Origin of the sequence: Gaiella sp., from assembly GCF_039915195.1 — a bacterium.
Classification (GTDB): Bacteria; Actinomycetota; Thermoleophilia; order Gaiellales; family Gaiellaceae; genus Gaiella.
In genome coordinates this window covers 1-49,565 of the sequence record NZ_JBDSNT010000064.1, presented here as the reverse complement: position 1 = coordinate 49,565, position 49,565 = coordinate 1, and the positions used below count along the sequence as shown (strand labels likewise).

50 protein-coding genes, 1 tRNA gene and 1 pseudogene are annotated in these 49,565 nt (G+C 67.5%); 33 read left to right on the top strand and 19 right to left on the bottom strand.

Annotation, left to right across the window (positions count from 1 at the left end):
- Positions 1 to 2: 2 nt before the first annotated feature.
- Entirely contained in the window at positions 3 to 713 is a 711-nt protein-coding gene (gene lipB / locus ABIR74_RS06705; protein ID WP_348176250.1) for a lipoyl(octanoyl) transferase LipB, read from the bottom strand.
- Positions 714 to 726: 13 nt separating this feature from the next.
- Here lipB and ABIR74_RS06700 point away from each other — a divergent pair, with 13 nt between their 5' ends.
- Positions 727 to 1,653, top strand: a complete 927-nt coding sequence (locus tag ABIR74_RS06700; protein ID WP_348176247.1) for a GNAT family N-acetyltransferase — start codon at positions 727 to 729, stop codon at positions 1,651 to 1,653.
- Positions 1,654 to 1,745: 92 nt separating this feature from the next.
- Here ABIR74_RS06700 and ABIR74_RS06695 read toward each other — a convergent pair whose 3' ends face one another.
- From ABIR74_RS06695 to ABIR74_RS06685, 3 genes are read right to left on the bottom strand one after another with little or no spacing between them, the layout of a single operon-like run.
- The gene (locus ABIR74_RS06695; protein WP_348176244.1) at positions 1,746 to 3,131 is read right to left on the bottom strand and encodes a dihydrolipoamide acetyltransferase family protein; all 1,386 of its coding nucleotides are present in this window, start codon (positions 3,129 to 3,131) and stop codon (positions 1,746 to 1,748) included.
- A 42-nt stretch (positions 3,132 to 3,173) separates the two neighbouring features.
- Entirely contained in the window at positions 3,174 to 4,148 is a 975-nt protein-coding gene (locus ABIR74_RS06690) for an alpha-ketoacid dehydrogenase subunit beta (RefSeq protein WP_348176241.1), read from the bottom strand.
- A complete protein-coding gene (locus ABIR74_RS06685) occupies positions 4,148 to 5,191 on the bottom strand; it encodes a thiamine pyrophosphate-dependent dehydrogenase E1 component subunit alpha (RefSeq protein ID WP_348176239.1) in 1,044 nt (347 codons plus the stop codon). Before ABIR74_RS06685 ends, ABIR74_RS06690 begins: the two co-directional genes overlap by 1 nt.
- 82 nt (positions 5,192 to 5,273) lie before the next feature.
- On the opposite strand from ABIR74_RS06685, the gene ABIR74_RS06680 reads away from it, so the two are divergent.
- Positions 5,274 to 5,564 (top strand): hypothetical protein, encoded by a 291-nt coding sequence (locus ABIR74_RS06680; RefSeq protein ID WP_348176236.1) that lies wholly within the window; start codon positions 5,274 to 5,276, stop codon positions 5,562 to 5,564.
- Positions 5,565 to 5,830: 266 nt separating this feature from the next.
- On the opposite strand, the gene ABIR74_RS06675 is transcribed toward ABIR74_RS06680, so the two are convergent.
- Positions 5,831 to 6,193 carry an ASCH domain-containing protein gene (locus ABIR74_RS06675; protein ID WP_348176234.1) on the bottom strand — a complete coding sequence of 121 codons (363 nt, stop codon included), beginning with the start codon at positions 6,191 to 6,193 and terminating at the stop codon, positions 5,831 to 5,833.
- A gap of 179 nt (positions 6,194 to 6,372) precedes the next feature.
- Here ABIR74_RS06675 and groES point away from each other — a divergent pair, with 179 nt between their 5' ends.
- Positions 6,373 to 6,660, top strand: a complete 288-nt coding sequence (gene groES, locus ABIR74_RS06670; protein ID WP_348176231.1) for a co-chaperone GroES — start codon at positions 6,373 to 6,375, stop codon at positions 6,658 to 6,660.
- A 30-nt stretch (positions 6,661 to 6,690) separates the two neighbouring features.
- Positions 6,691 to 8,325, top strand: a complete 1,635-nt coding sequence (gene groL / locus ABIR74_RS06665; RefSeq protein WP_348176228.1) for a chaperonin GroEL — start codon at positions 6,691 to 6,693, stop codon at positions 8,323 to 8,325.
- Positions 8,326 to 8,478: 153 nt separating this feature from the next.
- Here groL and ABIR74_RS06660 read toward each other — a convergent pair whose 3' ends face one another.
- The 3 genes from ABIR74_RS06660 to ABIR74_RS06650 form a co-directional block, all read right to left on the bottom strand.
- A complete protein-coding gene (locus ABIR74_RS06660) occupies positions 8,479 to 9,072 on the bottom strand; it encodes a phosphatase PAP2 family protein (protein ID WP_348176226.1) in 594 nt (197 codons plus the stop codon).
- Between the two features lie 126 nt (positions 9,073 to 9,198).
- Positions 9,199 to 9,271: transfer RNA gene (locus ABIR74_RS06655), tRNA-Arg, on the bottom strand.
- Positions 9,262 to 10,077, bottom strand: a complete 816-nt coding sequence (locus ABIR74_RS06650; RefSeq protein WP_348176224.1) for a hypothetical protein — start codon at positions 10,075 to 10,077, stop codon at positions 9,262 to 9,264. The genes ABIR74_RS06655 and ABIR74_RS06650 overlap by 10 nt, the downstream gene beginning before the upstream one ends.
- Positions 10,078 to 10,095: 18 nt before the next feature.
- On the opposite strand from ABIR74_RS06650, the gene ABIR74_RS06645 reads away from it, so the two are divergent.
- A complete protein-coding gene (locus ABIR74_RS06645; protein WP_348176222.1) occupies positions 10,096 to 10,707 on the top strand; it encodes a sulfite oxidase-like oxidoreductase in 612 nt (203 codons plus the stop codon).
- Between the two features lie 178 nt (positions 10,708 to 10,885).
- Here the strand turns inward: ABIR74_RS06645 and ABIR74_RS06640 are convergent, their stop codons facing one another.
- Complete coding sequence (locus ABIR74_RS06640; protein ID WP_348176219.1) at positions 10,886 to 11,128, bottom strand: hypothetical protein; 243 nt, start codon at positions 11,126 to 11,128, stop codon at positions 10,886 to 10,888.
- A 79-nt stretch (positions 11,129 to 11,207) separates the two neighbouring features.
- On the opposite strand from ABIR74_RS06640, the gene ABIR74_RS06635 reads away from it, so the two are divergent.
- Entirely contained in the window at positions 11,208 to 12,026 is an 819-nt protein-coding gene (locus ABIR74_RS06635; RefSeq protein WP_348176216.1) for an MqnA/MqnD/SBP family protein, read from the top strand.
- A 92-nt stretch (positions 12,027 to 12,118) separates the two neighbouring features.
- On the opposite strand, the gene ABIR74_RS06630 is transcribed toward ABIR74_RS06635, so the two are convergent.
- From ABIR74_RS06630 to ade, 6 genes are read right to left on the bottom strand one after another with little or no spacing between them, the layout of a single operon-like run.
- Positions 12,119 to 13,333 carry a urate hydroxylase PuuD gene (locus ABIR74_RS06630; protein WP_348176213.1) on the bottom strand — a complete coding sequence of 405 codons (1,215 nt, stop codon included), beginning with the start codon at positions 13,331 to 13,333 and terminating at the stop codon, positions 12,119 to 12,121.
- Positions 13,330 to 13,770, bottom strand: coding sequence for a 2-oxo-4-hydroxy-4-carboxy-5-ureidoimidazoline decarboxylase (locus ABIR74_RS06625; protein WP_348176211.1), 441 nt, complete (start codon positions 13,768 to 13,770; stop codon positions 13,330 to 13,332). Before ABIR74_RS06625 ends, ABIR74_RS06630 begins: the two co-directional genes overlap by 4 nt.
- A complete protein-coding gene (locus ABIR74_RS06620; protein ID WP_348176209.1) occupies positions 13,746 to 14,036 on the bottom strand; it encodes a hydroxyisourate hydrolase in 291 nt (96 codons plus the stop codon). Before ABIR74_RS06620 ends, ABIR74_RS06625 begins: the two co-directional genes overlap by 25 nt.
- A complete protein-coding gene (locus ABIR74_RS06615; RefSeq protein WP_348176207.1) occupies positions 14,033 to 15,367 on the bottom strand; it encodes an 8-oxoguanine deaminase in 1,335 nt (444 codons plus the stop codon). Before ABIR74_RS06615 ends, ABIR74_RS06620 begins: the two co-directional genes overlap by 4 nt.
- Positions 15,364 to 16,782, bottom strand: a complete 1,419-nt coding sequence (locus ABIR74_RS06610; RefSeq protein WP_348176204.1) for an IMP dehydrogenase — start codon at positions 16,780 to 16,782, stop codon at positions 15,364 to 15,366. The genes ABIR74_RS06615 and ABIR74_RS06610 overlap by 4 nt, the downstream gene beginning before the upstream one ends.
- Positions 16,779 to 18,476 (bottom strand): adenine deaminase, encoded by a 1,698-nt coding sequence (gene ade, locus ABIR74_RS06605; RefSeq protein WP_348176201.1) that lies wholly within the window; start codon positions 18,474 to 18,476, stop codon positions 16,779 to 16,781. The genes ABIR74_RS06610 and ade overlap by 4 nt, the downstream gene beginning before the upstream one ends.
- Positions 18,477 to 18,505: 29 nt before the next feature.
- Between ade and allB the strand changes: the two genes are divergently transcribed.
- The 8 genes and pseudogenes from allB (at position 18,506) to ABIR74_RS06565 (ending at position 28,251) form a co-directional block, all read left to right on the top strand.
- Positions 18,506 to 19,855 carry an allantoinase AllB gene (gene allB / locus ABIR74_RS06600; protein ID WP_348176199.1) on the top strand — a complete coding sequence of 450 codons (1,350 nt, stop codon included), beginning with the start codon at positions 18,506 to 18,508 and terminating at the stop codon, positions 19,853 to 19,855.
- A gap of 114 nt (positions 19,856 to 19,969) precedes the next feature.
- Positions 19,970 to 21,076, top strand: coding sequence for a BMP family ABC transporter substrate-binding protein (locus tag ABIR74_RS06595; protein WP_348176196.1), 1,107 nt, complete (start codon positions 19,970 to 19,972; stop codon positions 21,074 to 21,076).
- 130 nt (positions 21,077 to 21,206) lie between these two features.
- Positions 21,207 to 22,712 (top strand): ABC transporter ATP-binding protein, encoded by a 1,506-nt coding sequence (locus ABIR74_RS06590; RefSeq protein ID WP_348176194.1) that lies wholly within the window; start codon positions 21,207 to 21,209, stop codon positions 22,710 to 22,712.
- Positions 22,709 to 23,836, top strand: a complete 1,128-nt coding sequence (locus tag ABIR74_RS06585) for an ABC transporter permease (protein ID WP_348176191.1) — start codon at positions 22,709 to 22,711, stop codon at positions 23,834 to 23,836. The genes ABIR74_RS06590 and ABIR74_RS06585 overlap by 4 nt, the downstream gene beginning before the upstream one ends.
- Positions 23,833 to 24,792, top strand: coding sequence for an ABC transporter permease (locus ABIR74_RS06580; RefSeq protein ID WP_348176188.1), 960 nt, complete (start codon positions 23,833 to 23,835; stop codon positions 24,790 to 24,792). Before ABIR74_RS06585 ends, ABIR74_RS06580 begins: the two co-directional genes overlap by 4 nt.
- 2 nt (positions 24,793 to 24,794) lie before the next feature.
- A pseudogene (locus ABIR74_RS06575) lies at positions 24,795 to 25,568 on the top strand (FAD binding domain-containing protein); the annotation flags it as partial.
- A 14-nt stretch (positions 25,569 to 25,582) separates the two neighbouring features.
- Positions 25,583 to 26,038 carry a (2Fe-2S)-binding protein gene (locus ABIR74_RS06570; RefSeq protein WP_348176186.1) on the top strand — a complete coding sequence of 152 codons (456 nt, stop codon included), beginning with the start codon at positions 25,583 to 25,585 and terminating at the stop codon, positions 26,036 to 26,038.
- The gene (locus tag ABIR74_RS06565) at positions 26,035 to 28,251 is read left to right on the top strand and encodes a molybdopterin cofactor-binding domain-containing protein (RefSeq protein ID WP_348176183.1); all 2,217 of its coding nucleotides are present in this window, start codon (positions 26,035 to 26,037) and stop codon (positions 28,249 to 28,251) included. The genes ABIR74_RS06570 and ABIR74_RS06565 overlap by 4 nt, the downstream gene beginning before the upstream one ends.
- Before the next feature lie 2 nt (positions 28,252 to 28,253).
- On the opposite strand, the gene ABIR74_RS06560 is transcribed toward ABIR74_RS06565, so the two are convergent.
- Positions 28,254 to 29,159, bottom strand: coding sequence for an EamA family transporter (locus ABIR74_RS06560; protein WP_348176180.1), 906 nt, complete (start codon positions 29,157 to 29,159; stop codon positions 28,254 to 28,256).
- Complete coding sequence (locus ABIR74_RS06555; RefSeq protein WP_348176177.1) at positions 29,156 to 29,602, bottom strand: DMT family transporter; 447 nt, start codon at positions 29,600 to 29,602, stop codon at positions 29,156 to 29,158. Before ABIR74_RS06555 ends, ABIR74_RS06560 begins: the two co-directional genes overlap by 4 nt.
- A 54-nt stretch (positions 29,603 to 29,656) precedes the next feature.
- Here ABIR74_RS06555 and ABIR74_RS06550 point away from each other — a divergent pair, with 54 nt between their 5' ends.
- The 10 genes from ABIR74_RS06550 to ABIR74_RS06505 all read left to right on the top strand — a co-directional run bounded on the left by ABIR74_RS06550 (position 29,657) and on the right by ABIR74_RS06505 (position 39,385).
- A complete protein-coding gene (locus ABIR74_RS06550; protein ID WP_348176175.1) occupies positions 29,657 to 30,427 on the top strand; it encodes an enoyl-CoA hydratase-related protein in 771 nt (256 codons plus the stop codon).
- Positions 30,428 to 30,545: 118 nt separating this feature from the next.
- The gene (locus ABIR74_RS06545) at positions 30,546 to 31,514 is read left to right on the top strand and encodes a proline racemase family protein (RefSeq protein WP_348176173.1); all 969 of its coding nucleotides are present in this window, start codon (positions 30,546 to 30,548) and stop codon (positions 31,512 to 31,514) included.
- A 23-nt stretch (positions 31,515 to 31,537) separates the two neighbouring features.
- Positions 31,538 to 32,164: an aminoacyl-tRNA hydrolase gene (locus tag ABIR74_RS06540; RefSeq protein ID WP_348176170.1), complete on the top strand. Its 627-nt coding sequence runs from the start codon at positions 31,538 to 31,540 to the stop codon at positions 32,162 to 32,164.
- A complete protein-coding gene (locus tag ABIR74_RS06535; protein WP_348176167.1) occupies positions 32,161 to 33,039 on the top strand; it encodes a diacylglycerol kinase family protein in 879 nt (292 codons plus the stop codon). The genes ABIR74_RS06540 and ABIR74_RS06535 overlap by 4 nt, the downstream gene beginning before the upstream one ends.
- A 44-nt stretch (positions 33,040 to 33,083) precedes the next feature.
- The gene (locus ABIR74_RS06530) at positions 33,084 to 34,166 is read left to right on the top strand and encodes a dihydrolipoamide acetyltransferase family protein (protein ID WP_348176165.1); all 1,083 of its coding nucleotides are present in this window, start codon (positions 33,084 to 33,086) and stop codon (positions 34,164 to 34,166) included.
- Between the two features lie 9 nt (positions 34,167 to 34,175).
- A complete protein-coding gene (locus ABIR74_RS06525; RefSeq protein WP_348176162.1) occupies positions 34,176 to 34,592 on the top strand; it encodes a hypothetical protein in 417 nt (138 codons plus the stop codon).
- Positions 34,589 to 35,950, top strand: coding sequence for an alkaline phosphatase family protein (locus ABIR74_RS06520; protein ID WP_348176159.1), 1,362 nt, complete (start codon positions 34,589 to 34,591; stop codon positions 35,948 to 35,950). Before ABIR74_RS06525 ends, ABIR74_RS06520 begins: the two co-directional genes overlap by 4 nt.
- A 20-nt stretch (positions 35,951 to 35,970) precedes the next feature.
- Complete coding sequence (locus ABIR74_RS06515; protein ID WP_348176157.1) at positions 35,971 to 36,420, top strand: GtrA family protein; 450 nt, start codon at positions 35,971 to 35,973, stop codon at positions 36,418 to 36,420.
- Complete coding sequence (locus tag ABIR74_RS06510) at positions 36,417 to 38,174, top strand: hypothetical protein (RefSeq protein ID WP_348176155.1); 1,758 nt, start codon at positions 36,417 to 36,419, stop codon at positions 38,172 to 38,174. The genes ABIR74_RS06515 and ABIR74_RS06510 overlap by 4 nt, the downstream gene beginning before the upstream one ends.
- Positions 38,171 to 39,385: a glycosyltransferase 87 family protein gene (locus tag ABIR74_RS06505; RefSeq protein ID WP_348176152.1), complete on the top strand. Its 1,215-nt coding sequence runs from the start codon at positions 38,171 to 38,173 to the stop codon at positions 39,383 to 39,385. Before ABIR74_RS06510 ends, ABIR74_RS06505 begins: the two co-directional genes overlap by 4 nt.
- Here the strand turns inward: ABIR74_RS06505 and ABIR74_RS06500 are convergent.
- Positions 39,357 to 40,139 carry a TIGR00282 family metallophosphoesterase gene (locus ABIR74_RS06500; RefSeq protein ID WP_348176149.1) on the bottom strand — a complete coding sequence of 261 codons (783 nt, stop codon included), beginning with the start codon at positions 40,137 to 40,139 and terminating at the stop codon, positions 39,357 to 39,359. The genes ABIR74_RS06505 and ABIR74_RS06500 overlap by 29 nt on opposite strands.
- Positions 40,136 to 40,897 carry a hypothetical protein gene (locus ABIR74_RS06495; protein WP_348176147.1) on the bottom strand — a complete coding sequence of 254 codons (762 nt, stop codon included), beginning with the start codon at positions 40,895 to 40,897 and terminating at the stop codon, positions 40,136 to 40,138. The genes ABIR74_RS06500 and ABIR74_RS06495 overlap by 4 nt, the downstream gene beginning before the upstream one ends.
- Before the next feature lie 63 nt (positions 40,898 to 40,960).
- On the opposite strand from ABIR74_RS06495, the gene ABIR74_RS06490 reads away from it, so the two are divergent.
- The 9 genes from ABIR74_RS06490 to ABIR74_RS06450 all read left to right on the top strand — a co-directional run bounded on the left by ABIR74_RS06490 (position 40,961) and on the right by ABIR74_RS06450 (position 49,356).
- Entirely contained in the window at positions 40,961 to 42,160 is a 1,200-nt protein-coding gene (locus ABIR74_RS06490) for an AI-2E family transporter (RefSeq protein ID WP_348176144.1), read from the top strand.
- A complete protein-coding gene (hemB, locus tag ABIR74_RS06485; protein ID WP_348176141.1) occupies positions 42,157 to 43,113 on the top strand; it encodes a porphobilinogen synthase in 957 nt (318 codons plus the stop codon). Before ABIR74_RS06490 ends, hemB begins: the two co-directional genes overlap by 4 nt.
- Before the next feature lie 58 nt (positions 43,114 to 43,171).
- Complete coding sequence (hemL, locus tag ABIR74_RS06480; protein WP_348176138.1) at positions 43,172 to 44,431, top strand: glutamate-1-semialdehyde 2,1-aminomutase; 1,260 nt, start codon at positions 43,172 to 43,174, stop codon at positions 44,429 to 44,431.
- Positions 44,409 to 44,954: a hypothetical protein gene (locus ABIR74_RS06475; RefSeq protein ID WP_348176135.1), complete on the top strand. Its 546-nt coding sequence runs from the start codon at positions 44,409 to 44,411 to the stop codon at positions 44,952 to 44,954. The genes hemL and ABIR74_RS06475 overlap by 23 nt, the downstream gene beginning before the upstream one ends.
- Complete coding sequence (locus ABIR74_RS06470) at positions 44,929 to 45,135, top strand: hypothetical protein (RefSeq protein ID WP_348176133.1); 207 nt, start codon at positions 44,929 to 44,931, stop codon at positions 45,133 to 45,135. Before ABIR74_RS06475 ends, ABIR74_RS06470 begins: the two co-directional genes overlap by 26 nt.
- Before the next feature lie 120 nt (positions 45,136 to 45,255).
- Positions 45,256 to 46,770 (top strand): menaquinone biosynthesis decarboxylase, encoded by a 1,515-nt coding sequence (locus tag ABIR74_RS06465; RefSeq protein ID WP_348176130.1) that lies wholly within the window; start codon positions 45,256 to 45,258, stop codon positions 46,768 to 46,770.
- A gap of 46 nt (positions 46,771 to 46,816) precedes the next feature.
- Entirely contained in the window at positions 46,817 to 47,746 is a 930-nt protein-coding gene (locus tag ABIR74_RS06460; protein ID WP_348176128.1) for a Rieske 2Fe-2S domain-containing protein, read from the top strand.
- Positions 47,747 to 48,541, top strand: a complete 795-nt coding sequence (locus ABIR74_RS06455) for a cytochrome b N-terminal domain-containing protein (protein ID WP_348176125.1) — start codon at positions 47,747 to 47,749, stop codon at positions 48,539 to 48,541.
- A gap of 2 nt (positions 48,542 to 48,543) precedes the next feature.
- On the top strand, positions 48,544 to 49,356 hold the full coding sequence (locus ABIR74_RS06450) for a c-type cytochrome (protein WP_348176122.1): 813 nt from the start codon (positions 48,544 to 48,546) through the stop codon (positions 49,354 to 49,356).
- Positions 49,357 to 49,565 lie beyond the last annotated feature (209 nt).

Here is a 49,565-nt window from a genome sequence, read left to right as displayed (position 1 = left end):
TTCTAACCGGCTGCGAGCGGCGCGGGCGCAGCGCCTGCAAGGAGACCCGTGACATCAGCCACGGCCAGCGACTCGAAGTCGAGCCCGAAGACCTCGCCCAGCGCCATGATCGCCGCCGGCTTGACCTCGTCGACCGACACCGCGCGACCGAGCTCGCGGCTCATCGTCGTGAACTGCGTATCCTCGAGCCCGCACGCCGTGATCCACGAGCTGAACGGCGCAGGATCGAGATCGACGTTGAGCGCGAAGCCGTGCGTCGTGACCCAGCGCGAGACGTGGATGCCGATGGAGGCCAGCTTGCGCGGCGGCGGCTCGAGCCAGACACCGGTCAGCCCCTCGATCGTCACGGCCGTCATTCCGAACGTGGCAACCGTCGTGATGATCGCCTGTTCCAGGTCCCGCACGTAGCGCTTCAGATCTTTCCCGTGACGGTTGAGGTCGAGGATCGGATAGCAGACGAGCTGGCCAGGCCCATGGAACGTCGACTTCCCCCCTCGGTTCGTCTCGATCACCTCGACGGAGGCGTCGTCTGGCAGGTGTACTTCGCTCGCGTCCGTGCGGCGCCCGGTGGTCACGACCGGAGGGTGCTCGACCAGGATCACCGCCTCCCTTGCCACACCGCCGATCACGGCGGCGGCGAACGACCGCTGCAGTTCGAGTGCCTCCTGGTACGGGACGAGACCGGCATCGACGAGATACGCTTCGGCGCTCACGAGAGGAGGGTAGTTGACGGAGCTCAGGATCGCCCCGGCGCGCACGCGCAACGAGCTGACGACGTTCCTCGCGATCGGGCAGGCTGTGCATCCGGGACCGAAGCCAAGCGTCGACGGGTTGGAGCACGAGCTCGCGACGAGCGCCAGCACGGTGTTCCTCCTTGCGTGGCGCAGGGCCGAGGCCGTGGGCGCGGGCGTCGGGAAGACATCCAGTGTCGGCGACGCCTACTACACGATGGCCAGGGTGCCCGGTGCGTGCCGCCGGGCCGGCGTTGGCACGGCGCTCCTCGCAGCGCTGTCCGAGCGAGCGCGCGCGGCCGGACGCGGGTCATTGATCGGCCGCCTCCGAGAGGACGACGACGAGGCCCGCCGGTTCGTCGAGAAGCGTGGGTTCGAGGAGCTCTCCCGCGAATGTCCGGTCGCTCTCGCTCTCGCGCGCTTCGACGCGGATGCCCGCGTCCTGCCGGGTGTCGAGATCGTCAGCCTCGCCGAGCGTCCCGACCTGATCGAGGCCGCGTACGAGGTTCACTCGATCGCACTCCGGGACGTCCCCGTCGGCTCCGAGGCGCCGTCCGCCACCCCGTATGGCGAGTGGCTGGCCGAGACCGTCGAGGCGCCCGGAGCGTTGCCGGGTCTGTCGCTCGTCGCGCTTCTCGACGGCAAGGCCGTTGGCTGGTCCGGGCTCGCAGAGCTTGCGGGTCAAGAGCGGACTGCAGAGAACCTCCTCACCGGCGTGGTTCCGGAGGCGCGGGGGCGCGGGATCGCAACGGCCCTGAAGGTCGAGCAGGCTCGCAGGGCCAGGGAGGCAGGCTTCCTGCGGATCGAGACGGTGAACGATGAGACCAACGCACCGATGCGCGCCGTGAACGCTCGGCTCGGCTTCGAGGCCGAGCCGATCTGGCTGCTCGTGCGGGGTCCGCTCCTCGCGGCCCGGAAGTAGCCGTAGGGGAGACGGCGCAGCCTCTCCCGGGAGCGAACACAGGGATCACTTGCCTCAGGGGCACACAGACGCCTCGATCGACGACAACCGTTCTAGTCGGCCTGCTCCCAGCCCTCCAGCCGCTCGCGCAGGTCGCGCAGGAAACCGCCGCTGTAGGCGCCGTCGACGAGCCGGTGGTCGTAGGTGAGGGTGATGTTCATCAGGGGCCTGATCGCGATCACGTCCTGGCCGAGCTCGTCCTGCACGACCCAGGGCCGCTTCACGAGCGCATAGGTTCCGAGGATCCCCACCTGCGGCTGGCTGATGATCGGCGTTCCGTGGAACGTGCCGAATCCACCGGGGTTCGTGATCGTGAACGTGCCGCCCTGGACATCGTCCGGCAGGAGCTTCTTCGTGCGGGCGCGTGCTGCGAGATCCGCGATTGCGCGGGCGATCCCGAGCAGGTTCAGATCCTGGGCGTTCTTGATCACCGGCACGATCAGGCCCTTGCCGTCCTCGAGCGAGACCGCGATCCCTAGATTGACCCACGGGCGCGTGATGATCTTCTCGCCGCGGATCTCGGCATTCACCCACTTGTAGTCCTGCAGCGTCTCGACGGTTGCCTTGGCAATGAAAGCGAGATACGTCGGGTTGACGCCGTACGACGCCTGATACTCCTTCTTCAACTGCTCTCTCGCGGCGACGATGCGGGACATATCGACCTCGATCGCGCTCGAGACGTGCGCCGAGGTATCGAGTGACCTTCGCATGTGCTCCATCACGCCGCGGCGCATCGCGCTCATCGGCTCTTCGGCCTCGCCCGTCTGGAGCGGTGCGGCGGGCGGTGCGGCAGCGGGAAGGACAGGCTGAGCAGCGACCGGGGCCGGCGCGGCAGGTGCCGGAGCCGCAGGCGGGGCTGCGGGAGCGGCGGGGGTTGCGGGGGCCGGTGCGGCAGCGGCCGGCGCGCCCGACTCGATGTGCGCCAGGATGTCCTTCTTCGTCACGCGTCCGCCCGTGCCCGTGCCGGCGACCGTATTCGGGTCGACGCCATGCTCGGCTGCGATACGTGCGACAACGGGCGAGACGAACGTCCGGCCGTTCCCCGAGATGGCGTCTGAGGCCGCAGGCGCCGGGGCAGACGGTTCCGACGCGACTGCGACGACGGGTGGCTCGGGAACCACGGCGGCGGGCGGTTCTGTGACGACGGCGACCGGCTCCGGGGGTGCAGGTGTCTCCAGTGCAACGGCGCCGACCGGCAGGATCGTGGCGAGCAACGTTCCGACCTCGACCGTGTCTCCCTCGGCGACGAGGAGCTCGCCGACGACACCGTCTCCGGGGCTCGGAATCTCCGTGTCGACCTTGTCGGTCGAGATCTCGAGCAACGCTTCGTCCCGGGCGATCGTGTCGCCAGGCTGCTTGAGCCACTTCGTGACCGTTCCTTCGGACACGGATACTCCCATCTGGGGCATCACGACCTCGATCTGCGTTCCGGTGGCCAAGACTGAGTCCTTTCTCGTAGGGGCGAGGCGAAGCCTCGCCCTTCAATAGGCGGCGAGCTCGCGGAGCCCGGCGACGACGTCGTCGATCTGGGGAAGGTATGCCTGCTCGAGCGGCGGGGAGAACGGAACGGGCGTGTCGGGAGCGGCTATCCGCTTCACGGGGCCGTCGAGGTACTCGAACGCCTCCTCGGCGATCGTTGCAGCGATCTCGGCTCCGAATCCGCCGGTGCGCGTGTCCTCGTGCAGCACGAGCACCTTGGAGGTGCGGCGGGCGCTTTCGAGGACGGCTTCCCGATCCCAGGGGATCAGCGTGCGGAGATCCATCACCTCGACGGAGATGCCGTCCTGCGCGACAATCCCCGCTGCCTCAGCAGCGGTATAGACCATCGCGCCCCAGGTGACGACGACGATGTCGTCACCCTCGCGGTGAATGCGGGCCTTCCCGAAAGGTGTCGAGTACCGCTCGTCCGGTACCTCACCCTTGATCCTGCGGTAGAGGTGCTTGTGCTCGAAGAAGAGGACGGGGTTGGCGTCCTCGATCGCGGTCACGAGCAAGCCCTTCGCATCTTCGGGCGTCGCCGGGCAGACGACCTTCAATCCCGGGATGTGGGCGAACAGGCTTTCCGGGTTCTGGGAGTGAAATGGTCCGCCCGAGAACCCCCCACCCGAAGGGAGACGGAGAACGATCGGGATCGGCGTCCCGGCTCGGTAGTGCTGCTTGGCCGCCACGGTGACGAGGTGGTCCCAGGCGCACGAGACGAAATCTGCGAACTGCATTTCGGCGACCGGGCGCATCCCCATCAATGCCGCGCCGGTTGCGCCAGCGACGATCGCCGTCTCTGACAGAGGCATGTCGAGCACGCGCCAGGGGCCGAACTCGGCCTGGAACCCGTCCGTGACCTTGAATGCACCGCCGTAGACGCCGACGTCCTCGCCGAGCACGAAGACGCGCTGATCGAGGCGCATCTCCTGTCGGAGCCCGTCGCTGATCGCCTGCAGGTAGGTCTTCTCTGCCATTACTTGTGGTGAGGGGTCTCGAGCTCGTCTTGCGACGCGAACACACCGTCGAGCAAGGTGGTCGGATCGGGGAGCGGTGATTCCTCGGCCCGCTGGAGGGCGTCGTTCAGGAGCTTCTTGACGCCGGCCGTGATCTCGCCCTCCTCCTCGTCGGTCATCCCGGCGTTGTCGCGGAGCCACGTGCGGAAGCGGTCGATCGGGTCGCGCTTCGCCCACTCCTCGAACATCTCGCGCGGAACGTATGACGCGTCGTCGTGGACGGCGTGTCCTTCCATGCGCAGCGTCACCGACTCGATCAGCGTCGGGCCGCCGCCCTCGCGCGCCTTCTCGATCGCGCGCCGCGCCTCGCGGTAGACGGCAAGCACGTCGGTGCCGTCGACGACCACACCCTCGAAGCCGTAGGCCGCCGCCCTGTCCGCCAGGTGATCGATGGCGTGACCGAGGTGGGCGGGAGTCGAGTAGGCCCACTGGTTGTTGTCGATCACGAAGACGACCGGCAGCTTCCGGACGCCGGCGAGGTTCATCCCTTCGTGGGCGTCGCCGCGGGCAGCCGCTCCCTCACCACACCAGGCGACGGCAACCCGCCGCTCCTCACGGATCCGGAAGGCGAGGCCCATGCCGACGGCGACCGGAAGCATCGCCGGCAGATGGCTCACCATCGCGTGCAGCCCGAGGCGGGCGTCACCGATGTGGACGTTCCCGTCGCGACCCTTCGTCGGCCCGTCGGTGCGGCCCATGTACTGGGCGAAGATGCGCCATGGTTCGACGCCGCGCGCAATGTGCACGCCCATGTCGCGCTGCAGGGGGCAGCCGACGTCGTCCGCACCCATCGCCGTTGCCACGCCGACGGCCGAGGCCTCGTTGCCTCGCCCCGTGTAGAAGGACCCGGGAATCTTTCCCTGCTTGTAGAGAATGTGCCCGCGTTCCTCGATTGCGCGCGCGGTCAGCATGCTTCTGTAGATGCCGAAGAGGTCCTCGCGGTCGAGACCGACGTCGTGCACTTCCTGGAGCGAGCCGAAGGGCTCCGCTTCCCGTACCGCCATGGATTCCCCTAGGGCCGTTGTCGGGCGTCACTCTACCTCCCAGCGCGGAAGCCGGAGGGCAATGTCCACTAGGCTCCCGCGCATGGAAGCGCGCAAGCGGCCACGGCGGAACTGGATTCAGGAGGAGCGTCGCAAGACGCTCGGCGACTGGGTGGCGTTCTGCGTCGATTGCGGCTTCACGCTGCGCTACTTCGTCGAGTTGGAGGCCGAGATCCCACCCGCGTGCCCGGGATGCAAGGGCGAGATGAGACACCTCTGCCCCGAGTGCGGAGCACGATTTCCCTCCGCGTTCCTCGTCGAGTGCGAAGAATGCGGCGCGGAGGTGCGACCGAGGGAGCTCTTCGGCGGGCCGATTCGCAAAGCCGGGAAGTAGCGACGGACGGTAGACGCGGGCGACCTTCCAGGTCGCTGACGCGACCCTCAGGTCGCCCATACAGGCTAGAACGGGAAGTAGAACGTTCGGTAGACGCTCGCCCCTACTAGAACGGCGGCCCGATCCGCAAGGCCGGCAAGTAGCTCTCGCAAACGAGCCGGTTCCAGGAATCCGCCGGCTGTGGGGCAATGGCCGGCGGGCCGGCCTCTTCAGGGATCGTGCGTGCGATCAATGAACCCGCGCTAGCGGGTTCGAGATCTTGCAGGTCAAAACATGGTCCCGATGATCTGCGAGAAGCGGATCACCGTGACCGTGTCGGTCTCGGTCACGTCGCGGTTGTAGAGCTGGCTCATCCAGTGTGCGAGCTCGTCGACGCGGCGGATGCCGGGATTGTCGTGCTCGATCTCGCGAGGAGAGAGCTCGCCGAGCGGCTTCACCTCGACCCGGTCGATCACGGCATCGAAGATCTTCTCGCGCGGGCCGTAGCGGGTCCCCACGAGAACGGTGACGATCATGCCTTTCTTGTACTTCGGCGACTTGTCGCCGAGGCGGATGGTGGCGGTCTTGCGGCCGGTCCGCAGCTGATCGGCCACGATCGGCGAGTAGAAGTTGAGCGCGAGCATCGGCATTGCGACGCAACTATAGAGATCTGGTGACGACGGGTTGGCAGCGCACCGTCGCTGTGCTAGGTTTCCCTTGTTGGCACTCTCACAGTAAGAGTGCCGACCCGAGGTGTGACTTCACAACGATGTGACTCTCACAACCCGGTATCGGTAAATCGAACTACGCATCGCAGGGAGGCACGTGCATGAATCTGCAGCCCCTAGGTGACCGCCTGATCGTGGAGGTTCTCGAAGAGGAGTCCACCACGGCGAGCGGCATCGTGCTGCCCGACACCGCCCAGGAGAAGCCGCAGCGCGGCAAGGTCCTGGCCGTCGGCCCCGGCCCTCGTGACGAGGACGGCAAGCGCATCAAGATGGATGTGGCGAAGGGTGACGAGATCATCTTCTCCAAGTACGGCGGCACCGAGATCAAGGTCGGCGCCGACGAAGTCCTGATCCTGCGCGAGTCGGACGTACTCGCGAAGGTCATCTAAAACCAGCTCGACGGAAGGATTGAATAACAGATGGCTCACAAGGAGCTCAAGTTCAACGAGGATGCACGGCGCGCGCTCGAGCGTGGCGTCAACGTCCTCGCCGACGCGGTCAAGGTGACGCTCGGCCCCAAGGGTCGCTACGTCGTGCTGGACAAGAAGTTCGGCGCGCCGACGATCACGAACGACGGTGTCACGATCGCTCGTGAGATCGACGTCGAGGACCCGTTCGAGAACCAGGGTGCTCAGCTCGTCCGCGAGGTCGCAACCGCCACGAACGACGTTGCCGGTGACGGCACGACGACGGCGACCGTTCTCGCGCAGGCCATCGTCCGCGAGGGCCTCAAGAACGTGGCCGCGGGTGCGAACCCGATGGGTCTCAAGCGCGGCATCGAGACGGCCGTCGGCATCATCGTCGACGACCTGAAGAAGCAGTCGGTCGAGATCTCGGGTAAGGAAGACATCGCTCGGGTCGCCACCATCTCGTCGCGCGAGCGCGAGATCGGTGACGTTATCGCCGACGCGATCGAGAAGGTCGGCAAGGACGGCGTCGTCAACGTCGAGGAGGGCCAGACGTTCGGCCTCGACCTCGAGTTCACGGAGGGCATGCAGTTCGACAAGGGCTACCTGTCTCCGTACATGATCACGGACGCCGACCGCATGGAGGCTGTGCTCGACGACCCGTACATCCTGATCGCGAACCAGAAGATCAGTGCGGTCAAGGACATGCTGCCGGTGCTCGAGCAGGTCATCCAGGCCGGCAAGCCGCTCGTCATCGTCGCCGAGGACCTCGAGGGTGAGGCGCTCGCGACGATCGTGGTCAACAAGCTCCGTGGCGTCTTCACCGCTGTCGCGGTCAAGGCTCCGGGCTTCGGAGACCGCCGCAAGCGGATGCTCGAGGACATCGCTGTCCTGACGGGCGGCGAGGTCATCACCGAGGAGCTCGGCCTCAAGCTCGAGAACACGAAGCTGACGCAGCTCGGTCATGCCCGCAAGGTCGTCGTCGACAAGGACTCGACCACGATCATCGATGGTGCCGGTGACGGTGAGGCGATCAAGGCCCGGATCAAGCAGATCAAGGGCGAGATCGAGAACACCGACTCGGACTTCGATCGTGAGAAGCTGCAGGAGCGGCTGGCGAAGCTCGCCGGCGGCGTTGCAGTGGTCAAGGTCGGCGCAGCCACCGAGACGGAGATGAAGGAGAAGAAGCACCGGGTCGAGGACGCGCTGCAGGCAACTCGCGCGGCACTCGAAGAGGGTATCGTCCCGGGCGGCGGCGTTGCGCTGCTGAACGCGGCGGACTCGTCGAAGAAGGCGCTCGCTGCGCTCGAGGGCGACGAGAAGACCGGTGCGAACATCATCATCCGCGCGCTGGAGGAGCCGCTTCGGCAGCTCGCCTACAACGCGGGACTCGAGGGCTCGGTCGTCGTCAGCCAGGTTCGTGCGGCCAAGAAGGGCCAGGGCCTGAACGTCGACACCGGTGAGATCGAGGATCTCGTCAAGAACGGGATCATCGATCCGACAATGGTGACGCGCTCGGCGTTGCAAAACGCAGCCTCGATCGCGAAGAACATCCTCACGACCGAGGTGATCGTTGTCGACGCGCCGGAGAAGAACGGTGGCGGCGGCGGCATGCCCGACATGGGCGGCATGGGCGGGATGATGTAAGCAAACCCGCCTAGGCGGCTTTGCTCGATAGTGCGGTTGGGGGGTCGGCGGGAGCCGGCCCCCTTTCTTTCTGGAGTCGATCCTGAAAGGCGGAGATCCGGTTCGACTCGTAGGTTCGCACTACGACTGGCCGGGCCAAGCCTCGGACAGAATTCACACGCGACGCGTGGCCGGGCGCGTCCCGAGCCTGTTCCACAAGGGCTCGAGGAGCGGATCGGAGATGCGACTCAGGAGAAGGACGAGCCGGTCGATCCAGCGCATGCCGAGCCCGACGGCGAGTGTCGCCGCCGCCCACCCGACGACCATCCCTGCCAGCACGTCGCTCGGGTAGTGCATTCCGAGCGCCACGCGGGAGAGCGCAATCAGGGTGGCAGTGGCGAGGAAGATGACCCCCGCCCGGCGCGAGAATGCCAAAACGGCGAACGCGATCGCGATCGCGACCGCGGCATGGTCACTCGGGAACGATGGGTCGACGGAAGGAGCCGAAAGCAGGTGGGTCAGCGTCGGATGCGCTGTGAACGGGCGCGGACGCTCCCACAGGTGAGAGATCACCTGGTTAGTGGTCATCGCGATCCCGGCGGCCGCAAGACCCGAGATACAGGCCTGCTTCCACCTTCGGTCACCGTAGGGTCGCGCCAGGAACCAGAGCGCGATCACTGCAGCCGCATAGAGCGGAATCGCCAGCTCCGCGAAGGCAGTGACGGGATCCTCGAGCCAGTCGCGTGTAGCGACACCGGCATTGAGCACGTGAAAGAGCGACCAATCGATACGTCATACCGTACCGACGTTCCCCGGCCGCTTGGCGACGGGGGCACACGGTATGAACTCAATCCATTTCCGTGTGCACCTACCCTCCGAGAAGGGCTTGAGCCATGCGCCCGGCACGATTCGAACGTGCGACCTCTGCCTCCGCAGGGCAGCGCTCTATCCCCTGAGCTACGGGCGCGGGGAGGGAGAGTGTAGCTGCGTCGCAGCGACAGGGCCGTGGAGCAGGACTGCATCGTCCGGGACCTCGCGGCGGACGTAGGCGAGCGCAAGGACACGCCCCTCAGCGACGACGGCGCTCGTGATTCTCCCGACGACCTTGCCGTCGAGCGTCAGCTCCGCGTCGTACGCAGGGAGGTCGATCCCCTCGAGCTCGAGAACGCGCAACCCCCGGTTCGGGTGGCCGCGGTAGTGCAGGCGGGCCACGGGCTCCTGGCCGGGGTAACAGCCCTTCGTGAAGCTGATCGCACGGTCCTCGAGACCCGCCTCGGCGGGCAGCACGCGGTCGTCGAGTTCACGGCCCCAGGCGGGCGTGCAGGCGAGGATGCGGAGTCGCTCGAGTTCCTCGGCGGACACGGCGTCAGGGGGGACTGGGGCCGCGTCGAGCAGCTCGTAGGCGGGAACGCCGTAGTCCGGCGTGGGGATCGATTCTTGCGGCGCCTCACCGAGAACGATTGTCGTGGAATGCGCCTCCGGCTCGATCGAGCATTTTGCGGCGAAGCGGAACCGCACGAGCTCCCTCACGATCCGGCTGCCGAGCGCCGGCTCGGTGAGCAACAGGAAATCGTCGACGCCGCGCCGGAGTACCGTCATCGGTGCGATCACCCGGGCCTTCGCCGTGAGCAAAAGCGCCTGGCACGCTTCGCCCGGCCCGAGTGCCTCGACGTCGTTCGAGACCATCCGCTGCAGGTACGACGCCGCGTCGGGGCCGATCACGCCGACGTACTCCCGCGGCCGCGACGCAGCCTGTAACGCTCGAGTGCTCACGCTTACTAGTGTAGGAGCATGTTCCGGAGCAAGGCAGAGAAGAAGGCACGGGAGGCCGGGTACGACCCGGCCCGGCTTCCGGAGGGCCAGTACCTCACGGAGAAGTGGCCCGTACTCCACGCAGGATCGGTTGCGACGTACCCGCAGAACCTCGCGGGCTGGGACTTCAAAGTCCACGGCGAGGTCGACACACCGGTAACCCTCGACTGGAAGCAGCTGAACGAGCTCCCGCGCGTCGAGGTGACGCAGGACATCCACTGCGTCACTCGCTGGAGCCGATTCGACACCACTTTCAGCGGCATCCCGTGGTCGGCGGTGCGTGAGCTCGTCGGGCAGCGCCCGACAGCGAGGTTCGCGATCGCCCATGCCGAGGCCGGCTTCACCACGAACGTTCCCGTCGAGTTCCTCGACCGCGAAGGTGCCATGCTCGCGACGCACGCCGACGGAGAGCCGTTGACGGCCGAGCACGGGTTCCCGCTGCGACTGATCGTTCCGGGGAAGTACTTCTGGAAGAGCGCCAAGTGGCTTCGCGGAATCGAGCTTCGCGCCGACGATCAGCCTGGCTTCTGGGAGCGGCTCGGATACCACAACGAAGCCGACCCGTTCCAGGAGCAGCGCTTCCAGTTCTGAGCGGAGATCACTCTTTCGGGGGATCGGCGAGCACGCTCGGGCACCGATGAATGAAGTGTCCCAACCCCTCCCCTCGCTTCACCCGAAACGGCCCTCCCCCAGGGCCGTTTCTCTTTGGTCGTCGCTGACGCGAAGAGGAACAGCTCGGACGATGGATCAACCCCGTCGCCGCGGCACCTCAGCCGTCCTTGGCCCCCGAGGAGGCTTCGGACATGTTTCCGCCGATCGCCTGCAGGATCTCGGGACGGTCGAGCAGGCGGGCGCGCTGCTCGGGGGACGGGAGTCGGTTCACGACGTACTTGTCCTCGAGGATGTCGTTCAGCGCGCGGCCGCGGTCGTGTTCTCGGATGACGTACTGCGCCACGCGCTCTTCCTTCGAGGAGCCCTGGCCGAGGAACGAGAACAGATCCTTGAATCCCATGTAGCCAGTCTAGCCTACTCGGCTCCGCGGCCGGTTCACACTCTTGCTGGTCGCATCAGGGTGCTACCGTCGCCTCTCGATGGACATCCGAGTCGGCCACAGCCCCGATCCCGACGACGCCTTCATGTACTGGGCGCTCACGACCGACCTCGTCGACCCACGGGGTTTCGCGTTCGAGCAGGTACTCGCCGACATCCAGACCCTCAACCAGTGGGCGCGCGCTGCCCGCCTCGAGGTCACGGCGATCTCCCTTGCGGCGTACCCGTTCGTGCAGCAGGACTACGCGCTCCTCCCGCACGGAGCGAGCATCGGCACGGGGTACGGTCCGATCGTCGTTGCGCGCAAGCCGGCTTCGATCGATGACCTTCGTGGTAAGGAGATCGTCGTCCCGGGAACCATGACGACGGCGTTCCTGACGCTACGGCTCGCGATCGGCGAGTGCCTCTTCCGCGAGTTGTCGTTCGAGCAGATCCCGGACGAGGTCGCATCCGGTCGGGCCGACTACGGGCTGCTGATCCACGAAGGCCAGCTGACGTTCGCCGACATCGGCCTCCACAAGGTGATCGACCTCGGCGAGTGGTGGTTGCTCGAGACGGGTCTTCCGCTTCCGCTCGGGGTCAACGTCGCCCGACGCGACATCGAACGACTCGGCGATCTGTCTGAGGTGCTCGCCGAGGGGATCAGGTGCGGGCTCGAGCACCGGGAGGAGGCGCTCGCGTACGCGCTGCAGTTCGGACGCGGCATCGACGAGGCGGTCGTGGACAGGTTCATCGAGATGTACGTCAACGAGCTGACCGAGGACTACGGCGACGAGGGCCGCTCGGCGGTCGCCGAGCTGTTGCGCCGGGGCGAGGAGATCGGCGCCTTCCCCCATCCCGTTCAGCTCGACTTCGTGTAGGGGCGACGCACACGCTTGCGCGGATGCGTCGCCCGCAAATCGCCCGCAACGCGGGCGAGGTTTGCCTCGCCAAGGCTCGGCGCACCTCGCCCCTACGGGGTTTGTGTAGCGCCCTGCACGACCCACGCGAGGAGCGCCGTCCGCTCCTCGTCCGTCATCCCCGTGACGTTGCCGAGCGGCATCGAGTTCGACGAAACGACCCGTTCGATGTCGTCAGCTCGGGCGGAGATCTGCTCCGGCGTATCGAGGACGACCCCCGCAGGCGCGGTCGAGAATCCCGATTGCGTAGGCGCCACGGAGTGGCACGTTGCGCACCGCTGCTCGACGATGGGCTCGACCTCTCTGAACGAGACCGTCGCGCTGCCCGTGCCGGTCGCCGTTTGGTCTGGCCTGATCGCGACGCCGAGAGCCACCAGCACGACGACACATGAGACCGGGATAGTCCAGATCGTCCGTCCCTGGTGGCGAAGGTTGAAGAAGAGCCGCGAGAGGATCCCGACGAACATGATCACGAGCAGGACGATCCATGCGCGCTCGACACCGTAGGTGAACGCAAAGTGGCCGGCGATCATCGTGAACACGACGGGGAGCGTGAAGTAGTTGTTGTGCACCGACCGCTGCTTGGCGACGACGCCCGGGAACGGGTCGGGATCCCGACCCGCCTTCTTCGCGTTGATCAGCTCCCAGTGGGCGGGGATGATGTTGAAGAAGACGTTCCCCGCCATGATCGTTCCGATCATCGCGCCGACCTGGAGGAACGCCGCTCGGGGCTGGAAGAGCTGCGCGCATCCCCAGGCGGCGAGAGCGGTGAACGCAACTACCAGGATCCAGAGCACGACGCGGTGGCGGATAAAGCCGCGGCAAAGGACGTCGTACACGACCCACGCCGCGATGAGGAGCCCGACGCTGATCGCAACCGCCTGCCATGGCGTCAGGTCTGCCACTTCCGGATCGATCAGGTACGCCCTGGCGTTCAGGTAATAGAGGACGACCATCAGCCCGAATCCGGAGAGCCACGTCGTGTAGGCCTCCCACTTGAACCACGCGAGGTGGCTCGGGAGCACGGGAGGCGCGATCTTGTACTTCTTGACGTGGTAGAAGCCCCCGCCGTGTACCTCCCACAGTTCCCCGCCGACTCCGTCCCGGAGGTCCTCCACCCTGGTCGGCGCCTCGAGCGACTGGTCGAGCAGGACGAAGTAGAAGGACGCTCCGATCCAGGCGATCGCGGCGATCACGTGCAGCGAGCGGATCAGGAGGTTCAGCCAGTCCGTGATGTACGGATCGAGGATCGCCGCGACGACGGTCACTGGCGTGTCCAGCGGTCGATCGCGATCGCGACGAGCTCGCCGACTGCCGTCTCGAGCTCCTCGTCTGTCGGATTGTCGATCCGCTTACGGAGGGTCTCGAGGATGGCAGCCTTGGGGCGCCGGTTGACGAAGACGACGAAGCGAAAGCCGTGTCGCGACTCGTACTCGGCATTCAGGCGCGCAAGTTCGGCCAGCACATGTGGGTCGTCGTCCGTGCCCTGCTCGGCCGCCGAGCGCGCGGAGAGGCCCTCCTTCTGGCCGATCGCCGGGTGGGCGTCGAGCACCTCGCGCTTCTCGGCATCGGTCAGCTCGTCGATCACGACGGCTGCGTTCGCGAGCGGGTCATCCCTTTCGGCGAGCAGCTCGACAAAACGCGTTCTCCCCTCGAAGAGCCCGGCGAGCTCTTCGACGCTCAGCTGCCGCGGTAGCTCGCGCACGAGAACGGGGAGATGAGCAGGGGCACGTGGTAGTGGCCGTCCTCGAGCACGATCTCGAGCTCGACGCGCGTGAAGAACGGTGACGGCGGACGGAAGACCAGGCGATAGGTTCCCGGTTCGAGCGATTCGGCGAGCCGGGCGCGCCCGTCGCCGTCGGTCTCGACACGTGCGATCCGGTCTGTCGCCGACAGAAGCTCAACAGCGACCCCGGCCGCGGGTCGACCCGTGGCGGTATTGAGCACATGGGTCGAGAGCGAGACGGTCATCCCGAGAACTTTCGCGCTTCGACGCGATGGGCCTTTGCGATCTCTGTCTCGTCGGCCTTCACGAGATGCCCGTCGCTGACGACGGTCTCACCTCCGACGACGAGGCGATCGGGGCGAAACGGACCGGCGAAGACGATGCCGGCAACGAGGTCGTCCGCGCCGCCGAGCTCGAGGACATCGGTGCGCCACACGGCGAAGTCGGCGCACTTACCCGGTTCGAGCGAGCCGATGTCGTCGCGACAGAGCACTGCCGCTCCACCCCGCGTGCCGAGTCGAATCGCTTCACGCGCCGTGATCGCTGCCCCGCCGCCGCGTCCACGACAGACGAGAAGCGCCTGCTTGACCTCGAAGAAGAGGTCGCTGCGCTCGTTCGAGGCGGAGCCGTCGACGCCGAGGCCGACCCTGACCCCCGCGTTCACCATCTCGCGCACAGGGGCGGCACCCGCACCGAGCCGCAGATTGGACGTGGGGCAGTGGGCGACCCCGGTACCCGTGCTCGCGAAGCGGGAGATGTCGCTCTCGGAGAGGTGGATGCAGTGAGCGCACCAGACATCGTCGGCGAGCCAGCCGAGCCGATCCAGATACTCCACCGGTCGGCAGCCGTGCAGCTCGAGGCAGTACGCCTCCTCCTCGAGCGTCTCGGCGAGATGCGTGTGGAGCGGAAGGTCGAGCCGACGCGCGAGCGCGGCCGACTCCTCCATCAGGCGCCCGGTGACGGAGAACGGCGAGCACGGTGCGACGGCGAGCTGGACCCGGGCTCCGTGCCCCGGCTCGTGAATCGCAGCTGCGAGTCGCTCGGTCTCGGCGAGTACCGCGTCGAGGTCCTCGACGAGCTCGTCCGGCGGAAGCCCGCCGTCGGAGACGCCCAGGTCCATCGAGCCGCGAGAGGCGACGATCCGCAGGCCGATCTCGCGGGCCGCCTGCACCTCTGCCTCGATCAGGCCTTCACGGCCGCGTGGGAAGACGTAGTGGTGGTCGAAGACGGTCGTGCACCCAGACAACGCGAGTTCGGCAATACCGGTACGAGCAGCTGCGTACTCGGCGTCTGCATCGATTCGCGACCAGACGGGATAGAGCTCTCGGAGCCAGGTAAAGAGGTCGGCCTGCTGGGCCCGGGCCCGGGTGAGCGTCTGGTACAGGTGGTGGTGGGTGTTGATGAGGCCCGGGGTGACGACCGCGCCGTTGAGATCGACCCGCTCGTCCGCGTGGGGCTCCATCCCCGAGCCGACCGAAGCGATCGTCGAGCCGTCGACGAGGATCCAGCCGTTCTCGTGCTCCGACTCCGCGTCGTCCATCGTGACGATCCAGCCGTTTCTATAGAGCGTGCTCACGACACTCCCGGGTGCGATTCGCGCTCGCCCGCCTCGGTCTGGCGTACGAAGCTCGCCTTCTCCCAGAACTCCGGGATCGAGGCGGCGTCGACGTAGCTCATGCCGCTGCGCAGGCCGCCGTGGAGCTCCTCGATCACTCCCGCGACCGAGCCGCGCAGGGGGAACTCCATCTCCTCGCCCTCAGCGACGTACTGGTCGAGCGCGTCGCCGCGACCTTCGATCGCGAGTCGCGCAGCCGCGGCGGAGCGTGAGGCCATCCCGCGGTAGACCTTGAAGAGCTGACCGCGCCTGCGGACGACGTCGCCAGGGCTCTCGTCGCGGCCTGCGAGGAGGCTGCCCACCATGACCGTGCTCGCCCCGGCGCCCATCGCCGTCGCGACATGCCCGGCCCGCCGGATACCCCCGTCGGCGATCAGGGGCACGCCGATGCTTCGAGCCGCCTCCGCGCACTCGAGCACGGCGGAAAGCTGTGGCACGCCGACGCCTGCGACGAGACGGGTCGTGCATGCGAAGCCGGGACCGATTCCGACCTTCACCGCGTCTGCACCTGCCGCTGCGAGATCGCCGACGCCCTCGCCCGTCGCGACGTTGCCGGCTACGACCTCCACGTCCGGCCAGGCGCTCTTCAGCTCCTGCACAGCCTCGATCGCTGCGTCGGCGTGGCCGTGCGCGATATCGAGCACGAGGGCGTCGACCTCGGCCGCGACAAGCTCGCCGGCCCGGTCGAGGTAGTCACCGCGGATCCCGATTGCCGCCGCTACGCGGAGACGGCCGAGCGAGTCGCGGGTCGCCCGTGGGTAGCGATCTGAGACAGCGAGATCCTTGAGCGTGACGAGGCCGGCGACGGTGCCGTCCTCCTGCACGAGGGGAAGCTTCTCGATGCGGCTCGCAGTCAGGAGCCGCCGGGCCTCGTCGAGCGCTACGCCGGGGGGAGCCGTGACGAGTCGCTCGCGCGGGGTCATCAGCGCCTCGACAAGATCACCGTCCTCACCGGCGAGGAGATCGCGGGCTGTGAGCAGCCCGAGCAACCGACCGCTCGGATCGACGACGACGAATCCCGTGACCGCGAGTCGGGCAGCATCCGCGCGCGCCTCGGCGAGCGTGCGGAACGGCTCGATCGTGTAGGGCTCGGCGATGACGTGCGTGAGGTATCGCTTCACGCGGCGAACCTCAGCAGCCTCCTCCTCGACCGAGAGGAACCGGTGTAGGACACCGAGTCCGCCGAGCTGCGCCATGGCGACGGCCATGGGTGCGGTCGTGACGGTGTCCATGTTCGCGGAGACGATTGGCACCTCGAGCTCGATTCCGGGCGTGAAGCTCGAGCGGGTCGAGACATCCTGGCGCGAACGCACACGGGAGCGCCGCGGCACAAGGAGGACGTCGTCGAAGGTCAGACCCAGGCGAATCTCGGTCATGACGACACCTCGAGCGGGACGATCTCGAATCGATCGACGTCGACGAGCCCCAGATCGGTGATCTTGAGCGCGGGGATCACAGAGAGCGCGAGAAAGGCGAGCGTCAGGAAGGGCGTCGCACCGGCCCAGCCGAGCTCCGAGGCGGCCTCGTTGCATGCCCTGCTGCTCTCGATGACCTCTGCGAGCGGCGCATCGGCGAGAAGTCCGGCGACCGGAAGAGCGCACTCTGCGAGCACCCGGCCGTCCGCCACGGCGACGATGCCGCCGCCGATCCGGGCTAGGTGGGAGACGGCAAAGGCGATGTCCTCGTCGGTCATGCCGACGACGACGAGGTTGTGCGCATCATGCGCGACCGACGATGCGAGCGCGCCGCGCTCGAGGCCCGAACCGGCAACGAACCCGAGCCCGATACGACCGGTCGCGAGATGACGCTCGACGACGGCGATCTTTGCCAGGTCGGCACCCGCGTCGGCGACAGCCTGGCCGCCGGAGACGACGGGATCGCACACGAGCGAGCGCGTCACGACCTGATCGTCGATGAGCCCGATTGCCCTGATCCTCGAGCCTTCCGAGGGGATCGCAAAGTCCCCCGCGTTCACCGGTTGGATCCGGACGGTCTGGCGCACCCAGTCCGGGATCGGAGGCGACGCGTGGTCTCTGATCGGTACGCCCCGCTTGAGCACCATGTCCGGCGCAAAGCTCTCGAGGTCGGGGAGGAGCAGCAGATCGGCCTGGTAGCCCGGGGCGATCGCTCCCAGGTGGTCGAGCTTGTGCCAGAGGGCCGGGTGGAAGGAGGCCATCACGAGGGCATCCTCCGGGGCCACGCCGGCGGCGACCGCGGCTCGCACCATCCCGTTGAGGTGGCCACTGTCGGCGATGTCCTCGGGGTCGCGATCGTCGGTGCAGAACGCCATCCTCCCGGGGCCGAACTCGTGCACGAGCGGCAGGAGCGCCTCGAGATTGCGCGCCATCGAGGCCTCTCGGATCAGGAGCCACATCCCGGCGCGGAGGCGCTCGCGTCCCTCGTCGGCGGTCAGCGCCTCGTGGTCCGAGCGGATTCCCGACGCAGCGTAGGCTTGCAACTCTTTGCCGAGGAGCCCGGGGGCGTGGCCGTCAACGTGGGCGGCGCCTTCGAGGGCGAGCTTCGCGAGCTCCTCCGGGGAGCCGTTGACGACGCCCGGGAAGTTCATCATCTCGGCGAGCCCGAGCACCCGCCGCCGGCGCATCAGCGACTCGAGATCGCCGGGACCGAGGGGCCGCCGTGGCGACTCGAAGGGCGAGGCGGGAACACAGGACGGCGCCATGAAGTAGACGTCGAGCTGCAGCCCGGACGATGCGTCCAGGAGCCAGTGGACGCCGTCGACGCCGAGGACGTTTGCGATCTCATGCGGGTCGGCGACGATCGCGGTCGTGCCAAGGGGCAGGATCAGGCGGGCGAGCTCGTCGATGAGGAGCTTGACCGACTCGATATGCATGTGCGCGTCTATGAAGCCCGGGACGACGTAGCGTCCGGTGGCATCGATCGTCTCACGACCCTCGTACGACCCGAGGCCCGCGATCATCCCGTCGCTGATCGCTACATCGCACTCGAGCCACTCCCGCGTGAAGACCGAGAGCACGCTGCCGCCGGAGACGACGAGGTCGGCGGACTCGTCGCCGCGTGCGACGGCAATCGTTCGTTCCAGACGGGGCATCGCGCGTGACGATAACGTCTGATCCGACCATGGGCGACTTCGATGTTCTCGTGCGCGGTGGCCTCGTCGTCGGGCCGACGCACGTTGTCCCCGCGGATCTCGCGATCGCGGACGGGCTCATTGTCGAGATCGGACCTGAGATCGAGGGCAGCGCGGCCGCCGAGATCGACGCCACCGGGCTGCACGTCTTCCCGGGCTGCGTCGACCCGCACGTGCACCTGAACGACCCCGGCACCGACTGGGAGGGGTTCTCCTCCGGTACGGAGGCGTTCGCCCTGGGCGGCGGCACGTGCCTCTTCGACATGCCCCTGAACGCGTCGCCACCGACCGTCGACGGCCCCTCGTTCGACCTCAAGGTCGCAGCTGCGCGCGAGCAGGCCCACACCGACTTCTGCCTCTGGGGAGGCCTCGTCCCCGGTGACGTCGACCGGCTCGACGAGCTCGCCGAGCGAGGCGTGATCGGCTTCAAGGCGTTCATGTGCGACACGGGGGTGGACGAGTTCCCGGCTGCCGACGACCTGACGCTCTACGAGGGCATGGCCCGTGCGGCCCGGCTCGGCCTACCGGTCGCTGTCCACGCAGAGAGTGACGCGATCACGATGGGTCTGACAGAACGGGCACGTCGCGAAGGCCGCACGTCGGTGCGCGACTACCTCGAGACGCGGCCTCCGTTCGTCGAGACGGAGGCGGTTGCGCGAGCGATCCTCCTTGCCGAGGAGACCGGCTGCGCCCTCCACGTCGTCCACGTCAGTACTGCCGCAGCGGCAGTCCTGGTCGCCGAAGCCCGGAGCCGAGGCGTCGACGTCAGCTGCGAAACATGCCCGCAGTACCTCCTCCTCACCGACGAGGACGCCGAGCGGATCGGAGCGCTCGCCAAGTGCTCGCCGGCGATCCGGCCGCGGGCAGGCGCCGAGGCGCTCTGGGGCGAGGTGGGCGCGGGACGGATCCCGATGCTCGCGTGCGACCACTCGCCGGCGCCGCCGGAGCTGAAGCAGGGCGACGACGCGTTTTCCTGGTGGGGCGGCATCTCGGGGCTACAGACGCTGCGCGGGACGCTGCTCGCGGTTGCGCAGGAGCGCGGCCTGACGCTGCCAGAGGTCGCCGGCCTCACAGCCGGTGCCGCCGCCGAGCGCTTCGCACTTCCGCGCAAGGGACGCCTCGAGGTCGGGTTCGACGCCGACCTCGCGCTCGTCGATCTCGGGCACGAGGGAATCGTCGAGAGGGCCGACCTGCGCTACCGCTATCCGCAGAGCCCGTTCGTCGGCATGTCCACGCGAGGGCGGGTCGTGCGAACGCTTCTCCGCGGAGACGCGGTGATCGAGGACGGCCGACTCGTACCCAACGCAACTTTCGGCCGCATCGTGCGTCCAGAAATGTGAACAGCGAGCGGTCCGCGGTTGCCAAGTGGTGTCCGGCGCGAGAGGATGGCGACGGCAACCAGACGAGGCGCGTTCCGACGGACGGTTCGCTCCCGACCATCACAAGGAGATCAGATGAGGAAGTTAGGGGTAGGGCTCGGGGTCGCGCTCGTGACGATCGCGCTCGCAGCGCTCGCCGTTGCGACGACGGGCTCGGCAGCGCCGAGCGCGAAGAAGGCGCCGATCAAGGCCGCGTGGATCTACGTCGGCCCGCACAACGACGGGGGCTGGTCGCAGGCCCACGACAAGGGGCGCCTGTACGTCCAGAAGGCAATGGGCGCGAACGTGATCACGACCTACAAGGAGAACGTCCCCGAGGGCCCGCAGGCAGCCCAGGTGATCGACAGCCTCGTTCGTGACGGGAACAAGATCATCTTCGCGACCTCGTTCGGCTACATGGACGCGATGGCCGCCGCCGCGAAGAAGTACCCGGACGTGTACTTCGAGCACGCGACCGGCTACAAGTCCGCCAAGAACTACGCCAACTATTTTGGCGCAGGCGAGGACGCGATCTATCTCTCCGGCATCGCGGCAGGTGCAGCGACGAAGAAGGGTGTCGTCGGGTACATCGTGCCCTTCCCGATCCCCGAGATCATCCGTCATGCCAACGCATTTGCGCTCGGCGTGCAGCTCGTGAAGCCCAACGCGAAGGTCAAGCTCGTTTGGACGAAGTCGTGGTTCGATCCGGCCAAGGAGAAGAAGGCCGCAGAGAGCCTCGTTGCCGCCGGGGCCGACGTGATCGGGCAGAACGTGGACAGCCCGGCCGCCGGCAAGTACGCGCAGTCGAAGGGTCTTCCGTGGGTGGGCTACAACAGTGACTCGCGGAAGTTCGCACCGACGTCGTGGCAGGTTGCGGCCGTCTACGACTGGGGCAAGCCGTACTACCTGAAGCGCGTCAAGGCAGCCGCCAACGGCACCTGGAAGACCGGGAGCTACTGGGGCTCGATGGCCGACGGCTTCGCCCTGCTCTCGCCCTACGGGCCGAAGGTGACGGCGAAGACGAAGGCGCTCATCGCCGCGAAGCAGAAGGCGATCATCTCCGGGAAGTTCTACGAGTTCCAGGGACCGCTCTACGACCAGGCCGGGAAGCTTCGCGTCCCGAAGGGGAAGCGGATGACCCTGCCGCAGATCCTCTCCGTCAACTGGCTCGTGAAGGGCATCGAAGGCAGCCCGAAGGGCTAACGAACGCCGTGGGGTGTGCGCACCGGCATCGAGCCGCCGCGCACACCCTATGGACCCAAACTCTCCGATGAGCTCCTCCGAGCCGCACGCGCCGCCTGCTCCGCCTGCTCCCAGTGAGGTTGCGGTTGCGATGCGCGGCATCACGAAGCGCTTCCCGGGCGTCCTCGCGAACGACAACGTTTCCTTCGAGGTCGCGAAGGGCGAGGTACATGGCCTGCTCGGTGAGAACGGGGCCGGCAAGACGACGCTGATGAACATCCTCACAGGCCTCTATCGGCCTGACGAGGGCGAGATCGAGGTCGGTGGGAGCGTCGTCGAGCTTCACAGCCCGCGAGATGCGATCACGGCGGGGATCGGGATGGTGCATCAGCACTTCCGCCTCGTCGACACGCTCACCGTCTCCGAGAACCTCGTTCTCGGTTCGCGGACCGAGCCGTTCCTGCTCAACCGTGCCAGCCGCACGCGCGAGGTCGAGTTGATCTCCGAGGCGCTGCACATGCCGGTCGACCCCGACGCGAAGATCTGGCAGCTGTCGGTTGGCGAGCAGCAGCGCGTGGAGATCATGAAGGCCGTGCGGAGCGGCTCGCAGGTGCTGATCCTCGACGAGCCGACCGCGGTTCTGACGCCGCAGGAGGCGCGCGAGCTCTTCCGAACGATCCGGACGATGGCCGCAGAGGGGCACTCGGTGATCGTGATCACGCACAAGCTGCACGAGGTCCTCGAGGTCTCCGATCGCGTCACCGTGCTCCGCGGGGGACGCTCGATCGCGACCGTCGACACGGCCGGGGCCACGCCGGAGTCGCTCGCAGCGCTCATGGTAGGGCGGGATATCGACGCCGCGCGACGACGCGAGAGCGAGTCCTCGATCGGCGAGGTCGTGTTGAGCGTAGAGGGCATCACGGCTCCCGGAGATCGTGGCGGAGATGCCCTCAAGGGCGTCTCGCTCTCGGTCCGTGCCGGCGAGGTGCTCGGGATCGCCGGGGTAGCGGGAAACGGTCAGCGCGAGCTTGCAGAGGCCGTCACCGGAATGAGGGCTCTCTCGGCCGGCACGGTCTCCGTTGGCGGAACCCGGCTGAAAACCGGCGATCCGCGGGCGGCGATCACCGCCGGCATCGCCCACGTGCCCGAGGATCGCATGCACACGGGCGTCGCGCCGAGCCTCAGCATCGCCTCGAACATCGCGCTCAAGTCGTATCGCACCGAAGCGGTCGGGCCGTTCCTTCGACTCGGGCTGATCCGGAAGCGCGCCGAGGAGATGATCGAGCGGTACGACGTGAAGACGCCAGGCCCCGAGACCGCGGCGCGCAGCCTCTCGGGAGGGAACCTCCAGAAGGTCGTGCTCGCCCGTGAGTTCTCGGGAGATCCGAGGGTACTCGTCGCGGCCGCACCGACCCGCGGACTGGATGTCGGCGCGATCGAGACGGTGCACGATTACCTCCGACAGGCCGCCGACAACCGGGTTGCCGTCCTCCTGATCAGCGAGGACCTCGACGAAGTGATGATGCTCGCCGACCGGATCGTCGTCATGTACGAGGGTGCCGTTGCAGGAGAGGTCGACCCGAGGGTCGCCACCGTCGAGGAGATCGGTCTGCTGATGGCCGGCGTCACCGGTGAGCGCGCCGGGGGCGAGTCGTGAGCCTGCCCCAGGTCCGGATCGAGAAGCGCCTGAAGCAGAGGCGCTGGCTGATGGTCGCTGTCCCGCTCGGTTCGCTCGTGGTCGCGCACATCGCGATTGCGATCCTTCTCGTCGTCACGGGCCATCCGCCGATTGCGACGTTCCGACGCCTCTTCGACGCCGCCTACATCGCCGATGGTGCCCTCACGAACTCCCTGATCGCTGCCACGCCGCTCGCGTTCACCGGACTCGCCGCCGCCGTGGCGTTCCGCATGAAGCTGTTCAACATCGGCGCCGAGGGGCAGTTGTACTTCGGGGCGATCGGCGCGAGCGGGATCGCGATTCTCCTCGCGGGACAGTCGACACCGGTGCTGATCGTCGCGATGATCGTCGGCGGCGCGGTGCTCGGAGCGGCGTGGGGAGCGATCCCCGGCCTCCTGCGAGCATTCCTCCGCACGAACGAGATCATCACCTCGCTGATGCTCAACTACGTCGCTGCGCTCGCCCTCAACTACCTCATCTTCGACTCGCTCTCCTACTGGCGCGACACATCGGCGACTGGCCTCGTGTTCCCCCAGGGCAAGGCCCTCGCCGACGCGGCCACCTGGCCCGTGACGACGATCGGATCGGTCGCCATCCCGTTCGGCTTCCTCGTCGCAGCGGCCGTTGCGTTCGTCGTGTGGGTGCTCTACACGCGCACGCGCTTTGGATTTGAAGCACAGGTGATCGGCGACTCTCCGCGAGCCGCTCGCTACGCCGGCATGCGGACGAGACGCAAGATCGTCGCGATCATGTGTCTCTCGGGTGCCATCGCGGGCGTCGGCGGCGCAAGCCAGATGGGCGACTTCCGCCATGTCCTCGATGCCCGCGGCCTGCAGCAGGCGAACTACGGCTACACCGGCATCGTTGTCGCGGCACTTGCCCGCTACAACCCGTTTGCCGTCGTCTTCGCCGCCTTCCTCCTCGGCGGGCTCCAGAACGCCGGCTACACGCTCCAGAGCGCCGACTTCCCATCCGGGCTCGTCGGCGTGATGCAGGGCATGATCCTCTTTGCGATGCTCGGCGGTGAGTTGCTCGTGCAGTACCGGATCTCGATTTCGCGCCCGGTACGCCACACGCGCACGCAGACGGAGCCGGCCTCGTGAACAACAGCATCGTCGTCGTCGTTCTTGCCTCGGCGGTCGCCTACGGGACACCGCTGCTCTACGCCGCGCTCGGCGAGTTGCTGGCCGAGCGATCTGGTGTCCTCAACCTTGGCGTCGAGGGGATGATGCTCGTCGGCGCGGTGATGGGCTTCCTTGCGGTGCAGAAGATCGACGGCGCAAAAGGAGTCGTTCTGCCGCTCGCCGTCGCCGTCGCCGCCCTGGCGGGTGCGGTCGCTGCGCTCGTCCTCGCCTTCCTCGTGATTACGCTGCGCGCGAACCAGATCGTGGCCGGGCTTGCGTTGACGATCCTCTGCGGCGCTGCGGGGCTCTCGTCGTACATCGCGAACGACTTCGAGCTCGCAACCGACCCGGCGCGCTACTCGTTCGAGGAGGTCAATGCGTTCGGCCTTCAGGATCTACCCGTCGTCGGCCCAGTTCTGTTCGGGCAGACCTGGCTCGTCTACGCGTCATGGGTCTGCGTCCTGCTCGTCGGCCTTTACCTGTCGCGGACCCGCCCCGGCCTCAACGTGCGAGCGATCGGGGAGGCGCCTGCCGCGGCTGACGCCATGGGTATCAGCGTGGCGAAGTATCGATACCTCCATACCACCGCGGGAGGCGCATTCGCCGGCGTCGGCGGAGCCTGCTTCAGCCTGGCCCTGACCCCTCTCTGGGTCGACGGGCTCACGGGTGGAACCGGCTGGATAGCGATCGCGCTCGTCATCTTCGCGTTCTGGCGTGCGGACCTCTGCCTCGTCGGCGCATATGTCTTCGGCGCTTTCTCCGCGCTGCCCCTCATCCTCCAGGCGAAGGGCTACACCGTCACGCCGCAGCTCTTCCAGGCGCTTCCCTACGTGATGACTATCGTCGTACTCGTGATCGTCTCATCCGGCATCGGCCGCCGGCGCCTCGGAGCCCCCGCGAGCCTCGGCGTCCCGTACGTTCGTGAGGAGCGCTAGCGATCGACGTCCACACCCCTCGCTCGCTCGCCGAAGCGATCGCCCTCAAGGCGGAGCTCCCGGAAGCAAGGTTCGTCCAGGGGGGCACCGACGTGCTCGTCGAGCTGAACTTCGACCGCTCGCGGCCGCCGGCGCTGATCAACCTCAACGAGGTCGAGGAGCTGCGCGGGTCTGGGCAGGACGGCGACACGCTCGTCCTCGGCGCCGCACTCACGTACGCCGAGGCGATGGCGAATCCGCTTGCCGGGCTCCTCCCGGCCCTTGCCGAGGCGTCGCGCACCGTCGGCTCACCCCAGATCCGGAACCGCGGCACGATCGGCGGCAACCTCGGCACCGCCTCACCGGCCGGCGACGCGCTCCCACCGCTCGTGATCGGTGACGCGCAGGTCTGCGTCGCGAGCGTTCGCGGCGAGCGGCGCGTGCCGATCGGCGAGTTCATTCTCGGCGTCAAGACGAACGCACTCGCAGATGACGAGATCGTCGTCTCGGTGCGAATGAAGCCGAGCGGCGCACGGCAGACGTTCATGAAGGTCGGGCCGCGCAACGCAATGGTTATCTCCGTGTGCTCGCTCGCGCTCGAGATCGATCGCGAGCGAGGCGAGATTCGCGCAGCCTTCGGCTCGTCCGCGCCGACCGTTCGTCTCGTGACAGCACCGATCGACGAGGCCGAACGGTTCCCCTCACGCGTGGCCGACGCCGCGAGTCCGATCGACGACGTGCGCGGCACGGCCGCGTACCGCCGTCATGCGCTGCACGTCCTCGCCGCGCGCGCGCTCGAGAGGTGCTTTGCATGAAGATCACGCTGACGGTCAACGGCGAGCGGCGCGAGACCGAAGCATGGGGCGGCGAGAGCCTGCTCTACGTCCTCCGCGAGCGGCTCGACCTCCCGGGCTCGAAGAACGCGTGCGAGCAGGGCGAGTGCGGCTCGTGCTCTGTCCTGCTCGACGGTACGCTCGTCTGCTCGTGTCTCGTTCTCGGCGCCCAGGCAGACGGTCACGAGGTGACGACGGTCGAGGGTCTCGCCGACGGGGACCGGCTCCACAAGGTGCAGGAGGCGTATGTGCAGGCCGGTGCAGTGCAGTGCGGGTTCTGCACTCCAGGTCTCGTTGTCGCGACGGTCGACCTGCTCGAGTCCAACCCGTCACCGAGCGACGACGAGATCCGTGAGGCGCTCTCCGGCAATCTCTGTCGCTGCACGGGATACGCAAAGATCTTCGATGCGGTGCGACAGGCGGCCGCGTCGTGAGCACGGTTGCCGCGACACCCACCGTGGGCCGGGTCGGAGACAGCGTCCTCCGACTCGACGGTCCACCGAAGGTCAAGGGCGAGTTCGCCTACTCGAGCGACCTCCAGGCCGCCGGGATGCTCTGGGGGCACACGCTGCGCAGCCCGTATCCGCACGCGCGCATCGTCGAGATCGACATCTCGCAGGCGCTGACGATGGCGGGCATTCACGCCGTGCTCACACACGAGGACGTCCCCGGTGCCAGGACCTACGGCCTCGAGTTCCCCGACCAGCCCGTGCTCGCGTCCGACCGCGTTCGCTACTACGGCGAGCCCGTCGCGCTCGTCGCGGCCGAGCACCCGGAGCAGGCGCGGCGCGCGGCCGCAGCGATCCGGGTCGTCTACGAGGAGCTTCCGGTCGTCTCGGACATGGAGCGAGCCACAGAGATGGAGCCGCTCCATGAGGGCCGACCCACAGCGGGTCACGGCTACCGCGACGACCCACGCCCGAACGTCGTCCGGCACATGGTGATCCGCCATGGCGACCCGGAGATCGAGGGCGAGGTGACGGTGAGCGGCGTGTACGACGTCGGGATCCAGGACCAGGCGTTCCTCGGGCCCGAGTCGGGACTCGCCGTCCCCGATGGTGAGGGCGGCGTCGACATTTACGTCGCGACCCAGTGGCTCCACGTCGACCGTGACCAGGTGGCACCGTGTCTCGGGCTCGAGCCCGAGCAGGTGCGGATCCACCTCGCCGGGGTCGGAGGCGCGTTCGGTGGTCGTGAGGATCTCTCGATGCAGCTCCACGGCGCGCTCCTTGCGCTGCATACGAGCCGCCCGATCAAGATCGTCTACAACCGGGAGGAATCCTTCGTCGGTCACATCCATCGCCACCCGGCGCGGATGTGGTGCGAGCATCGCGCGACGCGCGACGGCCGGCTCGTCAACGTCCGGATGAGGATTCTGCTCGACGGGGGCGCCTACGCATCGAGCTCGACGGCTGTCGCGTCGAACGCCGCATCGTTCGCGGTCGGCCCCTATCGCGTCGACAACGCCCTGATCGAGGCGACAGCGGTCTATACCAATAACCCTCCGTGCGGGGCGATGCGTGGCTTTGGAGCGGTTCAGACGTGCTTCGCCGCCGAGGCTCAGATGGATCTCCTGGCGGCTGCTCTGGATATCGACCCGATCGAGTTGCGCCTCCTCAATGCCCTCGGGCCGGGCGACACGCTTCCGACGGGGCAGGTCGTCGACGGATCGTGTCCCGTGGCCGAGACGATTCGTGCCGCGGCCGCGATTCCGATCCCGGCGGCCGAGGCACTGCCACGGGACCCGATCCGGCTGCCGGGCGGCGCGGGCAACACGACGCGGGGCGAAGGCGTGCAGCGGGGCGTCGGATTCGCCGTGGGCTTCAAGAACATCTGTTACTCCGAGGGCTTCGACGATTCGTGCGCCGCGCGGGTCGTTCTCCACGCCGACGGTAGTGCCGAGGTGCATTGCGCCGCAGCCGAGGTCGGCCAGGGCGTCGTTGGCGTGATCCTCCAGGTTGCGCGGACGGAGCTCGGCATCGATGCGGTCACCCTGATGCCTCACACGACGGCAACGGTCGGCTCGGCAGGATCGGCGTCAGCCTCCCGGATGACCTGGATGGCGGCGGGGGCAGTTCAGGATGCGTGCCGCGCGGCGCTCGAGGAGCGCGAGCGCACCGGCTCAGCGGAGGTGGACGTGGAGCGCGTGCACCGCCACCCTCGAACGACGCCGCTCGATCCCGAGACAGGGCAGATCACCGGGGAGCGCGCCCACGTCGCCCTCGCGTGCTCGGCCATGCGCGTCGTCGCGGAAGTCGACGTCGAGCTCGGTCTCACACGTGTCGTCTGGATCGGGACGGCCCAGGACGTCGGGCGTGCCATCAACCCGCTCGCCCTCGAAGGGCAGATCGAGGGAGGCACCGCGCAGGGACTCGGGCTCGCGGTGATGGAGGAGATCCAGACGCGCGATGGGCGGATCACGAACGCGAGCTTCACGGACTATCTGATTCCGACCACGCTCGACATGCCTCCCGTGGAATCGGTGCTGATCGAGGTGCCGGAGCCCTCCGCTCCCTACGGCGCCAAGGGCGTCGGCGAGCCGCCCACCGTCGTCGCTGCTGCGGCCGTCGTCTCCGCAATGCGGGCCGCCACCGGAAAGCCGCTGACGCGGATCCCCGTCAGGCCCGACGAGATCGTCGGTCTCTAGAACTAGGTCTCGATCAGCGGAGGCTTCTCGTCCGGCCGCCGTGACATCTCGTTGCGGATCACGACGGCAACCGAGGTGAGGATCACCGCGGCGCCGGCAGCGATCTGCCAGGTCAACACCTCGTGCAGGATGATCACGCCGAGTGTGATCGCCACGATCGGGTTCACGTACGCGTAGGTCGCGACGGTCCCGAGCGGGACGTTCGTGACGAGCCAGACGTAGGCCGTGTAGCCGATGATCGAGCCGAACACGATCAGGTAGAGCAGCCCGAGCAGTGAGCGCGTCGACCAGTCGGCAGGGTTGAACGACTCACCGTCGGCGAACATCAGGCCGACCGGAATGAGCAGGAGCCCGCCTGCGAGCCCCTGGACTCCCGCGGTCGTCACCGCGTCGCGTGGCATCGGGAGCTTGGACGAGAGGAACGTCCCGAACGCCCACATGAGCGCCGAGCACACGACCATGAGCACACCGGTGACCGTAACGTCGGCGCCCGGCCGCAGCAGCACGGCGACGCCTATGAACCCGAACGCCGTCCCCGCGAGCGAGGCACCCGCCGGGCGATCGCCCGTGACCGATCGGAAGACGACGAGCCAGAGCGGAACCGAAGCAAAGATCAGGGCAGCGAGCCCGATTGGAACCCGACGCTCTGCGACGAACAGCAAAGCGTTCGCACCGATGAGGAGTAGCCCGCAGAGAACGACGGAACCGGCGGCCGGCCAGCCGATCCGAAAGGGGGCGAGGCCATGCCGAACGAGCATCCAGCTCGTGAGCAGGACGCCGACCGTTGTGAAGCGGATCCCTGCGGAGAGGAGCGGCGGGATCGTCTCGCCCGCGAGCTCGATCCCGAGGTACGTCGAGCCCCAGAGGATGTACACGGCCCAGAGCGCCAGCCACGCGCGCGGAGTCATCGCTTGAGCGTCAGCACGGCGCCCGCAGCGAGGAGAGCGAGTCCGAGGATGCGCGGCCACGCGAGCGCGATCGGCTCGACGCCGAACCACCCGAGCCGATCGATCAACGTCGCGAGACCGAACTGACCCACGATGAGGAAGGCCGTCGTCGCGACGATCCCGATTCTCGGACCTGCGACCGTGATCGCGATCACTATCACGATTGTCATCAACCCGCCGACGAGCATCCATTTCGGCGCGCCGAAGCCTTCGCGCATGCCGTCGAGGCTGCGGCGCGCCACGAGCAACAAGGTCAGAGCGGTGACGGCCGCGATGACGACGGCGCACGTCAGCGCCTCGAGCGTTCCGATCCTTTCGCCTAGCCGCCCCTGCACGGCTACCTGAACGGCCCCTGCGAGGCCGGCGACGAAGGCGAGCGATGCCGCCACGGAGGTCGAGCTCACTCAGGTGACGCTACCTGGTGGAGCGGCGGTTGGCGTGCGGAGTAGGGTGCGGGAATGAGCGAGGTCCTCACAGCGCGCGATGGAGCCGTCCTGACGATCACCCTCAACCGTCCCGAGGTGTTCAACGCCTTCAACCGAGCGCTTCACGCCGCGCTTCGGTCTGCGCTCGAGGAGGCAGCCGACCCGAAGATCCGGTGTGTCGTGATCACGGGAGCCGGCCGCGGCTTCTGTGCCGGCCAGGATCTCAAGGAGTTCTCGGAGCTCGGGACGACGCTCGAGGAGGCGCTCGAGGAGACCTACCATCCGAACATCCGGCTGATCCGTGGCCTCGCAAAGCCTGTTATCGCCGCCGTGAACGGCCCGGTTGCCGGCGCAGGCCTCTCGCTTGCGAGCGCCTGTGATGTGCGCGTCGCCTCGACGGCCGCAGCATTCGTTCCGGGCTTCGTCGGCATCGGTCTCGTGCCCGACTCGGGCGGAACGTGGTTCCTGCATCGTCTCCTCGGATTCGCGCGCGCGTTCGAGTGGATGAGCTCGAACCGCAAGCTCTCCCCGGACGAGGCGCTCGCCTGGAACCTCGTCTCGGAAGTGATCCCCGCCGAGAGCTTCGACTCGCGTGTCGCCGAGTTGGCATCGAGCTGGTCGGCGCTTCCCACGGTTGCCGTTGCGATGACGAAGCAACTCTTCGAGCAGGCAGCCGCGGCCTCGCTCGAGGACCAGCTCGCGCTGGAGGCCGAGCTCCAGGAGCGTGCGATCGGCACGGCCGACTTCGCCGAAGGAGTCGCCGCGTTCCTGGAGAAGCGGCCCGCGAGGTTCACGGGCACCTAGCGCCCGAGCACCCCCGAAGGAGCGCCATGTTCGAGCAACGTGCCATCCCCGATGGGAGCGCCCAGGCGGCGCACCCGATCAACCCGGTCGTCGCGGACGATCTCGGACGAATCGCGCTGTGACCGGGATCCGCACGGTCGACTACCACACGGGCGGCGAGCCGTTTCGCATCGTCGTCGGGGGCGCCGACATCCCGGAGGGCACCACGATCCTCGAACGTCGTCGCGACGCTCTCGAGCGACTCGACCAGATTCGCCGGCTACTGGTCTACGAGCCGCGGGGTCACGCCGACATGTACGGCTGCCATGTGGTTCCGCCGAACGACGACGGCGCCGACCTCGGCGTCGTGTTCTTCCATAACGCCGGCTACTCGACCGCCTGTGGGCACGGGACGATCGCGATCGTCACGTGGGCGCTCGACGAGGGCATCGTCGAGCGGCGCGAGGGCGAGAATCGCGTCGTCGTCGACGTCCCGTCCGGACGCCTCGAGACCGTCGCTACGGTCAGCGACGGTCGTGTTCGCTCGGTCTGCTTCCGCAACGTGCCGGCATTCGTCTGGGCGACGGGCGTGGAGGTCGCCGGACGGAGCGTCGACGTTGCCTTCGGCGGAGCCTTCTACGCGGCTCTCCCCGAGCGTGTGGAGCCGGCGGAGCTGCCGCGGCTGATCGAGCTCGGGCGCGAGATCAAGCGTGAGCTCGAGGCCTGGCAGGAGATCGTGCATCCCCTCGAGGCCGAGCTGCGGGACGTCTACGGTGTCATCTTCTGGCAAGAGGAAGGAGACAACCCCTTCACGCAGCGCAACGTGACGGTCTTCGCCGACGGCGAGGTCGACCGCTCCCCCTGCGGCTCGGGTACGTCCGCGAGGCTCGCGCTGCTCGATGCCGAAGGGAGTCTTCCTCGTGGCGCCGAGCTGAATCACCTTTCGATTGTCGGGTCGTCGTTCACCGGCCGGGTCGTCGACGAGGTCGCCGTGGCGGGACGCCCAGCGGTGATCACCGAGGTCTCGGGAACGGCGTATCGCACTGGGGAATCAACGTTCGTCCTCGACCCCGACGATCCGCTCGGCGAAGGATTCCTGCTGCGCTGACGCGGGTTCCGTACTCTGCCCGGGTGGAGACGGAAGACGATACGCTCGTGATGTACCTCGTCGTGCGGCGACGGACGACCCGACCGTTCGTCGAGCTCGCCAGTGCAGCCGCTCTCGCGACGCGACGCTGCGCCTATCGCTTCCGTGACGAGGACAGCTGGCGCGACGGGTTCGAGGACTGGTGGCGTCACTCGTTCCGGAAGGTGTGCCTTCGGGCCGAGCCGCGGGAGTGGGACGATCTTCGCGACCTCGATCACGAGCGAGTCGGTGATGTTGCCTGCCTCCCGCCGGTTCGCCGCTCGCTGCGCGATCGAGTGCTCGTCCGGATGCAGACGCTGAGCGACGAGCCCGGCGCTCTCCCCGCGCTCGATCGCGCAGACCTCGGCGACCTGACCTTCGTCGTCGCCACGGATCTCGGTATGAGCTCGGGAAAGACGATCGCGCAGATCGGACACGCCGCCCTGATGGCTAGGCTCGACCCGGGCTTCGACCGCGGCCTCGACCTCCGGGTCGTCGGCCAGGGGGCCGAGGGGTGGGCAGCGCTCGCGGCGTCGGCGGAGGCCGTGGTCAGGGACGGGGGCCTCACCGAGATCGCCCCCGGCTCGGAGACCGTGCTCGTCCTTGCTCCCCGGACGGAGCCGATCTCGTGACCGCCACAACCCGCGTGCTGATCGTCAACCCGTTCGCGAGCGGCGTCGACGAGCGACGACTCGCCGCCGTCCAGGCGGCCCTGCCGTCGGGGACCGAGACGATCCTCACGCAGGCGCAGGGCGATGCGACCGAGCTTGCGCGGGAGTGGTCATCACGCGCTGACGCGATCTACGTTTTCTCCGGCGATGGCACCTACAACGAGGTGATCAACGGGATCGGTCGGGACGTCGCACTCGGCTTCGTCCCGGGTGGCGGCACCAGCGTGCTGCCGCGAGCGCTCGGACTCCCGCGCGATCCGGCGCGCGCGGCCGAGCTGATCGCATCCGGGCGTCAGCGGAGGATCTCGCTCGGGGCGATCAACGGGCGGCGGTTCGCCTTCAACGCGGGGATCGGGTTCGACGCCGAGCTCGTCCGCAAGGTCGACGGCCTCGGCCGGCGGTTCGACGGCAAGCGCCCCGGGGATGTCCGTTTCGCCCTCACCGTCGTGAAGACGCTCGCGGAGCACCGGCTTCGCTATGACGCCGTACTCGAGATCGAGGGCCTCGGAAGGGCAGCATTCGCACTCGTCGCGAACTGCTCGCCCTACACGTACGCCGGCCGCCTCGGGCTACGCATCGCTCCCGAGGCATCGTTCGAGGGAGGTCTGGACGTCGTTGCGCCCCGACAGGTTCGGATGCGGGCCATTCCACGGCTGGCAACGCAGGCCGTGCGCGGCGGGCATGGGTCGCGTGACGTGCTCGTCGGTCATGACCTCGACAGGATTCTGCTCCGCTGCGATCGGCCGATGCCGGTGCAGGTCGACGGGGAGGACATCGGCGACGTCGTCGAAGCCGAGATCGTCGCGCAGCGGGACGCGTTGACCGTGCTCTGCTGACGCAGCCTCACCGCGAATCTCATTCCCCACTACGCTGCCCAGTCATGGCGCACGCTTTCACGTTGCCCGATCTCGGTGAGGGTCTCGAAGAGGGCGAGATCACCCGCTGGCTCGTTGCCGAAGGGGAGGCGGTCGACGAGCATCAGCCGATCGTCGAGATCCAAACCGAGAAGGCAACGGTCGAGATCGGCGCACCGGTGGCCGGGGTCGTTCTGCGCATCATCGCCCGCGAGGGCGAGCTTGCTTCCATCGGCGCCACGCTTGCGATGATCGGCAAGAGAGGCGAGCAGCTCCTCCACTCCGTCACGTCCCTGCCCGTCGACGAGCCGGTCGCCGAACCGTTGATCGCGGTCGTCGACTCCGAGCCGCTCGAGGTGCTCGCACTCCGCCGGCTTGCACGTGAGCTCGGCGTCGACTTCTCGACGGTTCGCGGAACCGGAACGGGAGGACAGGTGACCGAGGCGGACATCCGTGCGGCGGTCATGCCCGGCGAGGGCCGGCGCGTTCCCGTGCGTGGCATCCGGCGTGCGATCGTCGAGCAGGTCGAGCGCACGCACCGCGAGATCCCGGCAGTCACGTTCGTCGAGGAGTGCGACTTCACGGGCGTCGATCTCGACACGCTCGTCGCCACGACTCTCGCTGCCGTAGCGGCATCGCTCGTCGAGTATCCGGAGCTGAACGCGCGCATCGAGGACGACGACATCGTCCTGCTCGATCGCTACGACCTCGGCGTGGCCGTCGACACCGAGGCCGGGCTCGTCGTTCCCGTCGTCCACGGCTGCGACCGGCTTTCCGTCGCCGAGATCGATGCCGAGATCCGAAGGCTCGCCGATCGGGCCCGCGCCGGCTCGCTCCAGCCCGACGATCTGCGCGATTCGACGTTCACCGTGACGAGCGCCGGAAAGCTCGGCGGCCTCCTCGTGACCCCGCTGATCAACCATCCGGAGGTTGCGATTCTCGGGCTCCATCGGATCGGACCTCGACCGGTGGTTCGCGACGGCGAGATCGTCGTCCGCGACATGGGGAACGTCTCCGTCACGTTCGACCATCGCGTCGTCGACGGTGTTCGGGCCGGCGGTTTCGCTCTCGATCTGATCGCTCGCCTCGAGCGGCGATCCGTACACTGACCTACCGAGATGGGCGAATGGTACGAGATCGGAGTGACCGTTGGTATCGGCGTTGCCGCCGGGGTCGCGTTCGCCGGGGTGCTCGCCGGGCTCCGATTCGGATTCGCATCGACGGTGCTCGGAGCCGTCGTCGTCGGGGTGGTCGCGGGGATGCTGATCAACGGCTGGATCGGCGTTGGAGGCGGGGTCGTCGGCGCCGTGATCGGCTCCGTTTCTGCCGCCTCGATCGTTCGCGGTGCGAGTCGGCGTGGCGCGACCGTCAGCGGCACGGCCCTCCTTCTCATCGGAGCTGCGATCGTGGTCGGCCTTCTGGCTCTGATTCCCGTCGTCGGATACGTCGAGGCACTCCTCATGCCGCTGATCGCGGCACGCAGAGCACGGCAAGGCCCGGACAAGTACGCCGGGCTGCGCTCGCTCGCGAAGTGACGCCGCGCCGGCTGATTCTCGTTGTCATCGACGGCCTGACTCCGTCGATGCTCGAGGGAACGATCGGCTCGGGTGAAACGCCCATGCTCTCCGCTCTCGCCGAGTGCGGGTCTTACAGGCGGGCGACATCGGTCTTTCCGTCGCTGACACCGGTGTGCCTCTCGTCGATCGCGACCGGGGGTCATGGGGACGTCCACGAGATTCCGCATCTCGTCTGGTACGACCGCCGAGAGGGTCGGGTCGTCGAGTACGGCAGCTCGTTCGGCGCGGTTCGAGCCGCCGGGATCGGTCAGACGCTGCAGGACACGCTCGTCAACCTGAACGCGCATCATCTCGGTGCCAATGCGGTCACCGTGTTCGAAGCGCTGGCCGACGCGGGTCTCCGCACGGCGGCGACCAACTTCACCGCCTACCGCGGCCGCACCCGACATCGCTCGTCGCTGCCGTTTCTTCCCGACGTCCGCGGGCCGGAGCGCTTCTTCTTCTACAACCTCTACAGCTCCGATCGCACGGGAGCGCCGCTCTCGTGGCGCAACCGATCCGCCGGGTCGATTGACGCGTATGCGACTGCGGTGGGCCGCTGGCTCGTGACGCGCGACGCCTTCGACTTCTTTCTTCTCTACCTCTCCGACTACGACTACGCGTCGCACGAGCACGGGCCCGATTCGGCCCTGCCGACGCTGCAGCAGTGCGATGCGGCGATTGCATCGCTCGTGGAGGCCGGCGGGGGAATCGAGTCCTTCCTCGAGCGCTATGCGGTCGTCGTCATGTCTGACCACGGCCAGACGCGAGTCCGCGAGTCTGCATCGATCGGTGCCGCTGTTGTGGGAATCGAGGGTGTGCTGCCACTTGCGTCGAATCGAGCGGCCCAGCTCTACCTCTCCGCCGCCTGCCAGCTCGACGCCCGGCGCGTTGCAGACAGGCTCGATAGCTTCGCTGCGGCGGAAGTGGTGCTCTTCCGCGAAGGGGTGCACGCGGTCGCCCGGCGTGAGGGAGAGGAGCTCGCGTTCGCCCCCGACGGTCGCTCTGGCTTCGACTGCTCCGGTGACACGTCGATTCTCGGATACCCCGATGGGCTCGCACGCTCCTGGGCGGCTCTCGCCAACCCGAACGCCGGTGATGTCCTCGTGTCGGCAGCCGAGGGATACGAGTTCGCGGACCTCGGAGGAGGACATCACGTTGGCGGCGGCTCACACGGCTCCCTCGTCACCGGTGACAGTGAGGTACCGCTCCTGACGGTGGGGCTCGACGCGCCGCCCGGTTCCGACCAGCGCGTGAGCATCGTCGATGTGGCACCGCTCATCCTCGCCCACTTCGGCGTTGAGATCCCCGGGTATGCGCTCAGGCGGGCCGCTTGACCCGGTACCCTCAGCCGAGCATGGCTGGCCCTCCCGCACCTTCCTCCGGCCAGGGCGCCGCGCAACGGGTCGGAAGCGCACTTGGACGTAGGAGCAACTGGGAGCAGCTCGGGAAGTTCGTTGTCGTCGGCGCAAGCGGCTATCTCGTCAACCTCGCCGTCTATGCGACCCTGGTGAAAGTGGTGGGAGTGCACTATCTCCCTGCCGCCGTCGGATCATTCCTCGTTGCCGTTGCGAATAACTACATGTGGAATCGTCTCTGGACGTTCCGGGGCCAGCGCGGTGGCGTCGCCTATCAGGGAATCAGGTTCCTCGTGGTCTCGTCGATCGCGCTCGGCGCGAATCTCCTCGTCCTTTACCTGCTCGTCGAGGCGGGCATAGGGGCACTTCCGGCGCAGGCCGTTGCGATCATCCTCGTCATGCCGCTCAATTTCGTGGGCAACAAGCTCTGGTCGTTCCGGCAGCGATGAGGCAGTTGGCGGTTGCGGGTGTACTCGCCGTCGCCCTTGCCGTCCTCATCGCGCCCGCGGCGACCGCAGCAGAGCCGACGACCGCCGCAACAGGTACGACGAGCACGAACCCGCTCGAGGAGCCCTTTCCTCCCGAGACAGCCGGCCCGAGAATGACCGAGCGGTCGGCCGTCGCGACGTTCGTGCGGTTTCCGAAGGTCGCTCGCTGGCTCGAACGGTATCCCGCTGATCCGACGACCGACGCCGTCTTCGACGAGGCGACGCACCGCTGGACCGTCAAGGTCTGGTCGGGCAGGGCGGGCCAGATTGCACTCGGCAAGGTCGAGGACGGCGACGGGCGCGTCTCCGAGGCCTGGACGGGGCCGCAGGTCGCGTGGGGAATGGCGCGGGGTCGGGTCGGCTCGTTCGGCGGGAAGGTCCTCAATGCCTGGTGGATGTGGGTGCCGCTCAGCATCGTCTTCTTCGTCGGTCTCGCCGATTGGCGTCGGATTGTGAGCTTGCACTCCCTCGACCTGCTCGCCCTGCTGTCGTTCGGCCTCTCGCTCCTCTACTTCAACCGGGGCGAGATCCTGCTCAGTGCCCCGCTCGCGGCGCTGCCACTCGCCTACCTGCTCGTCCGTATGTGCTGGATCGGGTTTCGCGGCCGTGCTCCCGCGCCCGCTCTCTTCTGGCCCGTCTGGCTGCTTGCAGCAGTCGCCGTGTTTCTCGGCGGCCTCCGCGTCGGCCTCAACCTCGAGACGCCCCGGGGGGTGATCGACGTCGGGCTCGCCGGCGTGATCGGAGGCGACCGGATCCTCGATGGGCGGGCTCCGTACGGCAACATGCCGGTGTCGGGAACGAAGCGCTCCTGTGGCAAGAAGGATGCTGACGGGTCGATCCGCGACTGGATTCAGGACAACGGCCGCTGTGAGGCAGCCCTTCCCCGCGGGGACACGTACGGTCCCGTGGCGAGCCTCGCGTACGTCCCTGCGGTACTCGTGTTTCCCTGGTCCGGGAAGTGGGACTCGCTGCCGGCGGCTCACGCAACGGCGATTGCCTTCGATCTCCTTGCGGTGGTCGGCCTTTTCCTCGTCGGTCGGCGCTTCGGTGGCCCGCCGCTCGCTGCGGCTCTCGTCTTCGGCTGGATGGCCCTCCCGTTCACCGCGTACACGCTGAACTCGAACACGAACGACGCAATCATGCCCGCGATCCTGATCTGGGGCTTCTGGCTTTCGGCCTCTCCGGTCGCGCGCGGTGCAGCGGTGGCGCTTTCGGGGTGGACGAAGTTCGCAACGCTCCTCCTCGCGCCCCTCTGGCTCACATACCCGAACGGGCTGTCGCGACGAGCGGTCGCTCGCTTCGCCGCCGCCTTCGCCGTCGCGACCGGCCTCGCCTTCTCGATCCTGCTCCTGGAGCCCAACCTCCTCGACACCGTGCGGACCTTCGGGGAGCACACGCTGCGTTACCAGCTCGACCGCGGCTCACCGTTCTCTCCGTGGGACTGGGGTCAATACCACGCCCGCGGCATTCCCGATCTCGGCGCCGTGCAGCTGATCCTCCAGATCGGCGTGCTCGTTCTCGCCGGGGTCGTCGCTGTGATCCCGGCGCGCAAGGGCCCGCTCGAGCTCGCGGCACTCAGTGCCGCCGTGCTGATCGGCTTCGAGTTCGCCCTCACCCACTGGTCGTATCTCTACATTCCGTGGTTCCTGCCGTTCGTGCTGGTCGCGCTCTTCCTGCCCAGGGACAAGCCAGAATCGGAGGCTCTGTTGCCGTGAATGCACGATTGATGCTCGCCGCGAGCCTTCTCGCGGCAGCGCTTGCCGCGTGCGCAGCGGGACTGATCATCACGTCCGGCTTCGTCGGCGACGCCGGGATCTCGGACACGGTGGTCTACGCAACCTACGGCGAGCGGATCGCGTCCGGAGACATGCCGTATCGGGACTTCGAAGTCGAGTATCCGCCCGGAGCGCTCGTCCCGTTCGTCGTTCCGGCACTCGTGTCCTCAACGCAGAGCCGATACGACGACTTCTTCGAGACGCTCATGGTGGTCGCGCTCGCGGTCGCCTCGTGCCTCATCGTGGTCTCGCTGAGGGCGCTCGAGGCCTCGCCCCGCCGCGTGGTCTTCGCCGTCGCATCCTTCCTGACGGGGGTGATTCTGCTCGGCCCGTTCGTGCTGACTCGCTTCGACCTCTACGCGGCGGCCGTCTGCCTCGCTGCAATCTGCGCCATCCTGCATCGCCGCGCGTATCTCGGCCCGATTCTGCTCGGAGCGGCGATTGCGACGAAGATCTATCCGGCGGTGATGCTGCCGCTACTCGTAGTCCGGACCTGGAAGCGAGAAGGCCCGACCGCCGCGATGCGCGGTATTGCGCTCACGATCGGCGCTGTTCTCGTTCTCTACCTGCCGTTTGCGCTCCTCGCGCCGGAGGGCGTCGTCAAGAGCGTGTGGCGACAGGTGGGTCGACCACTCCAGATCGAGAGCCTTGCGTCGGCGGTGCTACTCGCCCTTCATCACGCCGCCGGGATGCCGCTCGACTGGGCCTCCGGGTCGGGCTCCCAGAACCTCACCGGCGCCGTGTCCGGCGTCGCATCGGCCGTGACGACCGTCGTCGGGGTTGCTGCCCTCGGATTCGTTTGGGTCAAGTTCGAGCGCGGAGACTCGTACGAGGCAGCACGCTTCGTGCGGTACGCGGCGGCGGCGACCGTTGCCTTCGTCACCTTCGGGAAGGTCCTGTCGCCGCAGTTCCTCGTCTGGCTCCTCGCCATCGTCGTGCTCGTTCCGGGCGTTCGGGGGGCGATAGCGATCATCCTGCTCCTCGTCGCATGCCTTCTGACGCGCGGGTGGTTTCCCCACGGCTACTGGGACCTCGTGAAGCAGTTCGACCCCACGGCGTCCTGGCTCGTCCTTGCCCGGGATCTCGTGCTCGTAGCGGTGTTCGCCGTTCTCGTCGCCCGGCTCAGGGCCAGGGAACCCGCAAAGGGCTGATCGAGACAGCACGTCCCGTCGACGGGACGCACTCGACGAGGGCACCTTCTATCCGGACGCCTCCCGTTGCGACCTCGAATCGCACAGGCATCCCCGTTCGCATGCGATGAGTGGCGAGCTCCGCCTTGACGCCGATCACCGAGTCGTGCGGGCCCGTCATCCCCGCATCCGTGATCGCGGCAGTTCCGCCAGGCTGGACGCGCGCGTCCGAGGTCTGCACATGGGTATGCGTTCCGATCACTGCGGTGACGCGGCCATCCAGCCACCGGGCGAGCGCGACCTTTTCGCTCGTCGCCTCGCCGTGGACGTCCACGACAATGATCGGTGTGGCGGCGCGCGCCTCGTCCACGAGGACGTCGATCAGCTCCCACATGCTTCGCGCAGGGTCGAGCGAGAGTGATCCCATCACGTTGATCACGGCGACCGCTGATCCGTTGCTTGCGGTCACGACAGTGATGCCCTTGCCCGGTGCGTCCGCGGAGAGATTTGCGGGCCGGATCACCCGGCCGGAGGTCGCGAGATACGGGGCGATCTCCTGCCTCCGCCAGGTGTGATTACCGAGCGTTATCGCGTCGGCACCCGAAGCAAGGATGCGGTCGGCCAGCTTCGGCGTGATGCCCGCGCCATCCGCGATGTTCTCGCCGTTGACGATGCACACGGCAGCGTCGAGCTCGACGCGGAGCACCGCGAGGTGATTCTCGATCGCCTCCTTCCCGGGCCGCCCCACGACGTCGCCGATGAACAGGATGTTCACGGCAGTGATCCCGCCGCCGGGTGAACCTCGATCGCGACGTTGTTGCCTCGAGCTCCGGCGTGCTTGGCGAGCGCCTGTTGCTCGACCGAGGCAACGTCGACGACGGTTCCCAGCTTGGACGAGGACGCGAGGACGAGACTGCCGACGGTAAGCGCTGGATCGGGCTCGACGTGCGTCAGGGAGACGATCAGAGACGGGGCAGCGCTCGGTCGCACGTCGACCCGGGATCCGTACCGCGTGCCGTCGATCACGAAATCAGCGATCGAGACGACGGTTCCGGCGACCGGCGCATACACGTCGGTTCCCGGCATCGCCCCTACATCCATGACGTCCGTGGACGTGCCGCTATCGAGCTGAACCCAGACGCGGCCGTTCTGCTGCGCCCCGGCAATCCGTCGCCAGAGGCGCGCAAGGAGCCCCTCGTTGAGCTGACGACCGACGGGGCTCAGCTCGACGGCTCCTGCGCCGGCCCCATGAAAGCCGATCGCGGTGACCGCGTCACCCGCGACGGGCAGCTTGATCTGGAGATTTCCAACAGTTGCGAGCACATCCGGCTCGGGTGGCACGTCGGTCACGGCTGCGGGCGCCGTCGCCGTCCCGACCGGAGAGGGCGAGCTCGAGCCGATGGCGGTCAGGATCAACGTGACGAGTGCGAGAGCGGCGACGATCCCGATCACGACAAGGCGACGGGCGCGATTCTGCGCGCGCCGCCGTCGCTCACGGTGACGGGCCGCTCGCCGGGAGCGCGGCGTGGCCATCGCGTCCACGGTAGCGGCTGTCGACTCTCGATGGTGAACCGTGACCCGGCTACGATCCGGCCCATGACGACGCCTGCAGGCCCGACAGCGCCCACGATCCGGGTGCCTCGATGGATTCAACTCGTGGGCCTACCGGTCGGGCTGCTCGTGATCTGGATGCTGGCGGGCCTCCTCGGGCACGTCCTGTTCCTTTTCCTTACGGCGAGCGTCATTACCTTTCTCCTCAACCCACTCGTGCGCGACCTGAAGCGGCTGCGGCTGCCGCGGGGACTCGCGGTCGCTTTCGTCTTCCTCGTCTTCGCCGCGGCCGTCGGCTTCATCGTTCTCGCCCTTGGCAGTGTCGTGGTCGATCAGGCGCGCTCTGCCGCCGAGCGCATCGACGACTACGTCACGCTCGAGAACGCGTCGGGGAGCACGGGCGCAGATCAGGACATCGATCGGCTGCAACGATGGCTCGATACGCACGGCCTCGAAGGCATCCAGATCCAGGAGCAGGCGACCGATTGGGCCGACAATCTCGGGGCCGGCGAGATCTCCGGGTACACGCAGGACGCAATCTCGTTCGCCCAGGGTGCGGCGTTCTCTCTCGTCGTGGCCCTCTTCAACCTCGTCCTCATCGTTGTCATCGCCATCTACATGCTGCTCGACATGGAGCGCCTCGAAGGCCTCGTCGACCGGCGCTTTCCCCCGGGGGACGGCCTGCGGCTGACCCGGCGGATCGAGAAGGCCCTTGCCGGTTACGTGCGGGGCCAGCTGATCCTCTCCACGGTGATAGGCGCCAGTGCGGGCATCGGCATGTGGGCTCTCGGGACGACAGGCCTCGTGCCGGGTGCAGAGAAGTACGCACTCCTCTTCGGCGTCTGGACGGGCGTGATCGAGGTCATTCCCTACATCGGCCCGTGGCTCTCGGCGATTCCTCCGACGATCTATGCCCTGGTCGTCGACCCAGTGTCGGCGCTCTGGGTGATCGCACTCTTCATCTTCATCTACCAGGTCGAGGGTCACATCGTCGTGCCGAACGTGATGGCGAACGCGTTGCGGCTGCATCCGTTGCTCGTCATCTTCGGGCTCCTTGCAGGGGGTGAGCTGTACGGCATCGCGGGCATCCTGATGGCACTCCCGACGATGGCTGCGGCACGCGCCATCTGGGAGTTCTTCTCCGAGCGCGTGCAGTTCGACAGATGGGATGACGGTGCACCGAACATTGGTGTGGACGGCGAGGGACCGCCCGACCGCGGCTCTGACGTACCCTTGCCCGGATGAGCTCCTTCCCGGTTACCCGCCTGCGTCGCCTTCGTCGCACGGAAACGCTCCGTGCGCTTGTGCGCGAGTCTCGGTTGTCACTCGACGATGTCGTGATGCCGCTCTTCGCGTGCCCCGGTGAGGGTGTCGTGCGGCCCGTTCCGGGGCTAGAGGGCATTGCGCAGCGATCGGTCGACGAGATCGTGCGTGAGGGGTCGGAGCTGTCGGCGCTCGGGATCCGAGCCGTCCTTCTCTTCGGGATCCCGGAGGAGAAGGACGCGGAGGGATCTGGCGCATGGGCGACCGACGGAATCGTCCAACGAGCATTGCGGGCGCTCGCGGCCGAGGTGCCAGAGCTGACGCTGATGACGGACGTGTGCCTCTGCGAGTACCGGAGCGACGGGCACTGCGGTGTGCTCGAGGACGGAGAGGTCGCTAACGACGCGAGCCTCGACCTGCTCGTACGTGCTGCCGCGAGCCACGTGGAAGCGGGCGCTGACGTCGTTGCGCCGAGCGACATGATGGACGGCCGCGTGGGTGCGATTCGCACTGCATTGCCGCACACGCCAATCGTCTCCTACGCCGCGAAGTACGCTTCGGCGTTCTACGGTCCCTTCCGGGAGGTGGCCGAGTCGGCGCCAGCGACCGGTGATCGCCGCGGCTACCAGATGGACCCTGCGAACGTCCGAGAGGCGCTCCGGGAGTGCGAGCTCGATCTCGACGAAGGGGCCGACGTGCTGATGGTGAAGCCGGCGCTCGCCTACCTCGACGTGATCAGAGCCGTGCGCGAGCGGTTCGACTGCCCCGTCGCCGCGTACAACGTCTCGGGGGAGTATGCGATGGTCAAGGCGGCCGCAGCGGCGGGGCATCTCGACGAGAAGGCGGCCGCGCTCGAGTCGCTCGTCTCGATCAAGCGTGCAGGCGCAGATTTCGTGTTCACCTATTGGGCAAAGGATCTGGCTCGATGGCTCTGATCTCTGACCCGGGTCAGGCGAGGCGAGCCTCGCCCCTACAGGCGAAGGATGTGGCTCGATGGCTCTGACGAGGTCAGATCTCTATGTCCGGGCGCAGCGGCTGATCCCCGGAGGGGTCAACTCGCCGGTCCGCGCGATGCGCTCCGTCGGCCTCGATGAGCCGCTGTTCATGCGCAGCGGGTCGGGTGCACTGATCGAGGACGTCAACGGCAACCGTTACATCGACTGGGTTCTCTCGTGGGGGCCGCTCCTCTTCGGGCACGCCGACGCGGAGACGCTCGCCACCGTTGCCGACGCTCTTGTGCGGGGAACGACGTTTGGCGCTCCGACCGAGGGCGAGGTCGATCTTGCCGCCGAGATCGTGGATGCAGTGCCGTCGGTCGAGATGGTGCGCCTCGTCTCCTCGGGCACGGAGGCAGCGATGAGCACGGTGCGGCTTGCCCGTGCGGCGACGCGCCGCGACCGCCTGATCAAGTTCTCCGGGAACTACCACGGTCACGTCGACGCGCTCCTCGCGAGCGCCGGCTCGGGAATGATGACGCTCGGGATCCCGTCCACGCCAGGCGTCCCGTCGGGTGTCGCGAGTGACACGATCGTGCTGCCGTACAACGACGTCGACGCCGTGGCTGCAGCCGTCGCGCAGTACGGCGAGGGGCTCGCGGCGATCCTCGTGGAACCGGTCGCCGGCAACATGGGTGTCGTTCCGCCCGCGCCCGGATTCCTCGAGGCCCTGCGGATGCTGTGCGACGCATGCGGCGCGTTGCTCGTCTTCGACGAGGTGATCACCGGTTTCCGTGTCGCGCGAGGGGGAGCCCAGGAGCGCTACGGCGTCGCGCCCGACCTGACGATCCTCGGCAAGATCGTCGGTGGGGGCCTTCCGGCCGCAGCGTTCGGTGGTCGGGCCGACCTGATGGAGCGGCTCGCCCCGGTCGGCGACGTCTACCAGGCAGGAACGCTCTCCGGCAATCCACTCGCGACGGCCGCGGGAACGTCGGTGTTGCGGCGCCTCCGCGACCCGGCGGTGTACGACGGACTCGAGCAGCGCGGCGCCCGTCTCGAGGCCGGCCTCGAGCGCTTCGGCACCGTGCAGCGGGTCGGTGCGATGCTAACGCTGTTCTGCCAGGACGACCCGGTTCGGAACTACGACGACGCCGTTCGCTCGGATACGGATCGCTACGGGGCACTCTTCCGTCACGCCCTCGACCGGGGCATCTACCTCGCCCCTTCGCAGTTCGAGTGCATGTTCGTCTCGCTCGCCCACGGCGACGAGGAGATCGACAGGACGATCGAGGCCGTTGGCGACTTCTTCGACAGCTGAGGTCGACGTCTGGGAGACGCTCGTATCCGAGGCAGCTCGAGAGAGCCCGCTCTGGGGAGCGTCTCTGCGTCCGCGCGACGAGCAGGATCGAACCGCGATCTTCTCCCGCCTCTGCCACCCCTTGTTCGCGCTTGGCGTTGAGACGATTTACGAGGGCTATCTCCTGCACTACGGTCGCTCCCGTCTCTTCGGGCCGGCCGACCCCGACACCGCACTCCTCCTCGGCGACTACCTCTACGCACACGGACTCGTTCGCATCGGCGCGACCGGAAGCATCGAGGCCGTGCACGATCTCGCGGAGCTGATCTCCTTGTGCTCGCAGGCCCGCGCGGATCACCGTGGGGGCGAGGCCGAGGCATGGGCGGCAACCGCGGCTTTGCTCGGTCAGGGCGCGCTCGTCGACGCGCGGGCCGACCTGCGCGACCGGGGCGATGCCGCGGCGCTTGGCGCGGCAGCCCGCAACGCTGCCGGTGTAGACGCCGTTGACACCGCATGTCGTGCGCACGACCGTCTGGTGGGGTAAAGTCACGAGCACGATGCTCGCTTCGCTCCTGATCCTGGCGGATGCCGCAGAAGAAGGCCGCAAGGTCGTCCTCGCTATGCTCGTGGTCGGGCTCATCTTCATCGCCGTGATCGCACTCGGCGAACTGACGCACTACCTCGCTGTGAAGCGGAAAGCCCGCACACCCTCGAGGACGCTCTAGACAGTCGGATCGGTGACAGGCTGTCGGCCCGCACCTCGAGATCGTTCGTCGACAAGTGCTCCACACCGCGCCAACTCTGGACAGTCCGGCATTCCCCTCGCGCCCCTAGACTGAAGGTGCATGGCGAGCCCGGCCTCCGACCTCCGTCAATGGATAGCCCTCCTCGAGAAGGAGGGTGAACTGGTGCGTGTCTCGGCCGAGGTCGACCCCGATCTCGAGATCACCGAGATCGTCGACCGCGTCGTCAAGTCCGGCGGTCCCGCCCTCCTGTTCGAGAACCCGAAGGGCGCAAAGCACTCGCTCCTGATCAACCAGTTCGGTACCGAGCGGCGCATGTGCATGGCGTTCGGCGTCGAGAAACTCGACGACCTCGCCGACAAGCTCGGCGAGATCCTCGAGCTGCAGCCGCCGCAGGGGCTCGTCGACAAGGTCCGCTCGCTCGGGAAGCTGAAGTCGATCGCCGACTCGATGCCGAAGGAGGTGTCGAAGGCCGCGTGCCAGGAGGTCGTGCTCACGGGAGACGACGTGAACCTCGATCTGTTCCCGATCCAGCGCTGCTGGCCGCTCGATCCCGCCCCGTTCATCACGCTGCCCGCGGTGATCACGAAGGACCAGGCGACCGGCGTGCGCAATGTCGGCATGTACCGCATGCAGAAGATCGACCAACGCTCGACCTTCATGCACTGGCAGATCCACAAGGACGGCCGCGCCGACCTTCGCGCTGCGCCGGACGGACGGATCCCCGTTGCCGTCGCGCTTGGCCTCGACCCGGTCACCGCCTACTCGGCGAGCGCGCCCCTACCGAAGCACATCGGCGAGTTGATGGTCGCCGGCTTCCTCAAGGGCTCCGCGGTACAGCTCGTCAAGTGCAAGACCGTCGACCTCGAGGTTCCCGCCAACGCGGAGATAGTGCTCGAGGGCTGGGTCGACCGCGCAGACGTGGGGATCGAAGGGCCGTTTGGCGATCACACAGGCTTCTACACACCCCCCGAGGAGTTCCCGATCTTTCGCATCTCCGCGATCACGATGCGTCGCGACGCCATCTACCCGTCGATCGTCGTAGGCAAGCCGCCCGCCGAGGACGAGTGGCTCGCGAAGGCGACCGAGCGCATCTTCCTGCCGGCGATCAGGATGAGCGTCCCCGAGATCGTCGACTACGACCTCCCGACCGCGGGCACCTTCCACAACTGCGTGATCGTCTCGATCAGGAAGCGCTTCCCCGGTCACGCGCGGAAGGTGATGCACGCGATGTGGGGATTGGGCCTGATGAGCCTGACCAAGTCGGTCGTCGTCGTCGACGAGCACGTCGACGTGCACAACTACGAGCAGGTCTTCTTCTATGTGTGCGCCAATGTCGATCCGGCCCGAGACGTCCTGCTCAGCGAGGGCCCGATCGACCAGCTCGACCACGCGACGACGATTCAGGCCTACGGGGGCAAGATCGGCTTCGATGCGACCTCGAAAGGCCCGTACGAAGGGCGTCGCGAGTGGCCGCCAGAGATCGAGATGAGCCCCGAGATCCGGGCGCGGGTCGATGCCCGCTGGCCGGATCTCGGCCTTTCTGACGCACCCTCCGGCAGAGATGTGCAGAATGGGACGCGCGAGGGCGCGATCAATCGATTGTTACGACGTTGACACGTGAGCATGCTGCAGGGTTGAATCACACAATGGAGAGCAACGAGTGAGCGACGGAACCGAGAACCACGATCAAGCGCCCGGGCAGAGCCTGTGGCCGATCGGCTTCGCGATCGGGATTGCGTGCACCCTCGTCGGGCTCGTGATCAGCTGGCCGGCTGCCGTTCTCGGCTCCGCGATCACGATCGTCTTCGGCGTCCTCTGGATCCGCGACACGGCCCGGACGCATGCGCCCGTCGACTCGGCACCGGCGCACGCGCTCGTCGACGGGACGCCCTCGGAGGCGCAGCTCGCCGCCGAGGAGCAGCACCTCGAGACGCACGGCCGCGCGGGCTTCCTGACGCTCGCGACAGTCGGTCTCGGCGGCGTCATCGGAGCCGGTATTGTCCTGCCGTCGCTCGGATTCGCAGTTCTCCCCTCGTTCACGGGCGAAGGGATCGAGACGAACCCGGTCGATCTCGGCCCGCTCGAGAACTTCCCCGAAGGGACGTTCGTGATCGCGTCGTTCACGGGCAGCAAGCGGCAGGGTGACGTCTCGCGCCGAACCGCCTACATCCGCAACAACGGCGCGAGCGCGTCGAAGGAACCGAGCTTCACGATCATCTACAGCCGCTGCGTCCATCTCGGCTGCCCCGTGCAGCCAAACGGTCCGAAGTTCGAGGACGAGACCAAGACCTACAAGGACGTCACCCTCACTCCGGTCAAGCCGGCCGGCTTCGGCTGCCCCTGCCACGGTGGCGCCTATGACAACGAGGGCAACCGCACCGCTGGTCCTCCGGTTCGCTCACTCGACCGCTATGCGTTCTCGATCGTCGACGGCAACCTCGTGCTCGGTGACCACTTCAGCGTGGGCACGGTCGACGGCACGGCTGCCGACGCGGTCATGACGCGGTACCCGGTTGCCTACCCCGGTGTTCACGTCGATGGGATCGAGAAGTGGCTCTATCCGCTGCCGGTTCCGGGGGCGGGGTCCTAGATGCCCAAGTCAGCACGCCAGGCGCAGATCGAGAAGGCCGCCCTGTACCCGGTCGACTGGGTGGAGGAGCGCTCCGGTCTCGTCGGGTACACGAAGTGGTTCCTGTTCCGGAACGTGCCGCGCGACATCAACTGGATGCAGACGCTCGGAGCCGCGACGCTCACCGCGTTTCTTGTCCAGGCGACCACAGGCGTCTTCCTCGCGATGTACTACAAGCCCGATCCCGACAGCGCGTACGCCTCGATCCAGAACATCACGAACGAGGTCACGCTCGGGTGGCTCGTGCGCGGCATGCACAAATGGGGAGCAAGCCTGTTCATCATCCTGATGTTTCTCCACATGGCCCGCACGTTCCTGTTCGGGGCTTACAAGTACCCGCGCGAGTTGAACTGGATCACGGGCGTGCTTCTGCTCGTGATGGGCATGGCGGAGGGCTTCACCGGGTACCTCCTCCCGTGGGACCAGACGGCCTACTGGGCGACGGTCGTGGGAATCAACATCAACGCTACGGCACCGATCGCCGGACCCTTCCTCGCCCAGTTCCTCCAGGGCGGCGCCCAGATCGGCCCCGACACGCTTGCGAAGTTCTACTCGCTCCACATGCTCGTGATTCCCGGTGGGATCATGGCGCTGATCGGGCTCCACATGTACCTCGTGATCCGCCTCGGCGTCACGTCGCCGCCGTGGTCGCCGACGGCCGCCGGCCGGCCGCGCGACGACGACGAGCCGAAGGGCTACGGCGCGTACCGCGAAGGGCTCATCCGTGAGCACAAAGAAGAGGACGAGGCGAGCTGATCATGGCGAGCAAGAAGGTTCAGGCGGATCGCGACGAGTTCAAGCGCTACAAGGAAGACGTCAAGAAGGAAGGGAAGCCCTTCTTCCCCTACGCGATCTTCCATGACACGGTCATGTCGCTCGTCGTCGTCGGTGTGACGATCGGCCTCGCAGTGATCTGGAAGTTCACGGTGGAAGACGGCGAGCCGGGGGCGCTCGGGCCGCTGTACGAGAAAGAGGCCGATCCCGCCACGACGAACTTCATCCCGCGGCCGGACTGGTTCTTCTACTTCCTCTTCTACCTCCTGCGCATCTTCAAGTGGCCGGAGACGGTCATTCTCGGTACCGTCGGGATCCCGACACTCCTCCTGATTCTCCTGATCATGCTTCCGTTCTACGATCGGCGTCCGGAGCGCGTGATCCTGCGCCGCCCCGTGGCTTTCGTCGCGGCGATCCTCGTCGTCCTCTCGATGGGCGTGCTCACGTGGAAGGGGGCAACCGCCAAGGAGGGATCGGAGGCGGTGGCAGAGGTTCCGACCTGGGCCAAGGAGCAGGGATTCGCCGACAACCCGGTCGCAGTCGAGGGTGCAACGCTATTCGCCGAGTCGGGCTGCCTCAACTGCCACGTCTATCTCGGCGCCGGCAGCAGCAACCTGGGGGCGCCCGACCTCTCGGCGGAAGGTGCCAAGGGGCGCGGGATCGAGTGGCAGGTCGCGCACCTGAAGAACCCGAGCAGCAAGACGCCTGGCTCGCCGATGCCGTCGTTCGCGGCGCTCGGCGACGAGAACCTGACGAAGATCGCCACCTTCCTCGAGGCGTCCAAGGGCGAAAAGTAGCGCGGCGCCGGGGCTGAGCCCGTCGTCCGGCGCGGGTGTCCGATCACTCGCCCGAGCCTGGGCGTCTACGCTCCAGGGAATGCACGTCTTCCTCGGAGTGACCGGTGCTTCGGGCGCGCCGTATGCGGCTCGCCTCCTGCAGGCGCTCGCTGCCGCCGGCTGCGAGATCGGCCTCGCGACGTCGGCTGCCGGGATCGAGGTGATCGCGA

Coding starts and splice junctions, on each gene's coding strand:
- ABIR74_RS06690 (WP_348176241.1), bottom strand. CDS start 4,148: ATGGCAGAGAAGACCTACCTGCAGGCGATCAGCGACGGGCTCCGACAG.
- ABIR74_RS06685 (WP_348176239.1), bottom strand. CDS start 5,191: ATGGCGGTACGGGAAGCGGAGCCCTTCGGCTCGCTCCAGGAAGTGCAC.
- ABIR74_RS06680 (WP_348176236.1), top strand. CDS start 5,274: ATGGAAGCGCGCAAGCGGCCACGGCGGAACTGGATTCAGGAGGAGCGT.
- ABIR74_RS06675 (WP_348176234.1), bottom strand. CDS start 6,193: ATGCCGATGCTCGCGCTCAACTTCTACTCGCCGATCGTGGCCGATCAG.
- groES (WP_348176231.1), top strand. CDS start 6,373: ATGAATCTGCAGCCCCTAGGTGACCGCCTGATCGTGGAGGTTCTCGAA.
- groL (WP_348176228.1), top strand. CDS start 6,691: ATGGCTCACAAGGAGCTCAAGTTCAACGAGGATGCACGGCGCGCGCTC.
- ABIR74_RS06645 (WP_348176222.1), top strand. CDS start 10,096: ATGTTCCGGAGCAAGGCAGAGAAGAAGGCACGGGAGGCCGGGTACGAC.
- ABIR74_RS06640 (WP_348176219.1), bottom strand. CDS start 11,128: ATGGGATTCAAGGATCTGTTCTCGTTCCTCGGCCAGGGCTCCTCGAAG.
- ABIR74_RS06635 (WP_348176216.1), top strand. CDS start 11,208: ATGGACATCCGAGTCGGCCACAGCCCCGATCCCGACGACGCCTTCATG.
- ABIR74_RS06620 (WP_348176209.1), bottom strand. CDS start 14,036: ATGACCGTCTCGCTCTCGACCCATGTGCTCAATACCGCCACGGGTCGA.
- ABIR74_RS06610 (WP_348176204.1), bottom strand. CDS start 16,782: ATGACCGAGATTCGCCTGGGTCTGACCTTCGACGACGTCCTCCTTGTG.
- ade (WP_348176201.1), bottom strand. CDS start 18,476: ATGCCCCGTCTGGAACGAACGATTGCCGTCGCACGCGGCGACGAGTCC.
- allB (WP_348176199.1), top strand. CDS start 18,506: ATGGGCGACTTCGATGTTCTCGTGCGCGGTGGCCTCGTCGTCGGGCCG.
- ABIR74_RS06595 (WP_348176196.1), top strand. CDS start 19,970: ATGAGGAAGTTAGGGGTAGGGCTCGGGGTCGCGCTCGTGACGATCGCG.
- ABIR74_RS06590 (WP_348176194.1), top strand. CDS start 21,207: ATGCGCGGCATCACGAAGCGCTTCCCGGGCGTCCTCGCGAACGACAAC.
- ABIR74_RS06570 (WP_348176186.1), top strand. CDS start 25,583: ATGAAGATCACGCTGACGGTCAACGGCGAGCGGCGCGAGACCGAAGCA.
- ABIR74_RS06560 (WP_348176180.1), bottom strand. CDS start 29,159: ATGACTCCGCGCGCGTGGCTGGCGCTCTGGGCCGTGTACATCCTCTGG.
- ABIR74_RS06550 (WP_348176175.1), top strand. CDS start 29,657: ATGAGCGAGGTCCTCACAGCGCGCGATGGAGCCGTCCTGACGATCACC.
- ABIR74_RS06530 (WP_348176165.1), top strand. CDS start 33,084: ATGGCGCACGCTTTCACGTTGCCCGATCTCGGTGAGGGTCTCGAAGAG.
- ABIR74_RS06525 (WP_348176162.1), top strand. CDS start 34,176: ATGGGCGAATGGTACGAGATCGGAGTGACCGTTGGTATCGGCGTTGCC.
- ABIR74_RS06515 (WP_348176157.1), top strand. CDS start 35,971: ATGGCTGGCCCTCCCGCACCTTCCTCCGGCCAGGGCGCCGCGCAACGG.
- ABIR74_RS06510 (WP_348176155.1), top strand. CDS start 36,417: ATGAGGCAGTTGGCGGTTGCGGGTGTACTCGCCGTCGCCCTTGCCGTC.
- ABIR74_RS06495 (WP_348176147.1), bottom strand. CDS start 40,897: ATGGCCACGCCGCGCTCCCGGCGAGCGGCCCGTCACCGTGAGCGACGG.
- ABIR74_RS06490 (WP_348176144.1), top strand. CDS start 40,961: ATGACGACGCCTGCAGGCCCGACAGCGCCCACGATCCGGGTGCCTCGA.
- hemB (WP_348176141.1), top strand. CDS start 42,157: ATGAGCTCCTTCCCGGTTACCCGCCTGCGTCGCCTTCGTCGCACGGAA.
- hemL (WP_348176138.1), top strand. CDS start 43,172: ATGGCTCTGACGAGGTCAGATCTCTATGTCCGGGCGCAGCGGCTGATC.
- ABIR74_RS06465 (WP_348176130.1), top strand. CDS start 45,256: ATGGCGAGCCCGGCCTCCGACCTCCGTCAATGGATAGCCCTCCTCGAG.
- ABIR74_RS06455 (WP_348176125.1), top strand. CDS start 47,747: ATGCCCAAGTCAGCACGCCAGGCGCAGATCGAGAAGGCCGCCCTGTAC.
- ABIR74_RS06450 (WP_348176122.1), top strand. CDS start 48,544: ATGGCGAGCAAGAAGGTTCAGGCGGATCGCGACGAGTTCAAGCGCTAC.